Raw genomic sequence first — 55,823 nt, 5'->3', positions numbered from 1 at the left:
ATTTCAAAGACGGCACCGCCGTCCTCGCCGTTGCGCGCGGTCAGCCGCCCGCCCAGTTCCGATACGATACCCGATGAAATGGCAAGCCCAAGGCCGACGCCATCACCGGGCAGTTTGGTTGTATAAAAGGGCTCGAAGAGCGCATCCAGATCTTCGATCCCGGTTCCATTGTCGCGCACGGTCAGCGTGGCGGTTTCTCCCGAGGCGAGAATGATCTCGACCTGCGGGTCGTCCACGGACTTGGTGGCGTCAAGCGCGTTGCGCAAGAGGTTAACCAGAACCTGTTCGATCCGCATGCGGTCGCCCATGACGCGCACCGGCCCGTTGGGCAGGATCTTGGTGATCTTGACGCGGCGCGATTTCAGTTGCGGCTCCATCATCGCAAGCGACGAGGCCAGCGCCTCTGACATGTCGACGGGGCTGAGTTGTTCCTGCCCCTTGCGGGCAAAGCTTTTGAGCTGACGGGTGATCGCGCCCATGCGCTCGATCAGGTCGTCGATGCGGTGAAAGGCCGACAGCGCCTCATCGGGGCGGTTGCGGCGCAGCAGCAGGCGTGCGCCCGCCAGATAGGTTTTCATCGCCGCCAGCGGCTGGTTCAATTCGTGACTGACGGCGGCGGACATCTCGCCAAGGGCGGCCAGTTTCGACGATTGCGCCAGCGACTGTTCGGCGACGGCAAGGTTTTTCTGCACCCGCTCACGCTCGGCGATTTCGCGGCTCAGACGGGTGTTGAGGGCGCGCAGTTCGGTGGCGTCGCGCTGGAACAGCGCCATGCGGATCGCCGATTGCCGCGACAGCGCGTAGAACACCAGCGCCGCAAGGATGGCGAATCCCATGATCTCCAGCGCCAGCACCGCGTTCACCCGTTCGCGCACCGAGGTGTAGGTGGTGAAGGTGGTCAGGGTCCAGTTCTGGAACAGGATGGTGCCGTCGATACGCATCACCGCCTCGCCGCGCAGGTAGGCGTCGGCCTGTTGCGCGGTCCAGTCGGCGGTGGCCCGGATGGCGCGTTCGATGGCCCCCTCCGCCGGTTGGCGCAGCAGCGCCTCTTGCAGGGTCAGACCGCGCCAGCGCGGTTCGGTCGACAGGATGATCTTGCCTTCGGAATTGGTGACGATGACCGCGTCGGTGATCTTGGCCCAGTCGCTTTCGAACTTGGACAGATCGACCTCGACCATGATGACGCCGACGGTGTCGCCGCCGCTTTCCATGCGGCGGGCGTAGGTAAAGCTGTAGTTGCCGGCCTCTTGCGCCAGCGCGGTGAACACGGTGGTGTTCGAGCGCAGCGCGTCAAAGAAATAGGCCGCCTCGCGGTGCGATTCCCCCAGCCGGTTGCGGTCGGTGGCGGCGACGGCGCGGCCGTCGCGGTCCAGCAGCATCAGCGAGGCGGCCCCGATCTCATCGGCGAAAGAGATCAGCCGCTGCGAGCTTTGCGAAAAGTCCTGCGAGTTGAGCGCGGAGATCAGCGCCGGGTCGCGCGCCAGCAGTTGCGGCACAATGGCGTTGCGGCGAATTTCGGACAGCAGGTTACCCGAGTACAGCGCAAGCCGCAGTTCGGCGCGGTTGCGCGTCGTCTCGGTAAAGCGTTCGGTCAGCAGCCAGTTGGTGATCCAGACGGTGCCCACCGCCGTCAGCAGCAACAGCACAAGCGCAATGCGCGCGCGGCCCGAGAACGGTCCGGCGCGACGCAGACCAGACCTGGAGCCACTCGTTGCCATGGCGGTCAGGATAGGCCGCGCGGGGCCGACCCTCAAGTCGGCTCAGGTCAGGCGGTGGTCAGGGCCGCTGTCAGATGGGCGAAAAGGCGCGCACCATCCTCGTTGCCGTGCGCCGCTTCGCTTGCGCGTTCGGGGTGCGGCATCATGCCCAGCACCCGGCGGTTGGCGGACAGCACCCCGGCGATGTCGCGGGCCGAGCCGTTGGGGTTGTCGGTGTAGCGAAAGGCGACGCGGTCGTCGCCTTCGAGTCGATCCAGCGTCGCCTCGTCGGCAAAGTAGTTGCCGTCATGATGCGCGATCGGCAGGGCGATTTCGGTGCCCGCCCCGTAGCCTTCGGTATAGACCGAAGGCGCCTCGGCGCGCAGGCCGACGGTGCGGCAGATGTATTTCAGGCGGGCGTTGCGCAGCAGGGCACCGGGCAGCAGGCCGGTTTCGGTCAGCACCTGAAAGCCGTTGCAAATGCCCAGCACATAGCCGCCACGGTCGGCGTGGGCCTTGACCGCGCCGACAATCGGCGCGTTGGCCGCGATGGCCCCGCAGCGCAGGTAGTCGCCAAAGGAAAAGCCGCCGGGAATGCCGACGATGTCGATACCGGCGGGCAGCGCGGTGTCCTTGTGCCAGACCATATCGACCTGCAACCCGGCCTGTTCAAAGGCGCGGGCCAGATCGCGGTCGCAGTTGGAACCGGGAAACACGATGACGGCGGCTTTCATGGGTATACTCCCCTCGGTCTGGCGGATGCGCCCTGCCCTAGCGGCCTTTGGCCGCCTCGGCAAGACATGGGCGGTCTGCGCCCCCCGGAACGGGCCCCGGCCCCAAGCGTCCCGCAGGACGCCGGATCAGAGCGTTTCGATGCGGTAGCTTTCGATCACCGTATTGGCGAGCAGCTTGTCACACATATCGGTCACGGTTGCCTCGGAGGTGCCGTCGGCCAGTTCCATCTCGATGACCTTGCCCTGACGGACAGAGCCGACGCCCGCAAAGCCAAGCGCCCCAAGCGCGTGGCGCACGGCCTCGCCCTGCGGATCCAGCACCCCGTCCTTGAGCATCACATGCACGCGCACTTTCATGATCGTCCCCTCGATTGCTTGCCGCGCAGGAACCGCATCACGCGCGGGAATGCAAGGGCAAAGAAAAACGCCGCCCCCGAAGGGACGGCGCGTCGCAGTCCGTGAGGGCCGCTTATTCCTTGTTGCCGCGCCGGATCACGCTGCCGGCGTCGGCCTCGATCCGGAAGGTGCCAGCGGTGTTGCCCGTGAGATCGTTGTTCTCATAGGTGCCGCCGCCGCCTTCGCGCACGCGGATCGCCTCGTACACGTTCTTGGAGATCGTGTTGGCGCGGACAATCGGCGTGGACGCGCCCTTGACCGAGATGCCGTAGAACGCGTTGCGGAAGATCTCGTTGTTCTCGATCACACCGTTGCCGCCGTCGTGGACGTAGATGCCCGACTGTTGGCCGTCCCGCAGGGTGTTTTCATAGACCGAGGGGTTGGCGTTGGTCTTGATCTCGATCCCGGCGTAGGCATTGCCGTAGATCTCGTTTCCGGTGATGCGCGAGATGGCACCATCAGAGGTCATGATCCCGCCTTGCTGGCCATCGCGGATGGTGTTGCCGATGATCAGCGGATCGTCGGCGGCCTTCACCTCGATGCCCGAGAGACCGTTGTTGTAGACGGTGTTGCCTTCGTAGTGGCCCTTGCCGCCTTCGTTGATGAAGATGCCAGAGCCGCCGCCATCGCGCATGGTGTTGCCGGTGACATAGGGATCGGCGCCTTCCTTGACCTCAAGACCGGCAAGGCTGTTGCCGTAGATCTCGTTGCCTTCGATGGTGGCCTTGCCGCCTTCGAACATGAAGATACCGCCCTGAGCGCCGTCGCGGATGGTGTTGCGGCGGATGGTGGCATCCTTGTTGTCGCGGATGGCCAGCACGGCCAGACCCTTGGAGCTGAGGACGCTGTCCTCAAGGGTCACGGACCCGGCGGCGATGTGGACGTTGAAGTATTTGCCACCGTCCTGGAGGATCGTCATGCGGGCAATCCGGCCCGAGTCCGCCGTCCAGCGCACCGCGTTGTCATCGGCCACTTTCAGCACGATGTCAGACACCGGCCCGACCCCGACGATTTCCAGCGGCTTCGACACGTCGATGCCACGGGTATAGGTGCCGGGATAGACCTCGATCCGGGTGTCCGGGTCGGCGGCTGCCACGGCCGCGGCCAGATCAGAATAGTCACCGCCACCCGAGGCCTTGACCGTCAGGACGTTGACGCTGAGATCCGGCTTGGGCGTGGTTGTGACCTGCCCCGGCACTTCGATGTTGCCGATGCGGATCACGTTGCCGGCGTCGGATTCGATGCGGAAGGTGCCTGCGGTGTTTTTCGACAGGTCATTGCGCTCATAGGTGCCGCCGCCACCTTCGCGGATGCGGATCGCCTCGTAGACGTTGCTGGCGATGGTGTTGGAGCGCACGATGGGTTTGGAGTCGCCCTTCACCGAGATTCCGTAGAACGCGTTGCGGATGATCTGGTTGTTCTCGATCACACCGTTGCCGCCGTCGTGGATGTAGATACCGGACTGCTGACCGTCGCGCAGGATGTTGTCATAGACCTGCGGGTTGGCCCCGGTCTTGATCTCGATCGAGGCATAGGCGTTGCCGTAGATCTCGTTCTTGGTGATGCGCGACACCGCATCGTCCGAGGTCATGATCCCGCCCTGCTGGCCGTCGCGGATGGTGTTGCCAGAGATCAGCGGGTTGTCGGCAGCCTTTACCTCGATACCCGACAGCGCGTTGTTGAAGACGGTGTTGCCCTCATACCGGCCCTTGCCGCCTTCGTTGATGAAGATGCCAGAGCCGCCGCCGTCGCGCATGATGTTGCCCTTGACGATGGGATCGGCGCCTTCCTTGACCTCAAGACCGGCAAGGCTGTTGCCGTAGATCTCGTTGTCTTCGATCAGCGCCTTGCCGCTTTCGAACATGAAGATACCGCCCTGCGCACCGTCGTGGATGGTGTTGCGGCGGATGGTGGCCCCGCTGTTGTTGCGGATGGCCAGCACGGCCAGACCCTTGGAGGTCAGGTCGCTGTCCTCAAGGATCACCGAGCCTGCGGCGAGGTGAAAGTTGAAGAACTTGCCGCCGTCCTGGGCGATGGTCATGTTGGCGATGCGGCCCGACTCTGCGGTCCAGCGGACAGAGTTGTCCTCGGAGACCTTCAGAACGATGTCGCGCTTGTTGCCGATGCCGATGATTTCCAGCGGCTTGGCCACGTCGATGCCACGGGTGTAGGTGCCGGGATAGACCTCGATCCGGGTGCCAGGATCGGCGGCCGCGATGGCATCGGCCAGTTCGGAATAGTCACCGCCCGAGGCCTTGACCGTCAGCAGCGGCCCGTCAATTTCCTTGGGCTTGACGATGTCGGTGTTGTCCGGCTTGACCGGGACGCCGCACTCGCGCTCGATGATGCGTGCCGCCATCGAGGCAAAGGTGTGGTCGCCGCAATCGGCGGCATAGGCCTCATATCCGGCACAGCCAAGGATCTTGGCCTCGGCCCACATCGCCGAGCAGGCGTTGACCTGCGGGGTCGGGGTGGGCGTCGGGGTGGGTGTCCGGGTCGGCCCGGTTGCCGGTCCGGTCGAGGCCTTGAGCACCCGGCTTTGCGGCAGAATCCGCGTCATCGGGATCGCCATGTTAAAGCCGGAGCGGCTGTCGCCTGCGTGGTGCAGGCCGATAACGCGCTTGTCGGACAGGCGAATGACCGGCGAGCCGGAGTTGCCGCCCAGCGTGTCGCAGCTGTGCATCAGCTTGCCCTCGGCCGAGATCGCCGGGTTGGCGGCGGCACAGCCTTCGCGGCTGATGTGCATGGCCTGCCCCTGCGGGTGGCCGATGATCCAGAGGAATTCGCTGTCTTCCGGATCTTCCTCTGCCAGTTCCAGCATGCCGTATTTGGTCGAGGGATTGCCGAAGACGCGCAGCACCGTGTAGTCCAGCTCGCGGCTGGTTTCGATGATCTGCGGGCTGACGGTGTAGCGGTCGACCCCTTCGGAGCTGCCGGGCTTGATGAAACCGGCCACAAATTGCGCCGCCTGCACGCCGCTGTCACGCCCCGTGGGATCGCCGTCCATGCCGGGAATGCAGTGGTGGTTGGTCAGGATGTGCTGGTCATCGACGATAAAGGCCGTGCAAAATGCGGTCTTTCCGTTGGTGAACAGCATGTCGAGACGACCGATCGGGCGGCCCAGTTTGATGATCGGGCTGTTTTCACCGTATTTGATGATCGGCTCGTTCTGGTAATCGCCGAAGGCCTGTTCAAAGACCAGACCATCCCCGCCAGCGGACTGGCGCGGCTGAATGATGATCTTTCCGAAATCCGTTGGATCGAACTCGGCGGGTGCTGTTTGCGCGGCGGCTTGGCCGCCGGCAACCGCCCCTGCACAAAGTGCGAGTGCTGAGATGAGTAGACGCATGACAATGTCCCCGTTGGCAAGAATACAGTCTGAACGTACCGTGACCGTGCCCCTGCCGCCAAGTAAAGAATTCCTTGCCTTTCCCGGCGCGACAGCAGCGAAAGCGGGTGTTTCCGGCCACGATTTCAGTTTTTTCAATGCGGAAACAATCGCCGAAACAGCGGCGCGCCGCGCCGCTGTATCCGTCATGGTCACCGTTACGTGATCAGCGCGCCGCGGCGGCGGCCAGTTGTTCCAGCGCGCGCCGCGTGGTTGGCCCAAAGGCCCCGTCGACATCCCGGCTGGACAGATATCCGCGCGTGACCAGTTCAAGCTGGATCGCCCGCGTCGTCGCGCCCGGCAGTTTGTGCAATTGCGTGATCGGATGGGCATAGCCGTCGGCGATGGACTCCACCAGCAAGGCCCCGGCCCGCGCGTGATCCACCCGGACCGCCCGCCCGAGGCTGTAATACACACCCAGCGAGAACTTGCCCTGCGGATAGCCCGCATTGGTCGCCTCGTGGTAGAGCGCGAGAGCTTTGCCATAGTCCTGACGGACACCCAGCGCGCTGTTGTAGGCCACGCCCAGCGAGTAGCGCGCCGGGATAAACCCGTCCATGCGCGGATTTTGCAGGATCCGCAGCGCCTCATCGTACCGCTTGCGGTCGATCAGCGCCCGCGCCAGCCCGTAGTGCACCGCCGGGTCGTCACTGACCTTGCGCGCGGCGCTACAGGCCAGTTCTGCCGATCCGGCGTCAAAATCCTCACGCGAGACACCGGCGATGCCCTCGACCGCGAACATCGGCATGGCCACCTCAAGGCAGCGGGTGACGATGGCCGGGCGGGCGGTGGTGGATTCCGCCGTCGCCCGCAGCGCCGCCACCTTGACCTCTGTCTCGGCGAATTGTTCGCGCGCGCTGGCGGTGCGGGTTGCGACCTGCCCCAGCCAATCCGCCGACAGGTCGGCGTTGCCTTCGATCCGCAACAGAGTGGTTGTCACATCCGCCTCTGTCGTGGCGTCCGGCAGCGTGGCCAGCGTGGTCGAGATGGTATCGGTAAACCGCTGCATGCCGTCGACACGGCTTTTCATCCGCCGCGCTTCTCCGGACAGCCCGCGCGCCAGAGCCTCCCACAGGGCGGCACTCTCGGCGCTGGCCGGGCCGGTCTCTTTTCTCGCTGCCGCAGCCTGCGCATAGGCATCGCGGATCAGAAGCTCATGGACAGCATAATGTTCCAGCGCCTCGATCCCGGCCTTGCGGGCCGCAGAGAGATGGGCGCGAGACGCGGTCTGCGCCTGCTGGATCTTGCTGCGCAGGGCGATGGCCGCCGAGGTGTCGGTCTGATCCCTGACCGAGTCCTGCAACAACACCACCACGGTCGCCTCTCCTTCGGCAAAAAGCTTATCAACGACGGTCTTGCGCGCCACCACAAAGGCCAGCCGCTCACGGCTGGATTCGGACAGGGTGGAAGTGCGTTTGGTGACCGAATCCACCTCTGCCTCTGTCGTCGCGCCGCGCAGGGTGTCGATCAGGCGGTCCATGTCGTCCAGCATACGTGGCATGACCTGCGCCCGCGCGCTGGCCTCTGACAGGGCGCTGTCGATCTGGTCGGCGACGCCGCGCCACAGGCCCGCCACCTCGGCGCTGCCCGGCTTGAACGAGGATTCCGCATCGCCTGCCCGCGCCCGCGCGCGGTTCAGGGTGCCTTGCAGACTGCGCACCGCCCGTTCGGCGGCGGCGCTTTCCTTGGAAATCTCGGCGCGCTGCCGCTCTGCGGTTTCCAGCGCCTTGGCAATTTCGGTCTTCAGACGGTCATCGGCCGGGTCCGGTCCGCCGGTGGGCGGTGTGGTGGCGACATCCGCCTTGCAGGACCGATCCGCCAGACCGCGCGCCAGCGGGGCCAGAACGTGATCGCCGCATTGCGACAGAAAGGTCTGATAGCCAAGGCAGCCATGTTGTTCCGCAGCCCCCCACAGCACCTCACAGGCGCTTTTGGCGTCCGGCGGCGGCGCAATCGGACCGGCGGGGGCGGCCGCCTTGAGGATCTTGCTGTTGGCCAGAATGCGCGTCATCGGAATGGCAAAGTTGAACCCGGTGCGGCTGTCGCCGGCGTGGTGCAGCGCCACCACCTGCCGGTCGGAAATGCGAAACACCGGAGACCCGGAGTTGCCGCCCAGCGTATCGCAACTGTGCACCACCTTGCCCTCGGTCGAGACCGGCGGATCGGCGGCGGCACAGCCTTCGCGGCTGATATGTTGGGCCTGCCCCTGCGGATGGCCGATGATCCAGAGAAACTCTGAGCTTTCGGGGTCGGCGTCGGCCAGTTCCACCGTGCCGTACCGGGCCGACGGGTCGCCAAAGACGCGCAGCACCGAATAATCCAGCGGCGCGCTGGTTTCCAGCGCCTGAAGCTGCACCTGAAATTTCTCGGCGGTGTCTGGATGGGCGGCATCGACATAGCCCGCCACAAATTGCGCCGCCTGAACCCCCGGATCGCCGACGCCGGGGATACAGTGGTTGTTGGTCACAAGGTGTTCACTATCCACGATAAAGGCGGTGCAATAGCCGGTCTTGCCATTGCCATAAAGCACGTCCAGCCGCCCGACCGGACGGCCAAGGCGGCGCGCGATGCTCTTTTCGCCGTAGGAGATGACGGGTTCGTTCTGGTAGTCGCCAAAGGCCTGTTCCAGAACAAAGCCGGTGCCTGCGGATTGCCGTTTGGCGACGACGATCTTGCCGAAATCCGACGGGTCAAATTCGACCGGTTGCGCGCAAAGCGGCGCGGCGGCCAGCAGGGCAATGGCAGAAATTGCAAACACTCGGCGCATGTCGGGCCTCGTCGGGAAAAGGAATGTCGTCACCCTACGCCTGTGGACGTGGTTCCGCCAAGTCCGGAATCCCGGCACGGTGGTCCGATCCGGGCGCGCGCCACGGATCTGCCGCAGCCTGCTGCTCCGGGGGGACCGGTCCCGGTCGCGGACCCGTCATGCGCGGCCCGCGCCACCGTCAGGCCCGCCGGGACCGGCGCGCCACGTGGTTTCAGCCCCTCCTGATCACACCAGCCGGATCACACCGTTCAGTTTATCAGCTTCGGCTTTGCGATGTGGGTGGCCTGTTTCGGCATCACACCCAGACGGCGCGCGACCTCTGTATAGGCATCCGCAAGGCTGCCAAGGTCATGGCGGAACACGTCCTTGTCCAGCTTCTGGCCGGTCTCGATGTCCCACAACCTGCAGCTGTCGGGTGAAATCTCATCCGCCACGATCAGGCGCTGATAGTCGCCGTCATAGACACGCCCGACCTCGATCTTGAAATCGACCAGTCGAATGCCGACACCGTACATCAGCCCGGACATATAGTCGTTCACCCGCAGCGCCAGCGCCACGATATCATCCATGTCCTGCTGGCTGGCCCAGCCGAAGGCACCGATGTGTTCCTCTGTCACCAGCGGATCGCCCAGCTTGTCGTCCTTGTAGCAGTATTCGACGACCGGGCGCGGCAGGGCGGTGCCCTCTTCGATGCCCAGACGCTTGGACAGCGACCCGGCGGCATAGTTGCGCACGATGATTTCCAGCGGAATGATCTCGCAGGCGCGGACCAGCTGCTCACGCATGTTGAGACGCTTGATGAAATGCGTCGGCACGCCGATGCCGTTCAGGCCGACCATGAAATATTCGCTCAGGCGGTTGTTCAGAACGCCCTTGCCCTCGATCACGTCCTTCTTTTCGGCGTTGAAGGCGGTCGCGTCATCCTTGAAGTATTGCACGATGGTGCCCGGCTCGGGGCCTTCGTAAAGGATCTTCGCCTTGCCTTCGTAGATTTTCTTGCGCCGTGCCATGAGGGCCCTTTCCGGGAAACAACGAAACCGCGCCGAAGCGCGGTGTGCCGATGCCATAAGCCATGGGAGCCGCCGCTGCAAGAGACTGCCCGTCGCGTATGGGCCGCTCCACCGGGCCCCATGGCGAGCCGGCCACGCCGCGCGCCGACCGTCGATCCCGGCAAACCGCCGCCGCGGGGGGGCGCGAAGTGGTTTCTATGCCGCAGGTCGCCTGCGCAGCCTTGCGAAGCGGCCTCGGGGGCGGCATACCTTGCACAAACCATTTTTCCCGAGGGAGCGAGAGCAATGACCACCTTCGATGACCGCGAAAACGCGTTCGAGAACAAATACGCCCATGACGAGGAAATGAAGTTCCGGGCCGAGGCGCGCGCCAACAAGCTGCTGGGCCTCTGGGCGGCGGAACTGCTGGGCAAGACCGGCGACGACGCCAGCGCCTACGCCATCGCGGTCGTCAAGGCGGACTTCGAAGAAGCCGGCCATGAGGACGTGGTGCGCAAGGTCGCGGGCGATCTGGGCGACAAGGCCACCGCGGATGAGATCCGCGCCAAACGCGGCAGCCTGCTGGTCATCGCCAAGGACCAGATCATGAAAGAGGTCTGACCAAAGGTCGGACCGGAGACCAAGGGTCGGGCGCTTTGCGACCGGCCCTTTTGCTTGCGCGGCACAAATCCGGGCTGGCGCAATCCCCTCAGACGTGACGCCCGTTCAGCGCCGCCGCAGCGCGGACCACGCCAGCAGTACCACGCCACCGATACCCCCCCGCCGCTATCCGGCAATCCTGCCGCGCCGGGCTTCTTCTCTGTAAAAATCCCCCGGGGGGGACGCCCGCAGGGCGGCGGGGGCAGCGCCCCCTTTTCCGCCACTGGACATTTACGGGGCGCTCTGCACAGATGCGCGGCGGAACGAACAGGACCATTTCCCATGCACGATACCCTGCGCGGCTGCCTCTGGATGACGGGCGCCATCGCCTCTTTTACGGTGATGGCCATTGCCGGGCGGGCGGTCAGCCTTGACCTCGACACCTTTGAGATCATGCTGTTCCGCTCGTTGATCGGCATCGTCATCGTGGTGGGGGTCGCGGGCCTCGCGGGCCGGTTGGGCGATATCACCCGCCGCCGCATGGGCACCCATCTGCTGCGCAACATCTTTCACTTCTCGGGCCAGAACCTGTGGTTCTACTCGATCGCGGCGATCCCGCTGGCGCAGGTCTTTGCGCTGGAGTTCACCTCGCCGTTCTGGGTCATGGTGCTGAGCGCGCTGATCCTGTCAGAGCGGCTGACCCCCAATCGTGTCGCCGCCGCCGTGGTCGGCTTTATCGGCATTCTGATCGTCACCCGCCCGTCACCGGAAACCGCCCATATCGGCCAGTTGACCGCCGCCCTTGCGGCCATCGGCTTTGCCGGGTCCGCAGTCTATACCCGGCTGCTGACACGCACCGAAAAGATCACCTGCATCCTGTTCTGGCTGACGGTCATGCAGGCGGCCTTTGGCCTGATCTGCGCCGGGATCGACGGCGACATCACCCTGCCTTCCCTGGCTAGCCTGCCCTGGGTGGTGCTGATCGCCTTTGCCGGGCTGGTGGCGCATTTCTGTCTGACCACCGCTTTGTCGCTGGCCCCGGCCACGGTGGTCATGCCCATCGACTTTGCCCGTCTGCCGGTGATCGCGATTGTCGGCGTGCTGCTCTACACCGAACCGCTGGACCCGCTGGTTCTGGTCGGGGCACTGGTGATCTTTGGCGCCAATTACGCCAATATCTGGTTCGAAACCCGCAAACGCGCGTGATGCCAAAAGGTTAACGCCCGCGGCCCCTCTCCGTTCAAGCTGTTACAAAAACGTGACGCTGCGTTGCGCGCGCAAAGGGTGACGTCCGGTCAAAGATTGACCGAACAGCCATCTCCCCCGTAGCTTTTGTCGCAGGAGACACCCCACGCTCAGGGGACGAGGGATATAAGAATGAAGAACATGCTTGTGGGGGCCAGCGTCCTGGCCTTGACCACCGGATCGGCTTTTGCCGCCGGACTCGATCGCTCGGGACAGAGCGCGTCCGCCATCTTTGCCGAGGACGGCAGCACCGCGCTGACCTTTGGCTTGGTGACGCCTTCGGTGACCGGCACCGATGCGGGCGGGTCCAGCTACGATGTCGCCAAGCGCTATTCGCAGACCGGACTGTCGTTCACCAAATCGGTCAACGCGCGGTTCAACTGGGCGTTCATCGCCGACAAGCCTTATGGCGTCGATGTCGATTACAACGCCGATCCGCTGACCTCCGCCCTGGGCGGGACCAAGGCGGATCTCAACAGCAACGCGATGACCATCGTCGGCCGCTACAAGATCACCGACCGCATCAGCGTCTTTGCGGGCATCGGCGCGCAAAGCATCGACGCGGATGTGTCGCTGAACGGTCAGGCCTATGCGGGGGCCATCGCGACCGCCGGTGTGGCGCGCACCGTGCCCGGCCTTGATCCGGCGACGCTGGGGGCTGCTTTGCGCGGCGATGCCGCCGCCGCCACGCTGATCGACACCACCTATGGCGCGGGCACCACCGCCGCACTGGGCGGCGCGGTTGCAGGCGCGGTCGGCGGGTTCAACGCCACCGGCGGCTATACCTTCCGGATGAAGGAATCCACCAGCCCGAACTACCTGATCGGCGCGGCCTATGAGATCCCCGATATCGCCCTGCGCATCGCGGGCACCTATCGGTTTGAAACCAAGCACACCGCCACCATCAGCGAAGGCCTGCTTGGCACCACTTTCGACGGCACCACACCGGGCTACGACGATGAGATCGACTATGTCTCACCGCAAAGCTTCAACCTTGAGTTCCAGACCGGGATCGCGGCGGGCACCCTGCTCACCGCCTCCTATCGCTGGACAGAGTTTTCGGCGGTGGACATCATTCCAACGCGGCTGGGCAGCGACCTTGTGAACCTCGACGATGCGCACCGCTTTACGCTGGGTGTCGCCAAGCGGTTCAATGATCGTTTCGCGGGTTCGGTCACGCTCAGCTATGAGCCGCCCACCGGCAACCGGACCGTGTCGCCGCTGGGTCCGACTGACGGGCTGAAGGGTATTTCCTTTGGTGGCCAGTTCACTGAGGGCCCGGTCAAGATCTCTGGCGGGATCAACTATTCCTGGCTGGGCGATGCAGACGCAGGGGTCGCCGGGATCAAGGCCGCCGAGTTCCGTGACAACCACGCGGTCGGCATCGGGTTCAAGGCCGAAGTGACCTTCTGATTCCTCTGCCTTTCCGGCATTGCGACAAGGACGCGCCCGGACCCGCATGGGTCCGGGCGTTTCCTGTTCCGGCGGGTGATGAAACCGCATTTTCCGGATCGCCCGCGCGCTGGCCCAAGGGTATCCAGATGCCATGACACAGACCTCTCTTTCCCCGCGCGCCTGGGCCGAACTGGTCCTGCTGAGCCTGATCTGGGGCGGATCGTTTCTGGCGATCCGCACGGCACTGGATGAAATCGGGCCGCTGACCTCGGTGCTGTTCCGCACCGGCATCGCCGCCGCCGTGCTCTGGCCGGTGATCCTGTTGCGCGGCATCCCCCTGCCCATGGGGCGGCGGGTCTGGGTCGCGCTGTTCGGGATGGGGTTGCTGAACAACGCCATTCCGTTTTCGCTGATGGCCTGGGGACAGTTGCATATCCCCACTGGCCTGACCTCGATCCTGAACGCCACGACGGCGATCTTTGGCGTGGTTGTGGCGGCGATGGTCTTTGCCGATGAGCGCCTGACGCCGCGCAAGGCGCTGGGGGTCGGTCTGGGGTTTGCCGGTGTGGTGACCGCCATCGGGCCGATGGCCCTGCTTAACCTTGACCTCACCTCGACCGCGCAACTTGCTGTGATAGCGGGGACATTTTCATATGCCTGTGCGGGGGCATGGGCGCGCATTCGGCTGAGCGGGCTGGCCCCGCTGGCCGCCGCCGCCGGGATGCTGACCTGCTCGACCGCGATCATGCTGCCGCTGGCGCTGGTGGCCGAGGGCGCGCCCTCCGTGGCCCTTGCCCCGGCCACATGGGCCGCGATCCTGTACTATGCGCTAATTGCCACCGCGCTGGCCTATCTGTTGTACTACCGGGTGCTGGCGATGGCCGGGTCGGGCAACCTGATGCTGGTTACGCTGCTGATCCCGCCCACGGCGATCTTTCTGGGCGCGCTGGTGCGCGGCGAGGATCTGCACACCGGGGCCTATGCCGGGCTGGCGCTGCTGGCGCTTGGGCTCAGCGTATTGGACGGGCGGCTGTATGCCCGTGCGGTCAGGGTTTGACGCCGCGCCGCGCCGCGCGTAGGTCATCCTGAAACCGGTTTTCAGGGAAAGACTTGCGATGCTCTACCCCAATGCCCGCGCGTGGCGCGATGCGCCGAAGAAACGCGTGGTCCTCTTTGCCATGTCGGGATTGGGAAAGACCCATGTGTCGAACCTGTTGCGCGGCACCGGCAGCTGGTTCCACTACTCGATCGATTACCGCATCGGCACCCGCTACATGGGCGAATACATCGTCGACAACGCCAAGCGGCACGCGATGCAGGTGCCGTTCCTGCGCGATCTGCTGATGACGGATTCGATCTACATCGGGTCGAACATCTCTTTCCATAACCTGACGCCGGTCTCGACCTATCTGGGCAAGCCCGGAAACCCGGCCAAGGGCGGCCTGCCGATGGTCGAGTACCGCCGCCGGCAGGCCCAGTTCGAACGTGCCGAACGGCAGGCGTTGCTGGACACGGAATACTTTATCTCTCGCGCCGAAGACCTCTATGGCTATCCGCATTTCATCTGCGACACCGGCGGCAGCATCTGCGAATGGGTCGATCCGGAAAATCCCGACGACGAGATCCTGACCGCGCTCAGCCAGCAGGCACTGATGGTCTGGGTGCGCGGCTCTGACGCCCATACGGACGAGTTGATCCGCCGCTTTGACAAGGCCCCGAAACCAATGGCCTATCGCCCGGATTTCCTTGCCGCCGGGTGGGCCGCCTATCTGGCGGAGACCGGCCTGACCGAGGACAAGGTCGACCCGGACGCCTTTATCCGCTGGACCTATGCCCGCGCGCTGGCGCACCGCCAGCCGCTGTACGAAGGCATGGCGCAGAAATGGGGCGTGACGGTCGAGGCCGAGGATATGGCCCGCGTGCAAAACGAGGAAGACTTCACCGACCTTATCGCCAGCGCCCTGCCCGGCTAGGTCTGCGGTCGCACGCGCCTTGTCCCGGCCCCGCCGATCCCCTATCTAACCGCTTCGCCGCAACAGGACCCCTGACATGCCCATCAAGCTGCCCTCCGACCTGCCCGCCTTTGACGTGCTCACGCGCGAGGGCGTCATGGTCATGGCAGAAGAGCACGCCGCGCGTCAGGACATCCGGCCGCTGCGCATCGGGTTGTTGAACCTGATGCCGAAGAAGATCCAGACCGAAAACCAGTTTTGTCGGCTGATCGGCGCCACGCCGCTACAGATCGAACTGTCGCTGATCCGGATGAGCGAGCATCAGGCCAAGAACACCGCCGCCGAACATATGGAGAACTTTTACCGGCCCTTCTCGGACGTGGCCGAGAGCGGAGAAAAGTTCGACGGGTTGATCATCACCGGCGCGCCGATCGAACATCTGCCCTTTGACGAGGTCACCTATTGGGACGAGCTGCGTCAGGTCTTTGACTGGACCCAAACCCATGTCCATTCCACCTTTGGCGTCTGCTGGGGCGGGATGGCGATGATCAACCATTTCCACGGGGTGAAGAAACACCTGCTGGAGGCCAAGGCCTTTGGCGCGGTGCGGCACCAGAACCTTGCGCCCGCCTCACCCTATCTGCGCGGTTTCTCCGATGACATGGTGATCCCGGTTTCCCGCTGGACCGAAATTCGCCGCGAAGAGGTGGCCGCCGCCGGACTGCCGGTGCTGATCGATTCGACCGAGACCGGCCCCTGCCTGATCGAAGATCCCTGCCACCGCGCGCTGTATATCTTCAACCATCTGGAATACGACAGCGGCACGCTCAAGGAAGAGTATGACCGCGACATAGAGAGCGGCACACCGATCAACGTGCCCGCCAACTACTATCCCGACGACAACCCCGCCCTGCCGCCGCAGAACCGTTGGCGCAGCCACGCGCATCTGCTTTACGGCAACTGGATCAATGAGATCTACCAGTCGACCCCGTTTGAGATATCTTCCATCGGGACGGCCCGCTGAGGGGCAGACGGACAGGACAGGAACAGTGCTGCGCATGATCGGAACGTTTCTTATTGCATCGCTGCTGGGGGGCGGCGTCTTTGTGCAGTGGCGTGCCGGGATTCGCGAGGCGGCGGCGCTGGACCGCTGGCCCGCCGTGGGCGCCTTTGTCGAGGTGGACGGCGTGCCGATCCACTATGTGCAACGCGGCAGCGGCCCGGATGTGGTGTTGCTGCACGGGGCCAGCGGCAACCTGCGCGACTTTACCTTCGATCTGGTGGACAAGCTGGCGCAGGATTACCGCGTGACGGTCTTTGACCGGCCCGGACTGGGCTACAGCGGGCGGCGCGAGATGTATCGCGGCGCGTTCAACACCAAGGCCGAGACGCCGCAGGATCAGGCGGCGCTTCTGGCCGCCGCCGCCGCGCAACTGGGGGTTCACAGGCCTGTTGTCGTCGGTCACTCCTTTGGCGGGGCGGTGGCGATGGCATGGGGTCTGGACCATGACGCGGCGGCGCTGGTCACGCTGGGCGGGGCGATCATGCCCTGGCCCGGTGATCTGGATTTTCAGTATCGGCTGTTGGGCCACGCCTTTGGCGGCGCGCTGGTCGCGCCCTTGGTCACCGCGTTCCTTGATCCGATGGGCACCCGCGATGCGGTTGCGGGAATTTTTGCCCCGCAAGACATGCCCGATGGCTATCTTGCCCACGTTGGCCCCGGTCTCAGCCTGCAACGCCCTGTCATCCGCGCCAACGGACGGCAGGTCTATCACCTGCGCCCCGCGCTGACCGATATGTCGGCCCGCTATCCCACCCTCGACCTGCCGGTCGAATTGCTGCACGGCACGGCGGACAAGACCGTGGGGTTCGACATTCACGCCGTGGCTGCGGCAAAGCTGTTGCCCGACGTGCAGCTGACCGCGCTGCCCGACGTCGGGCACATGCCGCAACACGCCCGTCCCGGCGCGGTGATAGAGGCCATCCACCGCGCCGCCACCCGCGCCGGTCTGCGCTGAACCCGCCACCCGAAGCGTTTGCGTTAATCCGATTAACATTCCATAGTACCGGTCACTTAGACCGACGGAGGCCCCCATGACGCTCCCTTTCGACGGCGCGATTTCCAGCTTTTACCAGAACGACGCGCCGAAACCGGTGCGTGAGGCGATCACCCGCGCCGACAAGGACGATATCCTTGATACCGGTTATCCCTATTCCGAGGGCATGAAGTCCAAGACCTACGACAAGGAAATGGAACGCCTTCAGATCGAACTGGTCAAGATGCAGGCCTGGTCCAAGGACACCGGCGCGCGCATCGCCATGGTCTTTGAGGGCCGCGATGCCGCGGGCAAGGGCGGCACGATCAAACGGTTTCGCATGAACCTGAACCCGCGCGGGGCGCGCGTTGTGGCTCTGGGCAAACCCTCGGACCGCGAAGCGACGCAGTGGTATTTCCAGCGCTACATCGACCACCTGCCCGCCGCCGGAGAAATCGTCTTTTTCGACCGGTCCTGGTACAACCGGGGTGTGGTCGAACATGTCTTCGGCTTTTGCGACAACGATCAGCGCGAGCATTTCTTCACCCAGGTGCCGGATTTTGAAAAGATGCTGGTGGATGAGGGCATTCACCTGTTCAAGTTCTGGCTGAACGTCGGGCGCGGCGAACAGCTGCGCCGCTTTCTCAAACGCGAGAGCGATCCGTTGAAACAATGGAAGCTGAGCACCATCGACGTCGAGGGGCTGGCCAAATGGGATGCCTATTCCACCGCCATTCGGGAAACGCTGGCCCGCAGCCACACGTCTGTTGCCCCCTGGACGGTGATCCGGTCGGACGACAAGAAACGCGCCCGTCTGGCCGCCATCCGCCACCTGCTCAGCCATCTGGACTATACCCAAAAGGACCCCAAGGCCCTCGGTTCGGTCGATACAAAGATTTTGGGCGGGCCGGAGATCTGGGAGGCCTGAGGGCCGCCCGCGCAGGATGATGATCAAGAAACGCGGATATCACCACGGCAACCTGCGTCAGGCGCTGGTCGATGCCGCGCTGAAACTGATCGAGGAAAAAGGCCCCACCGGCTTTACCCTGTCGGAGGCGGCCAAACAGGCGGGCGTCACACCCGCCGCCGTCTACCGGCACTTTTCGGGGCGGGAGGATCTGATCGCCGAGGCGGCGCTACAGGGCTATGAGATCTTTGCCGACGTGATGGACTATGCCTACAAGAAGGGCCAGCCGTCCGATCTGGCGGCCTTCGAGGCCACGGGCCGCGCCTATCTGGCCTTTGCGCGCAAATACCCCGGCCACTATATCGCGATGTTCGAATCGGGTGTCTCGGTGAACCATTCGCCCGAACTGGCGGCAGTCTCGGCCCGCGCGCGCGGCGTGCTGGAAAAGGCCGCAGAGCGGCTGTCGCAGCATATCCCGCCGGAAAAACGCCCACCTCCGGCGATGTTTTCGGCCCATATCTGGGCGCTGTCGCATGGGGTTGTCGAATTGTTCGCCCGCAACTCCCCCGGCAGTCAGGCGCCCTTCCCGCCCGAGGATTTGCTGGAGACCGGCATCGGCGTCTACCTGCGTGGGCTGGGTCTGTTGCCCGCCGACAAATGAGCCGCGACCACACCGCCGCTTTGGGTTAGAACCCCACAGGCAGAGTCGATGGAGCGACAATGACGAAAACCTTCTTTCTTGGCCTTGGCGGTCAGAAATGCGGATCGTCCTGGATACAGGCCTATCTGGCGCGGCAGCCTGGGTCCGATTTCGGGCGCTTGGGCGAATATCAGGCTTGGGAACACCGGCTGGGCGGAGTCTTTGCCCGCTACCGCGCGCCGGAACCGTCGTTGCTGGGCAAACTGCGCGCGCGGACCAAGGTGGCGCTTGGCGCGCCGGAACCGGCCGCCCACCTGCGCTGGCGTCTGCAAAGCGATGAGGCGGCCTATTTCGACTATTTCGCCGGGCTTCTGACCCAACCCGGCGTGACCCGCACCGGCGATATAACCCCGTCGTATTCGGCGCTCCCGGCCGAGGTGCTGTCACATCTGCGCGACGGGTTTTCAACACGAGGTATCACCGTCAAGGTTCTGTTTTCCATGCGGGATCCTGTGGATCGCTTGCGTTCGCACCTGCGGATGGAGATGGAAAAAGGCCGCCGTGCCGAAAGCGCCGAGAACGATGCACCGCTGGCCGCGTTCTACGCCACGCCAGAGGCCGAAGCCCGCACGCGCTATGATCTGACGCTGGACGCGATCGAGGCCGTCTTTGCCCCCGAGGACCGCTTTGTGACGCCGTTCGAGACGCTCTTTACCGCCAACGGGATTGTGGACCTGTCGCGCTTTGCCGGTGTTCCGGTCGACCCGCAGGCTGGCATGCGCGCGGTCAACAGCCGCGCCAAAGGGTCTGGCGTCTCTGAAGGCCTTGAGGCCGAAATCGCCCGCCACTATGCGCCGGTTTACAGGGCCGTGGCCCGCCGCCTGCCGCAAGTCGCCGAGGTCTGGCCCTCTGCACGGTTCGCGCTCAATAGCGCGACATGAAACCCGCGCTCACCAGCGCATGAGGCCGCAGTCGATCAACTGCTGCGGCCCTTGATAAGCCACCGAGTTCTCATCCAGAAATCCGTTCTCCGCGCCGCGCATCTTGTCCAGCAGTTCGGCGTAGTAGCGATATTTCGCAGCGGCATTGGCATGCGCGCCCCATTCCGTCGCGCGCGCGATCTTGTCCGCGAACTGCGCGGTAAAGACAAAATGCGCCACGGTCAGCAAGACGTCGGGCGATGGCGGCAGATTGCCATAATGCGACCCGGTCAGACGGCTATCGGCATCGCGACGCACCAGCGGCGTCTTGTGCCGGGGGGATTTCTGAAACTCCTGCGCCTTCTTTTCGCGCGAGGGCATCCACAGCCAATGCCACCCCCGGCGGACCACTTTAGGTTCGACGGAAAACATCTTGAAAAGACGTGCTGTTTTTGATTTCCCCATCAGGTCTGGCTGGCTGCCCCGGCGCAACTCTACCAGTTGCTCGGCCTGAAAATACGGATAGGCCGCGAGCAAATCCGCAAAGCTTTGCGGCAGCGCCCCCTCCAGCCCCGAGGCCGAGGCCGGAAAGAACTCCACCACCGAGGCCACCGCCGAAGGCGCGCCCTCTGACGCCAAGCAGGCGACCACCTCACCAATCGACGCCACCCCCGGCGGCAGGATCAGGAACTCATCCGCATCCACATAGCCAACAAAAGCGCCGTCAAAGAACAGGTGCGGCAACGCGATCTTGAAATAGGTTCCGACCCGTTCCTCACGCTCCGCGCCTTCGGGATCGCGATAGCGCAGCAACGCGCCGAATCCGAGGTCGGACTGCATGACGGCCACATCCGGCTGCGCCGACAGATACTCAAACGATCCGTCGTCCGAGGCATCGTCCCAGATCAGGAACTGCTCAAACCCGATGGCGCGGTGATGCGCCAACCACGCCGGCAGGAACCCCATCTCGTTTTTCATCGTGGAAAACAGCGTCAGCCGTGCCGGGTCTACGTCTCCCGACACCAGCCGCGCCAACCGGCCCGCATCCTCGATCCCGACGATGTCCATCCGCGCCCCCAGTTTCTTCTGTCTTCAAATATCCCGGGGGGCTTGCCGCAGGCAAGCGGGGCAGCGCCCCTTCCCACAAAACAAAAAAGAAGGGGCCCCAAAGGGCCCCTGCAATTGGATTGTCCGAAACGAATTAGCGCTTCGAGAACTGGAACGAACGACGCGCTTTGCGCTTACCGAACTTCTTACGTTCAACGACACGGCTGTCGCGGGTCAGGAAGCCTGCCGCCTTCAGCGCGCCGCGCAGGCTGGGGTTGTACAGTTGCAGCGCCTTCGAGATGCCGTGCTTGACCGCACCGGCCTGACCGGTCAGGCCACCGCCCTTGACGGTTGCCATGACGTCGAATTCGCCTTCGACACCGGCAACCTGCATCGGCTGGCGCAGGATCAGTTGCAGAACCGGACGCGCAAAGTACTTGTCCATGTCCTTGCCGTTCACCACAACCTTGCCGGAGCCCGGCTTGATCCAGACGCGGGCAACCGCGTCCTTCCGCTTGCCGGTGGCATAGGAGCGACCCAATTCGTCACGAACCGGCTCACGCGGAGCCTCTTCCATGACCACAACATCTTCGACGCCCGCAGCGGCGCCCAGCTCTTCGAGAGAGTTGATCTGATCAGCCATTATTTCGACACCCGGGTGTTCTTGGAGTTCATCGTTTTCACGTCCAGAACCTCGGGGTTCTGGGCCTCGTGCGGGTGCTCGGCACCGGCGTAGATACGCAGGTTGGTCAGCACCTGACGCGACAGGCGGTTGCCCGGCAGCATGCGCTTGACGGCCTGAAAGACCACACGCTCTGGGTGGGCGCCCTCAAGGATCTGCGCCTTGGTGCGCGATTTGATCCCGCCGGGGTGGCCGGTGTGCCAGTAAAAGTGCTCTTCGCGCTTTTTGCCGGTCAATTGGATCTTGTCCGCATTGACGATGATGACGTTGTCACCCATGTCCATGTGCGGTGTGAAGGACGGCTTGTGCTTGCCGCGCAGGCGCGTGGCGACGATCGAGGCGAGACGGCCCAGAACGATGCCTTCGGCGTCGATCACGATCCATTTCTTGTCGATGTCTGCCGGAGTCGCAGAGTAGGTTTTCATGACGTTACGTGTCCGTTCGATTGAGAAGGGCCAAGGCATGCGCCCCGGCCCGAAATCCGATTGCGCTGTTATACGCAGGCCAAATTTCCAGTCAAGCGCGTCACGTCTTATTTTATTGCTTAAAAACAGCATCTTACAATAATGGTAAAATAATACCCCAAAAACCCCTGATCTGACAAGGCCCCTGGCAATGGGCACAAGCCCTACTTGCGCCCTCTGCCCGGCACGGGCATCACATGGTGGCACCAGAACCAAGGTCCCTGCCATGCCCGCCCTCGGCCCCCTCTTGTCCGGACTTCTATTGTTTGCGATCGCCACCGCCTCTGGCGCGGGGGTCATACGCAAGATGGTCGAGGTCCACGAGGCGCGGCACGAGTTGAAACGCGGATCGGCCGGATTCCTGCGCACCATGGCGGGCTGGTCGATGATCGGTTTCTGGGGGATGGCCGTCTGGTTTGCCGCCACCATCATCGGTGACTGGGGCGCGTCCGGCGATCCGGGCGGCGCCGTGGCACGGTCCTGGCTGCGACTGGAGATCCTTCTGCACATCGCCAGCGCCCTGTCGGAGGCGGACTCGTGACCGCCCCCCGGACAGATCAGTCAGAGCTGCGGTGCCCGTCCTGCGGCGGTCAATGTGTTTACGACCCCAATGTGCAGATGTTGCAGTGCACCAGTTGCGGCACCACGCAGGGGCTGGAAAGCCCTTGGGACAGCGCCGCCAACGCCGAGACCGACTATCGCGCCGATACGCCCGAAACGCTGCCCCCCGACCTGCCCGACATGCGCGCCCACCGCTGCGAAACCTGTGGCGGCGAGGTGGTCTTTACCGGCGCGGCGCTGTCGGACCGGTGCCCCTATTGCGACGGCGCCGTGGTGTTGTCGACCGCCGATCACGGCTATCGCACCACCGCGCTGATCCCGTTCCGGGTGCCGGACAAGGCTGCGCAGACCCAAGCGCAGGACTGGGTCCGGGGCCGGATCGCGGCACCGCGCGGCCTGTCCGAAACCGTGGAAAAAGCCCGTGTCGCAGGGCTTTACGCGCCGTTCTGGACCTTTGACAGCCAAGAGGCGGTGGAGTATTGGGCCAGTTACACCACCGGCAGCGGCAAGAACCGAAGCAAGCACCGCACCAGCGGCCAGATGAAGATCGCCTTTGACGACCTGCTGATGCCCGCCAGCCCGCATGTCACCCCGCTGATCCGCGACGGCATCCTGCATCACTTCGACCCGCGCCGCCTGCGCCCCTATCGCGCCGGGTATCTGGCGGGGTTCGCCGCCGAACGGCATCATCAGAGCGTGGCACAGGGGCTTGAAGCCAATGAATCCGACAAACGGCTGCTGATCCGCAACCGCATCAAGGCGCATATCGACAAACGCGGTGTGTCGGACATCACCTTCAACACCGACACCTCGGGCATCCGCTATCGTCGCATCCTGCTGCCGGTCTGGATTCTGCACTATCGCTGGAAGGACAAGCCGATGAAGGTAGTGGTCTCCGGTCTGGACGGGCGCAGCTTTGGCGAACGGCCCTTTTGTCCGCGCAAGCTGACCTACTACGCCGCTGCTGTCAGCCTTGCGATCATCGCTTTCGGACTGCTCTGGGGCGCAGGCGCAGCACCGTAGCCGCGGGAACCGTCACAAAACTTTCTTCGCAGATGCAGCAAAAAGGGGTTGATCGACTCACAGGTCGGTCTTAGGTGAGCCTCACTTTCGGACCCGATCCCAACCCGGACGCCCAGCCACATGCTGGGCTCATGTGTCTTCGGGGGGCGCTAAGGGACCGACTGGAACGCACTACTGGATTGAAGGAGGAATGTCATGAAAGACATCAACCTCTTCCAACTGGGGTACGGTCTGGAGACAGGCGCCCAAGAGGAAGACACCACCCGGGGTCTCGCCCCCGCGAACGATTCCACATCCCCGCGCGACGTGTTCGACGCCGACCGCGATGATCATTTCATCCGTCGAGACGGCAGCGTCTTTGCTGGAACCCATCTCATCATCGAGGTGGTCGACGGGCATGGCCTGGACGACGAGGCGCGCATTCAGCAGGCCTTTCGTGACTGCGTGGACACCTGCGGCGCAACCCTGCTGCACATCCACACGCACAAGTTCAGCCCCCAAGGCGTGAGCGGCGTGGCGGTGCTGGCGGAAAGCCACATCTCGGTCCACACATGGCCGGAAATCGGCTACGGCGCGTTTGACGTCTTCATGTGCGGCGACGCGCAACCGTGGAAAGCGGTCGATGTTCTGGCCCGCGCCTTTGGCACCGCCGACGTGCGCGTCAAGGAACTCAAGCGCGGCGAAGGCGTGGTATCAGAGGCTGGCGTCGCGGCCTGATCGCTGTGCCCGACCCTGACCCGGACCAAGGGCGGCCCGTGCCGCCCTTTTTTCTTGACCCATCCCAATTGAGATGCCCGGCCTGCCTGCTGGTTTCGCGGCCGGGACCCGCAGGAGATCACAGATGACCGACTCGCCCGACTGGATGCGCGAACAGCTGCACGGCCACTACGCACAAAGCCTGACCGTCGACAAACTGTTGTACGACAGTGAGACCGACCACCAGCGCCTGCGCGTGTTCGAGAACGGCAGCTTTGGCCGTGTCCTGACGCTGGACGACGTGATCCAGACCACCGAGGGCGACAATTTCATCTACCACGAGATGCTGACCCACGTGCCGATCCTCGCCCATGGCGCGGCCAAACGCGTCTGTATCGTCGGCGGCGGCGACGGTGGTATGGCGCGCGAGGTGCTGAAACACGCCTCTGTCGATCATGTCACCATGGTCGAAATCGACGCCGGTGTGGTGGACTTCTCCAAACAATACCTGCCGATGCTGTCGCAGGGCGCCTTTGACGATCCGCGGCTGGATCTGGTGATCGCCGACGGAGCCGAATTCATGAAGGTCACTCAAGGCGGCTTTGACGTCATCATCGTTGACAGCACCGATCCGATTGGTCCGGGTGAGGTTCTGTTCACCGACACCTTCTACGGGCACGCGAAACGCGCGCTGACGCCGGGCGGTATCCTCGTCACACAAAACGGGGTGCCCTTCATGCAGGGCGATGAGCTGACCAACACCATGCGCGCCTTTCAGGCGCTGTTTGCAGACGCGACCTGCTACATGGCCACCGTCCCCACCTACGCGGGCGGCCCGATGGCCTTTGGCTGGGGCACGGACGGCGACGCGCGGGCGGTGCCGCTTGAGATTCTGCAACAACGTTTTTCGGACGCGGGCCTGACCACCGATTACTACACGCCCGAAGTTCACAAGGCGGCCTTTGCCCTGCCACGCTACGTGCTGACCCTGCTGCCGTGACAGTGGGGGCACTGCCCCCGCCGCTATGCGGCCCCCCCGGGAGGTATTTTACCAGAGAAGAAACCACGACCCTGCGCTTCTTCTTTGTCCAAATACCCCAAAGCACCGGCGCATACCACGCAACGTCACGGCTATGCGCACGGGCGATGCCGCCCCTATGCTGGCACCAACAGCCGCAAGGGAGCACAATTCATGTCCGAGACCGTCCGCGTCACCCGCGATGGCGCCATTGCCGAAGTCATCCTCAACCGCCCGGACAAGCATAACGCCGTCGATCTGTCGGTCTTTGAAGGGCTGGCACAGGCGGGAGAGGATCTCAAACGCGCCGAAGGGTTGCGCGCCGTGGTTCTGCGCGGTGAGGGGCCAAATTTCTGTTCCGGCATCGACACGTCGCTGTTCACCGCCAACCCCGACCCAAAGGCACTGATCGGAAAGATCCTTGAGGTGCCGGAGGGCGAGAGCGCCAATATGTTCCAAAAGCCCGGCACCGTCTGGCAGGAGCTGGAGGTGCCGGTCATCGCCGCGCTCACCGGCGTTACCTATGGCGCGGGGTTCCAGATTGCCCTTGGCGCAGACATCCGGCTGGCCGCACCAGACACCCGCATGTCGGTGATGGAAATCACTTGGGGCCTGATCCCCGACATGGGGATCACCACCACCCTGCCCCGGCTGATGCGCGCCGATCAGGCCAAGGAGCTGATCTTTACCGGGCGCGTGGTCGAGGCCGCAGAGGCGGCGGCGCTGGGTCTTGTGACGCGCGTCTGTGAGGACCCGCTGGCAGAGGCGCGCGCCCTGGCGCAGACCATCGCGGGCAAGAATCCCGACGCCATCCGCCGCGACAAACGGCTGGTCAACGACAGCTGGCAGATGGACCGGGCAGCGGCCTTGCGGCTGGAGGCCGAGTTGCAGGCAGAGGTCATCGGCCAGCCCAACCAGCTGGAGGCGGTCTTTGCCCGCATGCAAAAGCGCGCGCCGAATTTCAGGTGACGCGCTTATCCGCGCGCGGGCGGGATCGAATAGGTCAGTGAGGCATGGGCCACCGGCTGGGTCGTGCCCTCGCTGAACAGCAGCACATCGGTCACCGACAGGGCGCGGCCCAGTTTCAGCACCCGCGCCTCAGCCAGCAGGTCGACCCCCGCCACCGGTTTGCGCATGAAGTCGATGGAGCAATGGGTTGTCACCGCCAGCGCCTGTTTGCCGACAAACCCCATCGTCGCCACATAGGCCGCCACATCGGCCAGCGCAAACATCGCCGGGCCGGAGACCGTACCGCCGGGCCGCAGATGTTTTTCGTCGTTGAACAGGCGCATCACCAGCAGGGTCTCCTCCATCCGGTCGATCCCGAACATGCCCTCGACCTGAGGGAAGACCTCATCCAGAAACACGGTCATTTCTTCGGCGGTGATCTTGAGTTCCACGCGCTTTCCTCCTCTTTTGGGGGCAGCTAATCTGGCCCCAACAAGGAGGACAAGATGGAAATCCTGGAACGTCGCGACGCGGGTGGCATTGCCCATCTGCACATGAACGCGCCGGAGCGGCTGAACGCACTCTCGGATGAGATGCTGGCCGCCCTTCAGGCGCAGATCGATGCGCTGGCGGAGGACCGCGAGACCCGCGTTGTGGTGATCTCTGGCGCGGGCAAGGCATTCTGCGCCGGACACGATCTGAAACAGATGCAGGCGGGCCGACAGGCCGAGGATCGGGGCCGCGCCTATTTCGCCGATCTGTTCGCGCGCTGCGCCAGCGTCATGACCGGGCTGACCCGCCTGCCCCAGCCGGTTATCGCGCAGGTCCACGGCATTGCCACCGCCGCGGGCTGTCAGATGGTGGCATCGTGCGATCTGGCCATCGCGGCCGAGGGCACGCGGTTTGGCGTCAATGGCGTCAACATCGGGCTGTTCTGTTCGACGCCCATGGTGGCCCTATCGCGCAATATCCCGCGCAAGAAAGCGTTCGAGATGCTGACCACGGGGCGTTTTTTATCGTCGGAGGAGGCAGAGCGCGCCGGGTTGATCAACAAAGCCGTTCCGCACGACCAGTTGGAGGCCGCGACGCAGGAACTGGCGCAGACGTTGGCGGGCAAGCTGACGGCGGCGGTCAAGGTCGGCAAGAGCGCGTTTTACGATCAGATCACCATGGGGCTGGACGACGCCTATGCCTTTGCCAGCGACGTGATGGTCGAAAACATGCTGTGGCGCGACACCGATGAGGGCATCGCCGCCTTTCTGGAAAAGCGCGCCCCGGACTGGCAGGACCGCACAGGCGACTGACATCAACGGGATAAACCGCGCCCCTCTCCGGGCGTCCCGCAGGCGGCATGCGCGCTCCGCACGCCGCCCCTTGGGTCTTGGCGGGCCTCCGCCATGGGTCGGGCGGACCGGCCTCAGGCCCCGGCGGGCCAGACGAACCCCGGTTGCAGCGAATCGTAGACCGGGCGGCCGTCCGACGGCTTGGGATAGCCTTTGCTCTCATCCCAGAACGCGTGGTAGGTCGCGTCCGGGAACGCCGCATCGTCGTAGCCCATGACATTCGGAACGGCGACACGGATCCGCTTCATCTTGTCGTCCAGCATCAGCGCTGCACCGCACTCCGAACAGGTGCACAGCTCCAGCGGTCCGTTCGGGTTGTCCTTGTTGAACGGCTGCCGGGCGATCTTGTCGGGATGATCCACCTTGAGATCGCCATAGTTGAAGAACGCGACATGCGTGTGCTGCTGCCCGGTGACGGCCTTGCAGACGTTGCAATGGCATTCGTGGTTGTCGATGGGGTCTGCATCCGACGTCACGTGAACGTGGTCGCACCCACCCTGGTACTTGTTGGCCATTCTGTCCTCCCTGTTTCTGACAACGCCAAGCTTGGCGTCGGCGGTGAACACCCGGACTCATGCCGGGTGGCCGCAGTCCCAGTCTCGCGCAGAGGCCGCAATGGCGCAACATCGACTCAAGTCTGTCTCTGCCCCGGCCGTCCCGAGGGGGGCACCCGGTTTTGTACAAACCGACATTTTTCGCGTACAAGACCGACAATATGCACAATCTCCGCCGCCGTCTTGGCAGGCGGGTCCGGATGCTCTAGATGCGCGACATGACACAGGAACTGCATATCGTCGGCGGCGGCATGGCCGGCTCCGAAGCCGCCTGGCAGGCGGCCAATCTGGGCGTTCGCGTGGTGATTCACGAGATGCGCCCCAAGGTAAAGACCTTTGCCCATCAGACGGGCAACCTCGGGGAAATGGTCTGTTCGAACTCGTTCCGCTCGGACGATCACGAACAGAATGCCGTGGGCCTGCTGCATTGGGAGATGTTGCAGGCGGGCGGCTTGATCATGCGCACCGCCTATGCCCGGCGCCTGCCCGCCGGTGGCGCGCTGGCGGTGGATCGCGAAGGCTTTGCCGAGAGTGTGACAGAAGCGCTGACAGCGCACCCCAACATCCTGATTTCGCATGAGGAAATCACCGAATTGCCCGCCGACGGCCAGTGGATCTTTGCCACCGGACCGCTGACCTCTGCCGGTCTGGGCGCGGCGATCCAGCAGGAAACCGGGGCCGACCGGCTGGCGTTTTTCGACGCCATCGCACCCATCGTCTATGCGGAAAGCATCGACATGTCCGTGGCGTGGCGGCAATCGCGCTATGACAAGGGCGAGACCGAGGAAGAGCAAAAAGCCTATCTCAACTGCCCGATGACCAAAGACCAGTACGAGGCGTTTATCGACGCCCTTCTGGCCGCCGACAAAACCGAATTTCACGAGGGCGAGACAGCGGGATATTTCGATGGCTGCCTGCCGATCGAGGTCATGGCAGAGCGCGGACGCGAGACGCTGCGCTTTGGTCCGATGAAGCCTATCGGCCTGACCAATCCACACCAGCCGGACAACAAACCCTATGCCGTGGTGCAGTTGCGCCGGGACAATGCGCTGGGGACCTTGTACAACATCGTCGGCTTTCAAACCAAGATGAAGTACGGCGCGCAAGCCGATGTTTTCAGGATGATTCCCGGCCTTCACGATGCCAGCTTCGCACGTCTGGGCGGCATTCACCGCAACACCTTTCTGAACAGCCCGACGCTGCTGGACAACCAGATGCGCCTGCGGTCCAAGCCGAATATCCGCTTTGCCGGACAGGTGACGGGGGTAGAGGGCTACGTTGAATCCTCGGCCATGGGGTTGCTTGCCGGGCGCATGGCGGCGGCGGATATCCTTGGCGTTTCAATGCCTTCCGTCCCTCAGGACAGCGCCCATGGCGCGCTGATCCACCACATCACCGGCGGTGCCGAGGCCAAGACATTCCAGCCGATGAACGTGAACTTTGGCCTGTTCCGCCCGCTTGAAGGGTTGCGTGGGGGCCGCAAAGGCCGCCGCGAGCGCTATAAGGGCTATACCGACCGCGCCAAGGAGGTCTGGACCGACTGGCTGGCGCAGCAGGGGGTTGACGGACAGGCGGCAGAGTAGAACGCTGGGGACATGAGCAACCCGTATTTCGACAAGGTCTACAAGGCCCGCACCGAGGATGAGACCCGCGATCTGTATGACGGCTGGGCCGCGACCTATGAACAGGCCGTGCAGGACGAGGGCTATGCCACCCCGCGCCGCTGCGCAGAGGCATTGCATGCCACCTTGGGCGACGCCCAAGCGCCCGTTCTCGATTTTGGTTGCGGCACCGGTCTGTCGGGACTCGCGCTGCGCCTTGCCGGGTTTTCGACCATCGACGGCATCGACCTGTCTCCGGGCATGTTGGCGCACGCCCGCGAGAAAGACATCTACCGCACCCTGACGCCAATTGGCCCTGACGATCCGGTGCCCACCGGCTACGCGGCGGTCGCCGCCATCGGGGTCATCGGTGCCGGGGCCGCGCCTCTGGCCGCGTTGGACCGCATCTTCGAGGCGCTGGACGCGGGCGCGCAATGTGTCTTTTCCTTCAACGATCACACGCTCGAAGACCCGACATTCGAGGCGCTGGTGAACCGCTGGATCGCCGACGGACGGCTGCGCCAACTGTTTCGCGAACACGGGCCGCACCTGCCGGGGAAGAACATCAACTCCACCGTATATGTGCTTGAAAAAGTGTGAACTTCACCACGCGCTTTGCGCCATCCCCGACCGGGCCGCTGCATCTGGGCCACGCCTATTCCGCGATCCTCGCGCATGATTTGGCGCGCGCGGCCAGAGGGCGTTTCCTGTTGCGGATCGAGGATATCGACCGCACCCGCGCCCGCCCCGAATGGGAACAGCAGATTTACGACGACCTTTCATGGCTGGGCTTGGCGTGGGACGAAGACCCCTTGCGCCAGTCGGACCGGCAGGACGTCTATCGCGCCGGTTTGCAAGACCTCTGGTCGCGTGGGCTGCTTTATGGGTGTCGCTGCACACGGCGCGACATTGCCGACGCGGTGACAGCCCCGCAGGAAGGCGCGGAGCCGCCGCATGGGCCGGACGGGCTGATCTATCCGGGAACCTGCCGCCACCGCACTCCGAGAGAAGGCGCCAACCCGCCTGAGGGCATGGCGCTGCGTCTGGATATGGCGGCGGCGTTGAAATCCCTGCCAACCCCATTGGCAGGGTTCACCGAAACCGGTCCTTTGGGCGAATTGCCGGGGCGGCACGTGCCTGTCCCGGCAGACGAATTGATCTCAGGTGTCGGTGATATCGTCTTGTCCAGAAAAGATTTTCTTGGCTCTTACCATCTGTCGGTTGTGCTGGACGACGCCGCCCAAAAGATCACCCATGTCGTTCGCGGCGCCGATCTTTATGACGCGACCCAGATACATATCCTGTTGCAGGCGCTGCTGGGCATTTCAACACCCACGTACCTGCATCATCGCCTCATCCGGGACGAAAACGGTCGCCGGTTGGCCAAGCGGGACGACGCCCGCGCGATTGCCACCTATCGGGCCGAGGGGCTTACACCCACTGACATTCGCCTGAAGGTCGGTTTGTAACCCTCTGGAAAATCACCCTTCCATCGGCTTGGACAGCTCAACCTCGTCACCGTCCCGCACCGCCGTATAGAAACAGGACCGCCGGTTCGTATGGCAGGCCGGGCCGGTCTGCCGCACCAGAGCCAGCAGGCAATCGCGGTCACAATCCACCCGGAAATCAACCAGTTCCTGCACATGCCCCGAGGTTTCGCCCTTGATCCAAAAGGCCTGACGCGACCGCGACCAATAGGTCACGCGCCCGGTGTCCAGCGTCTTGGCCACAGCCTCGGCGTTCATCCAGGCCATCATCAAGACCTCGCCCCCCTCGGCATCCTGCGCGATACAGGGGATCAGGCCGCGATCATCATACTTTAGTGTCGAGGGGTCGAACGCCATGGGAAAAACCTTTTGCATCAGCGGCAGCGCTGCCTATGTATGGGGAACCCGCAGCAGGAGAAAGCCATGAGTGGCGAAACAGACCTGATCAAGCTGTATTCCGGTCGCATTCTGGAACTGGCCGCAGACATCCCGCACAACACGCGGCTGACTGCGCCTCAGGTCAGCGTCAAGAAACGCTCGCCGCTGTGTGGGTCTACCGTAACGGTCGATATCTCGATGCGGGATGGCAAGGTGTCGGACTATGGTCAGGACGTAAAGGCCTGTGCGCTGGGACAGGCGGCGGCATCCGTTGTGGGCGGTGCCATCATCGGACAGACGCCCGAGACGATCATGGCCGCCCGCGATGCCCTGCGCACCATGCTCAAGGAAGACGGCCCCACGCCGCCCGCGCCCTTCGACGGGCTTGAGGTGCTGCGCCCGGCGGCTTCGTTCAAGAACCGCCATGCCTCGATCATGCTGGCACTGGATGCCGCCTGCGAGGCGGTTCAGGAAGCCCGGCAAATTCATTCGGCTTAATCATCTGTTTGTCTTGCTGCCTTAAGCAGGGCGAAAACAGAGGCCGGCCATGCAGCATTCCACCGATTTGTCCGCTCCTGATCTGGACCGGGAACTGGCGCAACTCACAGAGGCCGCAACCGGCCTTGGCCGGGAAACCGTCGATATTGGCGGCTTTCTTCAGGATCTGGATAACCGTTGCAGTCAGCAACTGACCGAACTGACACAGGTCGGCAGTCAGACCGCCGACCTGTCAGAGGTCAGCGCCCGCATGCATGACGCTGTCCAGAAAATGTCGGAAACCGCAGAGATGACCCTGCAACGGGTGCAAACCTCTGTCCGCACCATCGGAGAAACCGGGCAGAACTCGCAGGTCCTGGCGGAATGGGTGCGCGCGGTCCATGCGGGCAGCGCCGAGGTTGAGGACATGCTGAACGCGGTCCAGACCTCGAACACACAGATTTCGGACATAGCGTGGCAGGTCCACATCCTTGCCGTGAACGCCAAGATCGAGGCCGCCCGCGCGGGACAGGCAGGCAAAGGATTCGCCATCGTCGCCGAGTCGGTTCAGGATCTCAGCCAAAAAACCGCCGAAGCCGCCAAGAAGATCGACACCACCGTCGCGCGGCTGGCCGAATGGATGTCTCGCCTCCACAGTGAGGCGCAAACCACCGCGTTGCAGGCGGACTCGGTCCTTGCAAAGGCAGATGACACCGATCGTGCGCTGTCGGAAATCGAACAGGGGATCGGGGCGATGCGCGGCGGCGCACAGGCGCTGTCGGACGAGGCGGCGCAGGCCAAGACCGCCGTGGACCGCACCCGTGGTGCCGTGGACCGGATTTCGGTCTCGGTGTCCAAGGTGGCCGCCGACGTGGATGAGGCGACGCGCCGCTGCTTTACGCTGATCGACACGTCCGAGGGTATTTTGCAGCACGCCGTTGCCCTTGGCGGCGATGGTGCGGACGGGCCGATGATCACGCTGGTGCAGGATCTTGCCGGACAGGTGGCGCAGGCCATGACGCAAGCTCTGGATCACGGACGCCTGACCGAGGCCGACCTGTTCACGCGCACCTACCGCCCGATTGATGGCACCGATCCTCAGCAGGTGCTGGCCCCCTATACCGGCGTTCTGGACAAGATCCTGCCGCCGATTCAGGAACCGGTTCTGGACCGGGACAAACGGATCGTCTTTTGCGCTGCGGTGGACACCAATGGCTATCTGCCGACCCACAACCGCAAGTTCTCACAACCGCAACGCGCCGACCCGGTCTGGAATGCCGCGCACTGCCGCAACCGGCGCATTTTCAACGATCGCGTGGGGCTGAAGGCCGGGCGCAATACAAAACCCTTTCTGCTACAGGTCTATCGCCGCGACATGGGCGGTGGCGAGTTTGTGATGATGAAAGACCTGTCGGCCCCGATCACCCTGCGCGGTCGGCATTGGGGCGGATTGAGACTTGCCTACAGGTTCTAGGCCAAGGTGCCCAAGGCCAAAAAAACCGCCGCACTCCGGGACAAGGAGGCGGCGGCAAGGGGCGTGTCGATCTGTAGGGCCCCGGATCGTGATCGGTTACAGGCAGGAAAACCGAGTTGGGGACAGGTTGTGGCACATCGGGACAGGTGACATGCGACAGATCCGGGTTACAGACACGCAGGCAGAAACTCAGAGAACGGAAGGCAGGTGCAGCGCGCCGAAAAAGATCACCGCAAGAGAGATGACGCCAAGGGCATCCTGCCAGAGCGTCGCGTGCTGGCGGTGCAGGGCGGTCTTGACAGTCTCGATCATGGCGCGTCTCCAATGTTCCGTTTGTTGACCCTTTGTTCTCATATCGTTAACGCGTTGTAAAGAACTTAATGAGAACATTTGAGAACAAAATGCGTTCTCCGGGGTGAGCCGCCCCTGTCGCACCCCGCGCGGGCCCGTTCAGATCGATGTCACCCAACGCCAATCAGCCGGATCGCTTCATCCTGACGCATCAGCCAGAGCAACTGGCGCGCCGCCTGTCCTCGGGGGGTTTTCAACTCGGGATCATCGGCCAGCAGGCGGCGGGCATCCGACTGCGCCACCGCCATCAACCCGGCCTGCCGTTCAAGGTCAGCCACACGAAACCGGGGCAGCCCCGATTGCGCCACCCCGATCACATCCCCTGCCCCGCGCATTTCAAGATCCACCTCAGAAATGCGGAACCCGTCTTCGGTCTCGCGCAGGGTGGTCAGGCGGCGCTGTCCGCCCTCGGACAGCGGCGGCTGATACATCAGCAAACAGGTTGAGGCGGCGTCGCCCCGCCCGACTCGCCCGCGCAACTGGTGCAACTGCGCCAGCCCAAAGGACTCGGCCCGTTCGATCACCATGATCGAGGCATTGGGCACGTTCACGCCCACCTCGATCACCGTGGTCGCCACCAGAACAGAGGTGTCGCCAGCAACAAACCGCGCCATGGCGGCGTCCTTGTCCACTGGTGGCATCTGGCCGTGCACCAGCCCTACAACCCCCTCCCCCAGTGCCGCGCGCAGGTGTTGAAACCGCGCCTCGGCGGCGATCAGGTCAGAGCTTTCGCTTTCTTCAACCAACGGGCAAACCCAATAGGCCTGCCGCCCCTCGGTCACGGCCTGACGCAGATGATCGACGACCTCTTCCATCCGTTCATTCGACAGCAGCGCGGTTTTCACCGGTTTGCGCCCCGGCGGCTTTTCGTCCAGCACAGACACATCCATGTCGCCGTATTGCGCCAGCGCCAGACTGCGCGGGATCGGCGTGGCGGTCATGACCAGCACATCCGCCGCCGCCCCCTTGCGGCCCAGTTCCATCCGCTGGCGCACCCCGAACCGGTGCTGTTCATCGACCACCGCCAGCCGCAGATCGGCAAACTGGACGTCTGCCTGAAACACCGCATGGGTGCCCACGAGGATCTGGATATCGCCCTGCGCCAAGGCCCGCAGCTTGGCCGCGCGCTCTGCCCCCTTGTCGCGCCCGGTGAGCAGTTCCAGCACAACACCGGCGCTTTCGGCCAGCGGGCGCAACCCTTCAAGGTGTTGACGGGCAAGGATTTCTGTCGGGGCCATCATGACGCCCTGCCCGCCTGCCTCAACCGCCGTCAGCAGTGCCATCAGCGCCACCAGCGTTTTGCCGGACCCCACGTCGCCCTGCAACAACCGGTTCATCCGCTGCGGCACCCCCATGTCCCCGGTGATCTCGGCGATGGCGCGGGTCTGCGCGCCGGTCGGCGCATAGGGCAGCGCCGCCAGCACCCGCTTGCACAGGCGACCATCGCCCCTGCTGACAATCCCGCTCGCCCGGCGGCGGTGCGCACGGGCCAATGCCAACGTCAATTGATGCGCCATCAATTCGTCATAGGCCAGCCGGGTCCGCGCCGGGGCGGTCGCGGCCAGATCGCGCAAACCTTCGGGCGCATGGGCACGGCGCAGGGCCTCGGCCCAATCCGGCCAATCCTCGGCCTCTTTTTGCGCGGGGTCAATCCACTCCGGCAGGTCCGGCGCGCGGGTCAGCGCATCCGCCATCGCGCGCGCCATGGTCTTTTGCGTGACATTGCCGGTCAGCGGATAGACCGGCTCAAACCCCGGCAGGTCATCCGCCTCATCGGGATGCAGCATATGGTCAGGGTGGACCATCTGCGGCACCCCATCGAACAGTTCGACCCGGCCCGACAGGATACGCCGCTGGCCGGTTGGCAACATGCGCTGAATGTACTCGCCATTGCCCCGGAAAAAGACCACCTGAAACCGGGTGCGGGCATCATCGGCCTCAACCCGGTAGGCCCCGCCCTTGCGCGATGCCGCCCGGTGGCGGCCAATCGTGGCCTCGACGGTGGCGACCCCCGGCAGATCGACGTCCAGCACGCTGTCGCGCAGCGCCCGGTCGATGCCCGAATACGGCAACGTCATCAGCAGGTCGCGGGGCGTCTCGATACCCGCACCGTCCAGCGCCTGCGCCGTCTTGGGGCCGATGCCGTCCAGCCCGGTCAGGTCGGCAAACAGCGGCCAAAGCGTCTCGGGCCGTCCGCTCATGCGCCGATCAGCTCCAGCCAGCCATCCTCGTCAAGGACCGTCAGGCCAAGGTCGCGCGCCTTTTGTTCCTTGCTGCCCGCGCCCGGACCCGCCACGACAATGTCGGTTTTCTTCGAAACCGACCCCGATACCTTGGCCCCCAGCGATTCCGCCCGCGCCTTGGCCTCGGCCCGGGTCATCCGCTCCAGCGAGCCGGTGAACACCACTGTCTTGCCCGCCACCGGGGAGCCCTCTGTGGCGGGGCGTTCCGGCGGCTGGATGTCCAGATGCGCCACCAGACGGTCGATCGAGGCGCGCTCTTGTGTGTTGGCCAGCGCGTCCGACAAGGACAGCACCAAGACGGACCCGATGCCGTCGATCCCGGTCAGCTCCGCCCAGCTGTCCATTGCGGCCTCCGGCAGGTTCCGGTCAGCGATGGCGGCGTCGCGGGTTTCCTTGATCCGGGCGCGGCGGTTTTCTTCCGCAGCCTGCACGCGTTCACCCCGCTCTGCCTCATCCGCGGCGCGCTGCGCCAAGGCCGCAGGCCGCGCAGTGTCGACGGCGTGGGCCAGCGCCTCCCAACTGCCGAAATGCAGCGCAAGATCACGCGCCGCCGCCTCGCCGACGTGTCTTATGCCCAAGGCAAAGATCATCCGGGCCAACGCGATATGTCGCCGGGTCTGAATGGCCGCGAACAGGTTGGCCGCCGATTTTTCTCCCCATCCGTCACGATTTTTCAACCGGGCCAGCGTTTCCCCGTCGCGCGCCTCAAGGGTGAAAATATCGGCAGGTTCGCGGATCGAAAGCACCTCATCGCCGTGGAACATCTCGATCTGCTTGGCCCCCAGCCCCTCGATATCAAAGGCCCCGCGCGAGACGAAGTGTTTCAATTTTTCCACGGCCTGCGCCGGGCAGATCAGTCCGCCGGTGCAGCGGCGAATCGCATCGCCCTCTTCGCGGATCGCCTCCGATCCGCACTCCGGGCAGGTGGTCGGAAACAGGTAGGGCTGCGCGTCTTCGGGGCGTTGCGACAGGTCGACATCCGCCACCTTGGGGATCACATCCCCGGCGCGGTAGACCTGCACCCAGTCACCGAGGCGGATGTCCTTGCCGTCACGGATCGTGTTGCCCTGGCTGTCGCGCCCAAGGATATAGTCCTCATTGTGCAATGTCGCGTTGGACACAACGACGCCGCCGACCGTCACCGGCGTCAGCCGCGCCACCGGGCTGAGCGCGCCGGTGCGCCCCACCTGAATGTCGATCGCCTCCAGCCGGGTCCAGGCCAGTTCGGCGGGGAATTTATGCGCGATGGCCCAGCGGGGTGTGGTGGAGCGGAACCCAAGCCGCCCTTGCAGGCCCAGATCGTTGACCTTGTAGACCACCCCGTCGATGTCATAACCCAGCGTCGCGCGCTGCGCCTCGATCCGGGCGTAATGCGCCAGCATGTCATCGGGTCCATCGCAAAGCTGCGTCAGCGGGTTGGTCTGAAACCCAAGACCTGCAAGCCGTTCGATGGCGCCGATCTGGGTTTCGGCCAGAGGTTCGGACAGTTCCCCCCAGGAATAGGCGAAGAATCGCAGCGGCCTGCTCCGCGTGATTTCGGCATCAAGCTGGCGCAGTGACCCGGCGGCGGCGTTGCGTGGATTGGCAAAGGCCTTGCCGCCCCGGTCCGCCTGTCGCAGGTTCAGCGCCTCGAAATCCGCATGGCTCATGTAGACTTCGCCGCGCACCTCCAGAACGTCCGGCGCACCGGTCAGGGTTTGGGGAATATCGCCGATGGTACGGGCATTGGCGGTGACATTCTCGCCCTCGGCCCCGTCGCCACGCGTGGCCGCCTGCACCAGCATGCCGTTCTCATAGCGCAGCGCAAGCGACAACCCGTCGATCTTGGGTTCCGAGGTATAGGCCAGCGGAGCTTCCCCCGCCAGCCCGAGGTATCGGCGAATCGACGCGTCGAAATCGGCGATATCCGCATCCTCAAAGGCGTTGGACAGCGACAACATTCTGACACTGTGCCGAACCTTGGAGAACCCTTCGGCCGGGGCCGCGCCCACCTGTTCGGTCGGGCTGTCCGCGCGTTTCAGCGCCGGAAAGCGCGACTCGATCTCGGCATTGCGCCGTTTCAGGGCGTCATAATCCGCATCCGAAATCGCTGGCGCATCTTTGCCATGATAGGCTTGGTTCGCCTCGGCCAGAACATGCGAAAGAGACGCAAGCTCCTCTTGCGCCTCATCCTCGGTCAGGTCCGTGACCGCTTTTTCATTGAACGGTGTTTCACCCATCCCCGCCCCCGCATTTGCACCTGACAGAGTGATAGGCGCGCGCCGGGAGGAGGTCCAGCGCTCAGCCGTTGGCGGCGATGGCCTTGGTTTCGTCCTGGCTGGGTTCAGGATCGCGCAGGACATAGCCACGGCCCCAGACGGTCTCGATATAGTTGTCGTCGCCGGTCGCCTCGGACAGCTTTTTGCGCAGCTTGCAGATAAAGACGTCGATGATCTTCAGCTCCGGTTCATCCATACCGCCGTAAAGATGGTTGAGGAACATTTCCTTGGTCAGCGTTGTCCCCTTGCGCAGGCTCAGCAGTTCCAGCATCTGGTATTCCTTGCCGGTCAGATGCACCGGCTTGCCCGCGACCTCGACCGTTTTCGCGTCAAGGTTGACCGATATCTTGCCCGTGCGGATGATCGACTGCGAGTGCCCCTTCGACCTGCGGATGATGGCGTGGATGCGCGCCACCAGTTCGTCACGGTGGAACGGCTTGGTCATGTAGTCGTCCGCGCCGAACCCGAACCCCTTGATCTTTGACTGCGTGTCATCCTCGCCGGTCAGGATCAGGATAGGCGTGTCGATGCGTGCCACGCGCAACTGGCGCAGAACCTCATGCCCGTTCATATCCGGCAGGTTCAGGTCCAGCAGGATCAGATCGTAGTCGTAGAGCTTGGCCAGATCGATCCCCTCTTCGCCCATATCGGTCGAATAGACGTTCAGGTTGGCGTGGCTCAGCATCAGTTCGATGCTCTTCGACGTGGTCGGATCATCTTCAACCAGCAGGATACGCATGTACTGTCTCCGGGCAATGTCATCGGTTGAGATACAACCTGAGCGAAAAAGGTTAACGCCCCCTTACCATAGCCGTCCGGACAAACAATTCAACTCAAGGTTGACGATATTTTTGAACACGCGTGACCTTCAGCGCATCTTCTCCGTGCCGGGTGGCGGCCTTGACCCATTCCAGCAGTTCCTCGTCGCTGAGGCTGTAGTGGTCCTTGGCCTGATCATGGGTCAAAAGCCCGAAAGTGACAGCCTTGACCACCGCCGCCTTGCGCGAAGCGACCCATCGCCGGGTTTCTTTCGGTGGCAGGTCGGCGCGGGTCATGGTGCTGCCGTCGGGCAGCCTTACAGCACGCGGACCTTCGATCTTTTTCAGGTACATCTTCCGAACTCCAACACTTCGGTGGCGGCCATAAAGGCATGCGGCACTTAACGACCCCTGAAACGCCCCCTTGTGAGTAGTTCGGATTTTCCTATATTCCGCGCATTCCAAGGAGACACGTCATGCCCCTCGACACGCGCCCGCTGAATTCGCTGGGCCTGCCCAAGCCGCCGTCGCAAACCCGTGTGGTCGTCGCCATGTCCGGTGGCGTCGACAGTTCCGTGGTCGCCGCGATGCTGAAAGACGAAGGCTATGACGTGGTCGGCGTGACCTTGCAGCTCTACGATCATGGGGCTGCACTGGCCAAAAAGGGCGCTTGCTGCGCCGGGATCGACATCCACGACGCGCGCCGCGTGGCCGAGGAAATGGGCTTTCCGCATTACGTCCTCGACTATGAAAACATCTTCCGCGAGGCGGTAATCGACGAATTCGCCGACAGCTATCTGGGCGGCGCCACGCCGGTGCCCTGCATCCGCTGCAATGAACGTGTAAAATTCAAGGATCTTTTGGAGACCGCAAAAGACCTCGAGGCCGACTGCATGGCCACCGGCCACTACATTCAGCGCATGTCGGGCGAAAACGGCCCGGAACTGCACTCCGCCGCCGATTCGTCCCGCGACCAAAGCTATTTCCTGTTCTCGACCACGCCGCAGCAACTGGATTTCCTGCGCTTCCCGCTGGGCCACCTGCCGTCAAAGGATGAGACCCGCGCGCTGGCCGCGAAATACGGGCTGAGCGTGGCCATGAAACCCGACAGTCAGGACATCTGCTTTGTGCCCGACGGCAACTATGCCGCCGTGATCGAAAAACTGCGCCCCGGATCGGCGGAACCCGGTGAGATCGTGCATGTGGACGGGCGCGTGCTGGGTGCGCACAACGGCGTGATCCACTACACCATCGGCCAGCGTCGCGGCCTTGGCATCGGCGGGCTGGCCGATCCGCTCTATGTGGTGAAACTGGACGTGGACACGCGCCGGGTCATCGTCGGCCCCAAGGACCTGCTGGCCACCCGTACGGTGCCGGTGCGCGAAATCAACTGGCTGGGCGACACCCCCTTCACCGGGCAAAAGGAATGGCACCTGAACGTCAAGGTCCGCTCCACCCGCCCCCCGCGTGAGGCTATCGTGCGCCCGATCTCCGAGACCGAGGCCGAAGTCGAACTTCTGGTGGCCGAAGAAGGCGTCAGCCCCGGTCAGGCCTGCGTCTTCTACGCGCCCGAAGGCTCGCGCATCTTCGGCGGCGGCTGGATCTGGCGCGGGCACTGAACGTCAGCCCCCCGCGGACCGCCTCAGGCTTCTTCTTTGCATAAATACACCCGGGGGAGCGCAGCGACGGGGCAGCGCCCTGCCCCGAGACGGTGGCCAAAGGCCACCGTCGAGACATCCGGCGCGCCGCAAGGCGCACATTTGGATTACCGAAAGTTCAGGCGCGCGCCAGCACCAGCACCGCGTTCAACCCGCCAAAGGCAAAGGCGTTGGACAGCACCACATCCACCTCCGCCTCGCGCGCCACATTCGGCACCACGTCCAGTGCGCATTCCGGGTCGGGTTCCTCATAACCGATGGTGGGCGCAATCACCCCGTCCTTCAGCGCCATCAGGCAGGCCAGCAGCTCCACCGCCCCGGTGCCGCCGATCAGGTGGCCGTGCATCGACTTGGTCGAAGAAATCATCAGATCATCCGCATGGGTGCCGAACACATCCGCAACGGCGGCGCATTCGGTCTTGTCGTTGGCCGCCGTCCCGGTGCCGTGGGCGTTGATATAGCCGACCCGATCCTTGGCCACACGCGCGTCCTTCAATGCGCCGGATATGGCCCGCGCGGCGCCATGTTTCGACGGCATCACGATGTCGGCGGCGTCCGAGGTCATGGCAAAGCCCAGCACCTCGCCCAGAACTTCCGCTCCACGGGCGCGCGCGTGCTCATATTCCTCAAAGACAAAAACCCCGGCGCCCTCGCCCTGCACCATACCGTTGCGGGTGGCCGAAAACGGACGGCAGGCGTCCTTGGACATGACGCGCAGCCCTTCCCAGGCCTTCACCCCGCCAAAGCACAGCATCGATTCCGACCCGCCGGTGATCATCGCCGTACACATGCCCGACCGGATCATGTTGAACGCCTGCCCCATCGCGTGATTGGAACTGGCACAGGCGGTCGCCACGGTAAAGCTGGGGCCTTTGACGTTGAACTCCATGCTGACATGGCTGGTGGCGGCATTGTTCATCAGCTTGGGCACGATAAAGGGATGGACCCGGTTCTTGCCCTCTTCGTAGACGGCGCGATAATTGTCATCCAGCGTCGTCATTCCGCCGCCGGAGGTGCCCAGCACCACGCCGGAACTGTCCGCCAGGTCGCCTTTGAATTCCAACCCCGACTGCGCCACAGCCTCGCGCGCCGCCAGCAGGGTGAACTGGGTAAACCGGTCATACAGCGCCATCTGCTGTCGGTTGAAAACCGTCTCCGGCTCAAACCCCTTGACCTGACCGCCGATGCGGATGGCCAGACGCTCGACGTCACGAAACTCCAGCTCGCCGATGCCGCACCGCCCCTCGCGCATCGCCTCCAGCGTGGCGGGCACGTCCTGACCCAGCGCGTTGATTGTCCCCGCGCCGGTAATGACGACACGTTTCACGATGTCTGCTCGGCAATCAGCTTTTCGATGCCCTCGACGATCTTCGCCACCGACGAGATATCGAAGTCCGATTCCGAAGGATCGTTGGCGTTGAACGGCACCGAAATGTCGAATTTCTCTTCGATGGAAAAGATCGCCTCGACCAATCCCAGAGAGTCGATGCCCAGATCTTCGGGTGTGCTTTCCATCGTCACATCCGAAACGTCCAGCATCGCCTGATCCGCAATGATCTGAAGAACCTCTTTCTTGACGTCCATGACCTCGGCCCCACGCTTGTCCAGATTTGCCGGAGACTTAGTCATTTCCCATTAGCTTTGAAACCGATTTCTTGATTTCTGCGACGTCACGGAACAGCCGCGGAAGCCGGCGCAATCCCTTGTAGGACTCGACATGGGCGTCCATCTTCATCGCCGGATATCCCAGCATCACCCGGCCCGCAGGCACGTTGGACAAAACCACCGACGCCCCGCCAAGGATCGCGCCATCGCCGATCCGCAGGTTGTCCGACACCCCCGCCTTGCCGCCCAGCACCACGTTGTTGCCGATCACCGTGGACCCGGCCACCGCCGCGTTGGCGCACAGCAGGCAGTTGCGCCCGATCACGACATTGTGGCCAATCTGCACAAGGTTATCCAGCTTGGTGCCGTCGCCGATCCGCGTGTCGCGGATCGTCCCCTTGTCGACCGTTGACCCGGCGCCGATCTCGACATCGTCGCCGATGCTCACCGCGCCAAGACTGGCAATCCGCGCCCAGACCTGCGCGCTGTCGGTGCCCTCTTCGCCCAGAGAGGCGCGAGCCTTTTCCACGCCCGACACCTCTGGCGTGACAAAGGAAAACCCGTCACCGCCAATCACGACATTGGGCTGCGCCACAAACCGGTCGCCAATCGTGACCCGCGCCATGATCCGCACGCCGCTGTGCAAAAACGCGCCCGCGCCAATCACCGCGTCGCGCCCGATATAGACCTGCGGTCCGATGACGGACCCGGCACCAATCTGCGCCCCGGCCTCGATCACCGTAAACGGCCCCACCGACACGCCCGCGCCCAGATCCGCCGCGGGGTCGATCACCGTTTGCGGGTGGATGCCGGGGCCATAGCCCGCGCCGGGGTCCATCATCGCCGTCAGGCCAGACATGGCAAAACGCGGCCGGTCGGCCAGAATCGCGGCCTCCAGTCCCAGCGCCCGCCAGTCGGTGCCCGCCGCCAGCAGCGCAGCGCGCGCGCGGCCCCGGCTCAGCGTCTCGGTGTATTCCGGGCGCGACGCCAGCGCCAGATGGTCCGGCCCCGCGTCAGCCGGTTCAGCCAATCCGCTGACGGTCAGAGAAAGATCGCCCTCGGCAGTCATGCCGAGGGCGCTTGCGATGTCTTTGATGGTGAACGGCATGTGATCTCCCGGACGAAGCGCGGCTCTGTCCGGATGAGGTTTAGCTGCGACCCGACCGCAGGACCACCCCTTCGTCGTTCAGCGCGCGCCACAGGATTTCGTCCCGGCCGTAGACGTCGTTGCGATAGTTCATGTGGCCTTTCGCCTTGGTAAAGGCGGTCCGATAGATCAGGTGCACGGGAATCGGCGTCTCCAGCGGCACCTTGGTGTTCTGGCCGGACCGCAGCGTGGTCTGAAAATAGGTTTCGGGATCGTCCATCTGCCGCGCCAAAAGCGCATAGGCAAAATCATGCGGATCGTCGAGCCGGATACAGCCGTGGCTGAAGGTCCGCACCTCGCGCGAGAACAGATGCTGCGACGGGGTGTCGTGCAGATAGATGGCATAGGCGTTCGGGAACATGAACTTCACCGTCCCCAGCGCATTCCCCGGCCCCGGCCGCTGACGCATGGTATAGGGGAACGCCCCGCCTGAGGCCGCATAGGCCGCCGCAGATTCGCGGCTGACCACGCGGCCACGGTAATCCACGAACTCCAGATGCCCCGCCGCGTAGGGGTTGTTGCGCAGCGCCGGCAGGTATTCCCCCCGGATGATCGACTGCGGCACATACCAGTAGGGGTTGATGACCATATGTTCCATCACGTCCGAAAACTCGGGCGTGCGGCGGTCACGGGCCTGATGGCCGATGACCGACTTTGTTTCAAAGGTCAGCTTGTCGTCGTCGATGATCTGCGCGTGAAAGTCCACGAGGTTGACCAGAACGTGCCGCTTGCCGCGCCCCTCGGGCAGGTTCAGCCAGCGTTCCCGCTCCATCGCGACCATGATCGACTTCAGCCGTTCCTCGGGGCCGACGTTGATCGCCCGCATGGTATCGCCACCGGCAACTCCGTCCTCGGGCAAGGCGTGGTCTTCCTGAAACTCGCGGACCGCCGCCTCCATCTCGCTGTCATAGGACATGCTGAGCGACGGTTTCATGTACCCCATCAGGGTCAGCCGGTTGCGCAGGGCCACAACCGCGTTGCCGGTATTGCCCGGACGCAGACTGCCCGCAGAAACGGTCGGCCCCCAGCCCCCTTGCCGCACCTTGTGTTCCAGCCGCAGCTTGGCCCGCATCAGGCGGGTGTATTCCGGGCTGTTGGGCACCAGGCTGAGAAAAACCGCTGTCGGGTCTTCGTCGATCAGCCGGGTCAGCAGCATCTGCGGATCACGGCGCGGCAACTCACGCTTGATATCGTCGATGATCTTGCCGGGTTCCAGAACGCCGGATTGCAGGTCATTTGCAAACTGGATGAAGGTGCGGGTCAGTTCGACCTCAAGCAACCCGCGCGAACGGCCGTCGGACGCCTGCGCCATTCGGTTCAGCAGGCTTTGGGCATTATAACGGCGCACGGGCAGCCCGTGCACATCGGCCAGCGAGAACGCCTCGATCAGCGCAAGGCGGCGGGCGCGGTCCGCGTCCCCGGCCCCGGTCCAGATCGGTGCAAAGTCGCGGGCGCGGTAAAAGGCGGCAACGCTGTCGTCTTCGGCAATGCTTTCGGCCACGGCCTGCTTGAACGCAGTAACCTTCAGCGTCAGCCCGTCCTCCGCCGCCAGTGGCAGCGCAGCCCCAAGCCAAACGGCACCTGCTGCAACAACGGCCTGCAAAACCGCCCGTTTGTTCCTTATATGCATTCCCAAATCCTTCATCGACCAACCATTTCCCGAACATTCCCCGAAAACCACAGTGCATACAGCGCGCTACGTCTGTCTATTCACATTTGTGCCAACATGTCGACCGTGTCGAAACCGTGTCAACTCTGCGCAAACGTGCCACAGTTGCGTGACGGTGGGCAGAATCCCGCCAATTCCCCCTTGATCATTACAAATAACAACAAATCACTCTTTTTGAGGGACTCGATTCGTGTCATATACACCTTGGCATCTGGGGATAGATGGCAGATGGCGCACAACGTTGCGCCGACAGGTATACACGGCGACTACGGGACAGGCGCTCACATGACAGAGATGACTTCTGGCGGTTTCACGCGCCGCGCATTGCTTGGCGCATTTGCGGCCTCCGCTGTTGCGGCAGCACCCACCTACTCCAACGCGGCAGGCTTTCTGCGCGGTGCAGGCGACATCCGCCGCATCCGTATGTACTCCGGTCGCACCGGAGAACGGGTTGATATGATCTACTGGATCGAGGGCGACTACCTCGCCGACGCGATCAAGGAGATCAATTATTTCATGCGCGACTGGCGCAACGACGAAATCAAGTCAATCGACGCAAGAACGATCGACATCATGGCGGCGGCGCACAACCTGCTGGATGTGTCCGAGCCCTATATGCTCATCTCGGGCTATCGCAGCCCGTCGACAAACGCGATGCTGCGCGCCCGGTCATCGGGCGTCGCCAAGAATTCGCGCCACCTCTACGGGCAGGCGGCGGATCTTCGGCTGGCCTCCCGCTCGGTCGGCCAGATGTACAGTGCCGCCAAGGCCTGTGGCGGCGGCGGTGTCGGTCGTTACACCCGGTCCGACTTTGTCCATATGGACTGCGGCCCGGTGCGCAGCTGGGGAAGCTGACCCTACACCGTCTTATCCGTTTGTGCGGGCGTCCCATTGGGGGCGCCTTTTTTACGTTTGCCCGACCCTCTGCGACGCGCCCCTCTACGACGAGTCTATCAGCGGCCTCTGTCTCTTTGCGGACATCTTACATTCGCCGATCGGCCGGGGACGGGACAGTCAGGTATTCCATACACTGGCCATCCCGCACGCCCCGGTGTTCACACAGATAACGCGCGCACCCGCGTCGGGTTCCGCACCGTTGGGAATTTTTGTTCGGATGTTTGAAAGCCCCCTCAGAGGGGGAAATGGCGCGGTTGACGGGGCTCGAACCCGCGACCCCCGGCGTGACAGGCCGGTACTCTAACCAACTGAGCTACAACCGCGCATTTCCGCCGGGCGCATCGGGTTTCGGGGCAGTGTTGGCGCGGTTGACGGGGCTCGAACCCGCGACCCCCGGCGTGACAGGCCGGTACTCTAACCAACTGAGCTACAACCGCTTGACTGCCGCCGTGACCTCTTGGCCTTGGCGTGAGAGGGCTTCTAAGCGCAGGCCCCTGCCCCGTCAAGCGGTTTCAGCCCGGTTTCTGGCGCAATTTTTCCGAGGTTTGCGCGCCACACTCCGTTGCCGATTAGCCACGCCCATGCGACGGCGATTTCCCGCCTTCGGGAAATACCTTGCCATTTTTGAACGTCCCGGCTTGTGTCGGAGGGTCTGCTCGCCCGCCATTGCCAAGGTCGTATCATGTCAAATTTCTCGCGCCGGACATTCGTGTCCGCCGGCTCAGCCGCTCTTGCCTTTTTCCGCCCGGACACGCTTTGGGCCGCGCCTGAAATTTCCCTGCCTCAGGACATGGTGTCAAAAGACTGGGTAACAGTGACAGCGGTCAATACCGCGTCTCCGGTGGTGGCAATGACATTTGATGACGGGCCGCATCCGACCCTGACCCCAAGACTCCTCGATATGCTCAAAGCACGTGATCTGCGCGCCACGTTTTATCTTATTGGTCGCAGGGTCGTCACATGGCCGGATATTGTCAAGCGGATTGCGGACGAAGGTCACGAGATCGGCAACCACAGCTGGTCGCACCCCAACCTTGCCGGCTATTCGGACAGCTATGTCCTGAACCAGATCGACCGGACCTCGGATGCCATCTTCAAGGTAACAGGCCGTCCGCCGGTGACATTCCGCCCGCCTTATGGCGCGTTCACCCATCGCCAGCGCCAGATGCTGTACCGCTCACGCAGCCTGCCGACGATCCTGTGGTCGGTCGACCCGCAGGACTGGCGGCGTCCGGGCGCAAGCGTTGTGGCCAGCCGGATCCTGTCGCATTCGCGCCCCGGTTCGGTGATTCTGACCCACGACATCCAGAGCGGCACCGTCCGCGCCATGCCGCAGACCTTTGACGGGTTGACCGCGCGCGGCATGAAGTTCGGCACCATGAGTCAGATGATGGGCTGGCCGCTTTGGCAAAAGCGCAACTTCGTCCGCACCGTCGCCTCTGCCGGGTGATCCGGGCCGCGCTCTGATCCGCACGCTTTGCGTTCCCCAAACCACCGGCTTCGGCAGCGTCCCGGTCTGACGGTGCGGCCTATCTGTCGGGCAGCGGGATGAACTCGCTGTTGTCCCCCGGTGGCAGCTGAAAGCGGCCGGTCTCCCAATCGCCGCGCCGCCATGCCTCTTTGGCCTCGTCGATCCGCTCACGCGAGGAGGCGACAAAGTTCCACCAGATGAACCTGTCCCCTTCCAGAGTGGCCCCGCCCAGCATCATCAGCCGCGCCCCCTGCGCCCCGGCGCGCAGCGACACCCGGTCACCGGGCCGAAAGACCATCATCTGACCGGACTCATAAATTGTCCCGGCCACCTCGACCGCCCCCTCGACGACATAGACGCCACGATCCTCATGCTCTTCGGGCAGCGGAATTGCAGCCCCCGGCTGCAACACCGCATCGGCATAGAACATCTCCGAGGCCGTTGGCACCGGCGACCGCGCGCCCCAGGCGTTGCCAAGGATCAGCCGCACCTGTTTGCCTTCGCCGTCCATCTCGGGCAGCGCGTCCTTGGGGGCGTGGATGAACTCCGGAGCCGAATCCTCGTGATCCTTCGGCAGCGCGACCCACGTCTGAATACCGAAGAACGGCATCGGATCGGTCTGCGTGTCGTCGTCCGTCCGCTCTGAATGGGTGATCCCGTGTCCGGCCACCATCCAGTTGACCGCGCCCGGCTCTATCCACTTGTCGGTGCCAAGGCTGTCACGGTGATGCATCCGCCCACGATAGAGATAGCTGATTGTCGCCAGACCGATGTGCGGATGCGGGCGCACGTCCAGACCCCGCGTCGGCAGAAACTCCGCCGGTCCCATCTGGTCGAAAAAGATGAAGGGGCCAACCATTTGCCGCTTGGGTGCGGGCAAGGCGCGGCGCACCTCAAAGCCGCCCAGATCACGGGCGCGCGGAATAATCAGGGTGTCGATACTGTCCACCGCGTCTCCGGTGGGGCACTGCGGGTCCAGCGCGGGGTTCCAGCTCATGTTGCGTCCTCCTGTTCGCTGCTCGTCAAGATACACCCACACCAGCCGCACAAAACCCCGATAGACGCGAGAGAAGCGTTCGAATACGCACAGGTAAAGACGAGCCCGTTTCGTCACCCTGCCCCCTGACCCTGCCCCAAACCTCCGGTTTTGGACAGGCAATCGCGCCCGGCGACAATGCCGACATGGCAATACCTCCGTCCAAGACGCGCGCCCCGTGTCGTGTAGGTGTCCGCACACCGCGCCGGAATGCCCGGCCCTGCGTCGGCGGGGTCCGCGATTGACCACAGCGTCGCCGCCGGGCCGCGCCGGGTCTTGTTGCCAAGCGGACGGCTTGTTAGGGCTGTAGTGGCTCTGAGAGGAGGGCCATATGGACGACCAACAGGAACCGAATCCCGAAATGATCCGCTTTGGATGGGAAGAATGGGTTTCGCTCCCTGACCTCGGCCTGCCCGCGATGCGGGCCAAGGTCGATACCGGCGCACGGACATCGGCGCTGCACGCCTTCGACATCGAAACCTTTGGCCCGGCCTCGACCCCCAAGGTCCGCTTTACCGTCCACCCGGTGCCGGGGCGCGAGGATCTTGTGATTCCCTGCTCCGCGCGGATCGTGGACCGCCGCAACGTGACTTCCTCCAACGGAGAGACGGAATCGCGGTACGTCATCGCCTCGACCCTCCGCGTGGGCGAGGAAAGCTGGCGCATCGAAATCACGCTGACCGACCGCTCCACCATGGCCTCGCGCATGTTGCTGGGGCGCGAGGCGCTCAAGGATCACATCACCATCGTGGCCACCGACCGTTTTCAGCAACCGCGGCTGTCCTACGATGTCTACACCACCGCCCGCGTGCGTCAGGCCGCCCCGAACCGCAGCCTGCGGGTGGCCGTCCTCAGCCGGGAGGACAATTATTCCACCCGCCGCATGGTCGAAGAGGGCGAGGCGCGCGGCCACACGGTTGAGGTCATCGACACCACCCGCTGCTACATGGCGATCAACGCCCTGTCGCCAGAGGTGCATTACGACGGCAAACGCCTGCCGCGCTACGACGCGGTGATCCCGCGCATCGGCGCATCCGTCACCTCCTACGGCACCGCCGTCATTCGCCAGTTCGAGACCATCGGCACCTTCTGCGTGAACGGTTCCGAAGGGATCTCTGCCTCACGCGACAAACTTTATGCCCATCAACTGATGGCGCGGCACAAGATCGGTATGCCCAACACCGCCTTTGCCGCCTCGCCCAAGGACACCCAGTCGCTGATGCGGCTGGTGGGCACCGCGCCGATGATCGTCAAACTGCTGGAATCGACCCAAGGCAAAGGCGTGGTGCTGGCCGAAACCAAAAAGGCTGCCGAATCCGTGATCGACGCCTTTCGCGGGCTCAAGGCGAATTTCCTCGTGCAGGACTTCGTCAAAGAGGCGGCGGGAGAGGACATCCGCTGTCTGGTTGTCGGCGGCAAGGTCGTCGCGGCCATGAAACGCACCGGGGCAGAGGGCGATTTCCGCTCCAACCTGCATCGCGGCGGCTCGGCCAAAGTGGTGCGCATCACCAAGGAGGAACGCGACTCGGCGCTGCGTGCGGCGCGGGCGTTCAAGCTCAATCTGGCGGGGGTGGACCTGCTGCGCTCTGAATCCGGGCCCAAGGTGCTGGAAGTCAACTCCAGCCCCGGTTTCGAAGGCATTGAAACCGCGACAAAGAAGAACATAGCCGGGTTGCTCTATGAGCACATAGAGGCAAAAGTCCGCCCGACCCCGGTCAAACGGATCGTGTCAGACGACGATTCCTGACCCCCGGCGAACCGCGCAGGCCCCCGCGCAGCCTTCTGCGCGGCCTCCTGCGTATGCAGTCAAATTTCCCGCTACGCCTTTACCTGACTATCCCACTCGCCTATATCCCAAAGAACCGAGACCAACGAAAGACCATCATGACCGAGCCGAACCCGCAGATGGAAGGCGCTCCCCTGATCGCCCCGTCAAGCACCGACCACCCGCTTTACGACACAGTCGTCGAGGCGTGCCGGTCGGTCTATGACCCGGAAATTCCGGTCAATATCTATGACCTCGGATTGGTGTATACCGTCGACATCAACGACCAGAACGAGGTCAGCATCATCATGACGCTCACCGCTCCGGGCTGTCCGGTGGCCGGTGAGATGCCGGGCTGGGTCGCCGAAGCGGTCGAACCCTTGCCGGGCGTCAAACAAGTCGATGTGGATCTGACCTGGGAACCGCCCTGGGGCATGGACATGATGTCTGACGAGGCGCGGCTGGAACTCGGCTTCATGTAATGCTCCGCCGGGCCTGTTGCCTGGCGTCGAAAACATGTATCGCAGGGGCATTCATCAGATTGCCCCCATGCGCCCCATTCCCCTGACCCCTCCCAGCCTGATCACCCTCGTTCTGATGACGGTGCTGGGCATCGTCTCGATCAATATGTTCCTGCCCTCACTGGCGAACATGGCGACGGGCTTTGACATCTCCTATGCCCGCGCCAGCCTTGCGATTTCGCTGTTCATGCTGATCACGGCGGGGCTGCAACTGCTGATCGGGCCGCTGTCGGACCTCTACGGGCGCAGGCCGATCCTGCTCTGGTCGCTGGCGCTGTTCACCGCCGCCTCGCTGGGCACCGCGCTGGCCCCGGATTTCACCAGCTTCATGGTATTCCGCATCCTTCAGACCTCTGTCATCGCGGGCAACGTGCTGTCGCGCGCCATCGTGCGCGACACCTCGCCGCCAAATGAGGCCACCAGCCGTCTGGCCACCATCGGCATGGCCATCGCGCTGGGGCCGATGGTGGCCCCGGTGGTCGGCGGCTTTCTGGATCAGGCCTTTGGCTGGCGCGCGTCGCTCTGGGTCTTCACGGTGCTGGGCGGCGGTCTGTTCTGGCTGTGCTGGCGCGACGTGGGAGAGACCAACACCCGCCGCGGTCAGGGGGTCGCCGCGCAGTTCCGCAATTATCCCACCCTGCTGCGCGATGTCCGGTTCTGGTCCTACACCCTGTCGATGGGCCTTGGCATCGGCATCTTCTCCGCCTTTCTCGCCGGGACGCCGATCCTTGGTCAGGCTGTTTTCGGCCTTTCCGAAAGCAGCATCGGCGCGCTGGTCGGCCTGCCGCCATTGGGCTTTGTCGCCGGGTCGTTTGTCTCGCGCCGACTTGGCGGGCGGGTGGCCCCGGCCCAAATGGTGCTGGCCGGGCGGCTGGTCTCGGCTCTGGGCCTTGGGGCGGCGCTGCTGCTCTGGTCGCTGGACCCTGGCGCAACATGGCGCTTTTTCCTGCTGATGCCGGTCATCGGCGTGGCCAACGGGCTGAGCACACCGGCGGGCATGGCGGGCGCCATGTCGGTGCGCCCGGATCTGGCGGGCAGCGCCGCCGGGCTGTCCGGGGCGGTCATGCTGGGGTTCGGCGCGGCCATGACCTCGGTCGCCGGGCACCTGTTGGGCGACACGCCCGACCCGGTCCACCTGCTCTGGCTGCTCTGGGGCGTGGCGCTGAGCTCGGTGCTGGTCGCCCTGCCCGCCCTGCGGCCAGAGCCGCTCGTCTCGGCCTGATCGGGAACCACACCGGGCGCAGGTGCGTTGACGCCCTGATGCAACGCGCCGAGAACTCTGTCCCCCTGCTGCTGGCAACCCTCTGGCTGCTGCTGCTGGTCCCGCTTGCACAGGCGCAGTCCGTCACCCCGTGGTTTGAGGTCGAAACCCTCAACCCCGGCCTTGGCCCCACCCCCAACTGGCTGGACCGCAGCACGCCGCGCGCCACGATGGAATCGCTCCTGCGCAGCGCCCCCACTGACCCCGAGGGCCTGTCCCGCGCGCATCTTCTGGACCTGTCCGACCTCGCGCCAGAGGATCAGGCCGCCAACGGGGCCCGCCTCGCGCGTGAACTGCTGACCGTGATCGAACGGCGCGCCGTGCTGGACTGGGGGCAGATCCTTGACCGGCCCGACGCGCTGGACGCCCGTCAGACCTCCAGTTCCGCCACCGCAGGCATGAAACGCCGCTCCCTGCTGGTCTGGGAGATCGAGCTGGACGGCATTCCCGCCGCCATCCGACTGGACCGGATCAAACCGGCGGAGGGTAATCCGGTCTGGGTCGTCTCGCGCCAGACCGTGCAAAAGATCCCCGCGCTTTACGCCGCCTACGGCCCCTCGCAATATGAGGAACTGCTGCCCGAGGGCCTGCGCCGCCACGCCTTCTGGCGGCTGATGTGGTGGGAGGTTCTCGGCCTGCCGCTGCTGGTGCTGCTGGCCGGGCTTGCCGGTCAGGGCACCGCCGTCGCCCTGCGCGGGATCGGCCGTCACGCCACCCGCCGCATCACCCGCGCCGCCTTTCGCGCCGCGCGGCTGCCGATGGTGCTGGCCGCCGTTGCTCTGGTCCTTGCCTTCGGCACACAGACCGTCTTTGTCTTTTCCGGTCGTCTGAACAGCGTCTTGACCCCGCTCATCGCCGCCGGGTTTGTCACCGCCGCCCTGATGCTGATCGTCAATGTGATCGAGGTCATCCTCGACCAGATCACCGGCTTTGACGAACTCGACCTCACCCGCCAGCAATTCGACGAGGCCCGCACCCGCGCCACCCGCATCGCCGCCGTGCGCCGCATTCTTGTCATCATCGTCTTTCTGTTCGGCTTTGGCATCGTGCTGGCCTCGGCCAACCTGTTCCGCACCTACGGGTTTTCGCTGCTGGCCTCGGCGGGCGCACTGACCCTGATCCTCGGCTTTGCCGCGCGCACCATCCTGACCAATATCCTGGCCTCGCTCCAGATCGCGCTGAACCAATCCGCCCGCATCGGCGACCGCGTGGTCTACAAAGGCGCGCTCTGCCATGTGGAGCGGATCAACTTCACCTATGTGCAACTGGCCGACTGGGACGGCACCCGCCTGGTGGTCCCGGTCAGCGAATTCGCTGCCACCACGTTTGAAAACTGGGCCTTGAAAGAGCCGGAAATGCTCCGCGTGCTCAAGTTCAAGCTGGCACCAGAGGTGGACATTGACCGCCTGCGCCGCTGCTTTGAGGCGGTGCTGGACGATCTCGACCAAAGCGATCTGGACGACCGCGACAAATCCTCCGTGCGGGTGACCGGACAGGACGCCTTTGGCATTGATGTCTGGTTCATGGTCCCCTGCCGCGATCCCAACAGCTCATGGGACACCGCCTGCCTCGCGCGGGAGGCGCTGATCGCCCGCCTCACCAGAATGCAGGCGGACGAGGGCGTCACCATCTTTCCCGACATCGTGCCGCCCGTCGACAGCGTCGCGTCCAGCCGCGCCGCCGCCTGACAAGCCGCGCCGCCGCCCGGCCCCCCCTTGTTCTGGCTCACCGCATACCCTAGGTTTGCAGTCAGAAAAGGAGCATCCGATGTTCGGCATTCCCGGCCAATCCCCTGTCACGATCACCCCCGCCGCCGTGCGCCAGATCCGCAAGCTGATGGAGCGTGACAATCGCTTCGGGCTCAAGATCGGCGTCAAGAAAGGCGGCTGTGCGGGCATGGAATACACCATGGACTACGTCGATGCGGCGGATACCAACGATGAGGTGGTCGAACAGGACGGCGCGCGGGTGCTGATCGCGCCGATGGCGCAGATGTTCCTCTTCGGCACGGAAATCGACTATGAAACCGCGCTGCTGGAATCCGCGTTCAAGTTCCGCAACCCCAACGTGGCGGATGCCTGCGGCTGCGGCGAGTCGATCAAGTTCAAGGACGTCGAAGAACTCGCCGCCGAACAGGACGCCCAGGGGTGAGCGTCTCGCCCGAAGAGATTGCCTTTGCCAAGGATCTCTTTTCGGGCCTCGGAGCGATCACCACCCGCAGGATGATGGGCGGCCTCTGCCTCTATCACGACGGCACCATCTTCGCGATCCTGCACCCCGAAGGCGGTATATTCCTCAAAGGGGCCGGCCCCTTCATCGCCCGGCTCGAGGACATGGGCTGCACCCGCTGGACCTATACCCGCAAGACCGGGCAAAGCGCTGCCATGCCCTACTGGACCCTGCCCGGCGCGGCGCTTGACGACCCCGAAGAGGCGGTCTCCCTCGCCCGCGAGGCGCTGCGCCACCTCTGATACCCCGGCCACCTCTGATACCCCGGCCAAAGCCTGTTCCCCGGAGCCCTCCCTCGCTTGATGCCGATCAGAGCCGCCGCCCGTGCGGTGGCAAGGGGGCGCAGCCCCGCGCTTGCGCGGCTTGCCCTTGCCTCCGTGCGGGGGGTGGCTCAGGCAACAAGAAAGCGAGGGAGGGGTTTGGGGAACAGGCGGGTTTGTTCCCTGGTGACTCCTGAAGCGCCCAACGCGCCGCAAGGCGCGTATGACGGGACAGAGGCACGCGCCGCAAGGCGCACACCGCAGGACGGCCCCCACGCCGCAAGGCACGCCTCACGGGACGGCGTGCGGGGCGATCTGCGCGCCCGCAGGGCCGTCAGGAGCGCCGGACGGCGGCCCTCCCCCATGGGCCTGCGACGCCCCCACCTGTCACGTCGTCGCGCGCCGCGCACGCGGGCTTGACGCCGCGCGCTGCCCGGTGACACTGATCCGGAAAAACAGGGAGAGGCACATGCGACGCAAACTGGCTGCGGGCAACTGGAAAATGAACGGGACCAAGGCGTCTCTGGCCGAGTTGACGGCGCTGGCCGTCTCCGAAGGGGCCGCCGAGGTGCTGATCTGCCCCCCTGCCACGCTGATCGCGCTGGCGGCCGACACCGCCCCCGCCATCGCCTTCGGCGGACAGGATTGCCACGCCGCCGCCTCGGGCGCGCACACCGGCGATCTCTCCGCGCCACAACTGGCCGACGCCGGGGCCGCCTACGTGATCCTCGGTCATTCCGAACGCCGTACAGACCACGGCGAGACCGACGCCCAGATCCGCGACAAGACCCACGCCGCATGGGAAGCCGGGCTGACCGCGATTGTCTGCGTCGGGGAAACGCTGGACGAGCGCGAGCACGCCAACACGCTGGACATCATCGGCGGGCAGCTTGCCGGGTCGATCCCCGACGGCGCCACCGCCCACCGGCTTGTGGTGGCCTATGAGCCGGTCTGGGCCATCGGCACCGGCAAGGTGCCGACGCTTGACCAGATCGCCGAGGTTCACGGCTTTATCCGCGCCCGTCTGGAACGCCGCTTCGGCGCAGGCGTGGGCCGCTCGACCCGCATCCTCTACGGCGGCTCTGTCAAACCCGCCAATGCGGTCGACATCTTCGCCGTGCCCAACGTCGACGGCGCTCTGGTCGGCGGGGCCTCCCTCAAAGCCGCCGACTTCGGCCCCATCATCGAGGCCCTGAACAACGCCCCGATGGAGGCATAACGCCCTTCGAACACCCACCCCGGACCCCACACCCCCCGCCCCGGGCCTGACCCGGG

At 64.2% G+C, this 55,823-nt stretch carries 54 protein-coding genes and 2 tRNA genes (1 of these 56 running past the window's edge); 32 read left to right on the top strand and 24 right to left on the bottom strand.

The features are described from left to right. The 4 genes from ACN0S5_RS12720 to ACN0S5_RS12705 all read right to left on the bottom strand — a co-directional run. On the bottom strand, window positions 1-1,718 hold the 5' portion of the coding sequence (locus tag ACN0S5_RS12720; RefSeq protein WP_417208925.1) for a sensor histidine kinase. 43 nt of this gene lie to the left of the window's left edge; the window shows 1,718 of its 1,761 coding nt (coding positions 1-1,718); the start codon lies at window positions 1,716-1,718; its stop codon lies off the left edge, out of view. 47 nt (window positions 1,719-1,765) lie between these two features. Next, window positions 1,766-2,431: a phosphoribosylformylglycinamidine synthase subunit PurQ gene (gene purQ, locus ACN0S5_RS12715; RefSeq protein ID WP_417208697.1), complete on the bottom strand. Its 666-nt coding sequence runs from the start codon at window positions 2,429-2,431 to the stop codon at window positions 1,766-1,768. A 126-nt stretch (window positions 2,432-2,557) separates the two neighbouring features. Further along, window positions 2,558-2,788 (bottom strand): phosphoribosylformylglycinamidine synthase subunit PurS, encoded by a 231-nt coding sequence (gene purS, locus ACN0S5_RS12710; RefSeq protein ID WP_417208696.1) that lies wholly within the window; start codon window positions 2,786-2,788, stop codon window positions 2,558-2,560. A 112-nt stretch (window positions 2,789-2,900) separates the two neighbouring features. Then, entirely contained in the window at window positions 2,901-6,176 is a 3,276-nt protein-coding gene (locus ACN0S5_RS12705) for a right-handed parallel beta-helix repeat-containing protein (protein ID WP_417208695.1), read from the bottom strand. Between the two features lie 40 nt (window positions 6,177-6,216). Between ACN0S5_RS12705 and ACN0S5_RS12700 the strand changes: the two genes are divergently transcribed. Then, window positions 6,217-6,381, top strand: coding sequence for a hypothetical protein (locus tag ACN0S5_RS12700; protein WP_417208694.1), 165 nt, complete (start codon window positions 6,217-6,219; stop codon window positions 6,379-6,381). On the opposite strand, the gene ACN0S5_RS12695 is transcribed toward ACN0S5_RS12700, so the two are convergent. Then, window positions 6,382-8,982 (bottom strand): trypsin-like peptidase domain-containing protein, encoded by a 2,601-nt coding sequence (locus tag ACN0S5_RS12695; RefSeq protein WP_417208692.1) that lies wholly within the window; start codon window positions 8,980-8,982, stop codon window positions 6,382-6,384. A 248-nt stretch (window positions 8,983-9,230) separates the two neighbouring features. Continuing rightward, the gene (purC, locus tag ACN0S5_RS12690; RefSeq protein ID WP_417208690.1) at window positions 9,231-9,992 is read right to left on the bottom strand and encodes a phosphoribosylaminoimidazolesuccinocarboxamide synthase; all 762 of its coding nucleotides are present in this window, start codon (window positions 9,990-9,992) and stop codon (window positions 9,231-9,233) included. Between the two features lie 285 nt (window positions 9,993-10,277). Between purC and ACN0S5_RS12685 the strand changes: the two genes are divergently transcribed. The 10 genes from ACN0S5_RS12685 (at window position 10,278) to ACN0S5_RS12640 (ending at window position 19,687) form a co-directional block, all read left to right on the top strand. After that, on the top strand, window positions 10,278-10,592 hold the full coding sequence (locus ACN0S5_RS12685) for a DUF1476 domain-containing protein (RefSeq protein WP_417208689.1): 315 nt from the start codon (window positions 10,278-10,280) through the stop codon (window positions 10,590-10,592). 321 nt (window positions 10,593-10,913) lie between these two features. Beyond that, a complete protein-coding gene (locus tag ACN0S5_RS12680; RefSeq protein ID WP_417208688.1) occupies window positions 10,914-11,777 on the top strand; it encodes a DMT family transporter in 864 nt (287 codons plus the stop codon). A gap of 171 nt (window positions 11,778-11,948) precedes the next feature. After that, window positions 11,949-13,229 (top strand): outer membrane protein transport protein, encoded by a 1,281-nt coding sequence (locus ACN0S5_RS12675; RefSeq protein ID WP_417208687.1) that lies wholly within the window; start codon window positions 11,949-11,951, stop codon window positions 13,227-13,229. A 133-nt stretch (window positions 13,230-13,362) separates the two neighbouring features. Continuing rightward, the gene (locus ACN0S5_RS12670) at window positions 13,363-14,268 is read left to right on the top strand and encodes a DMT family transporter (protein ID WP_417208685.1); all 906 of its coding nucleotides are present in this window, start codon (window positions 13,363-13,365) and stop codon (window positions 14,266-14,268) included. A gap of 58 nt (window positions 14,269-14,326) precedes the next feature. Next, window positions 14,327-15,184 carry an ATPase gene (locus ACN0S5_RS12665; RefSeq protein ID WP_417208684.1) on the top strand — a complete coding sequence of 286 codons (858 nt, stop codon included), beginning with the start codon at window positions 14,327-14,329 and terminating at the stop codon, window positions 15,182-15,184. Window positions 15,185-15,260: 76 nt separating this feature from the next. Further along, window positions 15,261-16,187, top strand: a complete 927-nt coding sequence (locus tag ACN0S5_RS12660; RefSeq protein WP_417208682.1) for a homoserine O-succinyltransferase — start codon at window positions 15,261-15,263, stop codon at window positions 16,185-16,187. 34 nt (window positions 16,188-16,221) lie between these two features. After that, window positions 16,222-17,181, top strand: a complete 960-nt coding sequence (locus tag ACN0S5_RS12655) for an alpha/beta fold hydrolase (RefSeq protein WP_417208923.1) — start codon at window positions 16,222-16,224, stop codon at window positions 17,179-17,181. Window positions 17,182-17,257: 76 nt separating this feature from the next. Then, window positions 17,258-18,127, top strand: a complete 870-nt coding sequence (gene ppk2 / locus ACN0S5_RS12650) for a polyphosphate kinase 2 (RefSeq protein WP_417208680.1) — start codon at window positions 17,258-17,260, stop codon at window positions 18,125-18,127. A gap of 19 nt (window positions 18,128-18,146) precedes the next feature. Continuing rightward, window positions 18,147-18,767 carry a TetR/AcrR family transcriptional regulator gene (locus tag ACN0S5_RS12645; RefSeq protein ID WP_323769263.1) on the top strand — a complete coding sequence of 207 codons (621 nt, stop codon included), beginning with the start codon at window positions 18,147-18,149 and terminating at the stop codon, window positions 18,765-18,767. 59 nt (window positions 18,768-18,826) lie between these two features. Next, entirely contained in the window at window positions 18,827-19,687 is an 861-nt protein-coding gene (locus ACN0S5_RS12640) for a sulfotransferase family protein (protein WP_417208679.1), read from the top strand. A 9-nt stretch (window positions 19,688-19,696) separates the two neighbouring features. Here the strand turns inward: ACN0S5_RS12640 and ACN0S5_RS12635 are convergent, their stop codons facing one another. The 3 genes from ACN0S5_RS12635 to rplM all read right to left on the bottom strand — a co-directional run bounded on the left by ACN0S5_RS12635 (window position 19,697) and on the right by rplM (window position 21,820). Next, on the bottom strand, window positions 19,697-20,734 hold the full coding sequence (locus tag ACN0S5_RS12635; protein ID WP_417208677.1) for a glycosyltransferase family 2 protein: 1,038 nt from the start codon (window positions 20,732-20,734) through the stop codon (window positions 19,697-19,699). A gap of 133 nt (window positions 20,735-20,867) precedes the next feature. After that, a complete protein-coding gene (gene rpsI, locus ACN0S5_RS12630; protein WP_417208675.1) occupies window positions 20,868-21,356 on the bottom strand; it encodes a 30S ribosomal protein S9 in 489 nt (162 codons plus the stop codon). Further along, a complete protein-coding gene (gene rplM, locus ACN0S5_RS12625; RefSeq protein WP_417208673.1) occupies window positions 21,356-21,820 on the bottom strand; it encodes a 50S ribosomal protein L13 in 465 nt (154 codons plus the stop codon). Before rplM ends, rpsI begins: the two co-directional genes overlap by 1 nt. Before the next feature lie 301 nt (window positions 21,821-22,121). On the opposite strand from rplM, the gene ACN0S5_RS12620 reads away from it, so the two are divergent. From ACN0S5_RS12620 to ACN0S5_RS12600, 5 genes are all read left to right on the top strand, one after another. Continuing rightward, complete coding sequence (locus tag ACN0S5_RS12620; protein ID WP_417208671.1) at window positions 22,122-22,400, top strand: hypothetical protein; 279 nt, start codon at window positions 22,122-22,124, stop codon at window positions 22,398-22,400. Then, the gene (locus ACN0S5_RS12615) at window positions 22,397-23,443 is read left to right on the top strand and encodes a hypothetical protein (RefSeq protein ID WP_417208669.1); all 1,047 of its coding nucleotides are present in this window, start codon (window positions 22,397-22,399) and stop codon (window positions 23,441-23,443) included. Before ACN0S5_RS12620 ends, ACN0S5_RS12615 begins: the two co-directional genes overlap by 4 nt. Window positions 23,444-23,638: 195 nt before the next feature. Next, window positions 23,639-24,160: an adenosylmethionine decarboxylase gene (gene speD / locus ACN0S5_RS12610; RefSeq protein WP_417208667.1), complete on the top strand. Its 522-nt coding sequence runs from the start codon at window positions 23,639-23,641 to the stop codon at window positions 24,158-24,160. 124 nt (window positions 24,161-24,284) lie between these two features. Beyond that, window positions 24,285-25,139 carry a polyamine aminopropyltransferase gene (gene speE / locus ACN0S5_RS12605; RefSeq protein ID WP_417208666.1) on the top strand — a complete coding sequence of 285 codons (855 nt, stop codon included), beginning with the start codon at window positions 24,285-24,287 and terminating at the stop codon, window positions 25,137-25,139. A gap of 192 nt (window positions 25,140-25,331) precedes the next feature. After that, window positions 25,332-26,126 carry a crotonase/enoyl-CoA hydratase family protein gene (locus ACN0S5_RS12600; protein ID WP_417208664.1) on the top strand — a complete coding sequence of 265 codons (795 nt, stop codon included), beginning with the start codon at window positions 25,332-25,334 and terminating at the stop codon, window positions 26,124-26,126. Between the two features lie 5 nt (window positions 26,127-26,131). Here ACN0S5_RS12600 and ACN0S5_RS12595 read toward each other — a convergent pair whose 3' ends face one another. Continuing rightward, entirely contained in the window at window positions 26,132-26,530 is a 399-nt protein-coding gene (locus tag ACN0S5_RS12595) for a PaaI family thioesterase (RefSeq protein WP_417208921.1), read from the bottom strand. Between the two features lie 81 nt (window positions 26,531-26,611). On the opposite strand from ACN0S5_RS12595, the gene ACN0S5_RS12590 reads away from it, so the two are divergent. Beyond that, window positions 26,612-27,409 (top strand): enoyl-CoA hydratase, encoded by a 798-nt coding sequence (locus ACN0S5_RS12590; protein ID WP_417208663.1) that lies wholly within the window; start codon window positions 26,612-26,614, stop codon window positions 27,407-27,409. Window positions 27,410-27,522: 113 nt separating this feature from the next. Here ACN0S5_RS12590 and ACN0S5_RS12585 read toward each other — a convergent pair whose 3' ends face one another. Continuing rightward, window positions 27,523-27,963 (bottom strand): GFA family protein, encoded by a 441-nt coding sequence (locus ACN0S5_RS12585; protein WP_417208661.1) that lies wholly within the window; start codon window positions 27,961-27,963, stop codon window positions 27,523-27,525. A 257-nt stretch (window positions 27,964-28,220) separates the two neighbouring features. Here ACN0S5_RS12585 and trmFO point away from each other — a divergent pair, with 257 nt between their 5' ends. Genes trmFO through gluQRS form a run of 3 tightly spaced genes read left to right on the top strand, consistent with a single transcriptional unit; the run spans window position 28,221 to window position 31,072 of the window. Continuing rightward, on the top strand, window positions 28,221-29,585 hold the full coding sequence (gene trmFO, locus ACN0S5_RS12580; RefSeq protein WP_417208918.1) for a methylenetetrahydrofolate--tRNA-(uracil(54)-C(5))-methyltransferase (FADH(2)-oxidizing) TrmFO: 1,365 nt from the start codon (window positions 28,221-28,223) through the stop codon (window positions 29,583-29,585). A gap of 12 nt (window positions 29,586-29,597) precedes the next feature. Continuing rightward, a complete protein-coding gene (locus tag ACN0S5_RS12575; protein ID WP_417208659.1) occupies window positions 29,598-30,203 on the top strand; it encodes a class I SAM-dependent DNA methyltransferase in 606 nt (201 codons plus the stop codon). After that, window positions 30,200-31,072, top strand: coding sequence for a tRNA glutamyl-Q(34) synthetase GluQRS (gene gluQRS, locus ACN0S5_RS12570; RefSeq protein WP_417208658.1), 873 nt, complete (start codon window positions 30,200-30,202; stop codon window positions 31,070-31,072). Before ACN0S5_RS12575 ends, gluQRS begins: the two co-directional genes overlap by 4 nt. Before the next feature lie 12 nt (window positions 31,073-31,084). On the opposite strand, the gene hisI is transcribed toward gluQRS, so the two are convergent. Then, window positions 31,085-31,465, bottom strand: coding sequence for a phosphoribosyl-AMP cyclohydrolase (gene hisI / locus ACN0S5_RS12565; RefSeq protein WP_417208657.1), 381 nt, complete (start codon window positions 31,463-31,465; stop codon window positions 31,085-31,087). A gap of 48 nt (window positions 31,466-31,513) precedes the next feature. Between hisI and ACN0S5_RS12560 the strand changes: the two genes are divergently transcribed. Beyond that, window positions 31,514-31,966 carry an iron-sulfur cluster assembly scaffold protein gene (locus ACN0S5_RS12560; protein ID WP_417208656.1) on the top strand — a complete coding sequence of 151 codons (453 nt, stop codon included), beginning with the start codon at window positions 31,514-31,516 and terminating at the stop codon, window positions 31,964-31,966. 49 nt (window positions 31,967-32,015) lie between these two features. Next, the gene (locus ACN0S5_RS12555) at window positions 32,016-33,419 is read left to right on the top strand and encodes a methyl-accepting chemotaxis protein (RefSeq protein ID WP_417208655.1); all 1,404 of its coding nucleotides are present in this window, start codon (window positions 32,016-32,018) and stop codon (window positions 33,417-33,419) included. Between the two features lie 189 nt (window positions 33,420-33,608). On the opposite strand, the gene ACN0S5_RS12550 is transcribed toward ACN0S5_RS12555, so the two are convergent. From ACN0S5_RS12550 to ACN0S5_RS12530, 5 genes are all read right to left on the bottom strand, one after another. After that, on the bottom strand, window positions 33,609-33,731 hold the full coding sequence (locus ACN0S5_RS12550; RefSeq protein WP_417208654.1) for a hypothetical protein: 123 nt from the start codon (window positions 33,729-33,731) through the stop codon (window positions 33,609-33,611). Between the two features lie 149 nt (window positions 33,732-33,880). After that, window positions 33,881-35,971, bottom strand: a complete 2,091-nt coding sequence (recG, locus tag ACN0S5_RS12545) for an ATP-dependent DNA helicase RecG (RefSeq protein WP_417208653.1) — start codon at window positions 35,969-35,971, stop codon at window positions 33,881-33,883. After that, on the bottom strand, window positions 35,968-38,232 hold the full coding sequence (ligA, locus tag ACN0S5_RS12540) for an NAD-dependent DNA ligase LigA (protein WP_417208652.1): 2,265 nt from the start codon (window positions 38,230-38,232) through the stop codon (window positions 35,968-35,970). The genes recG and ligA overlap by 4 nt, the downstream gene beginning before the upstream one ends. A gap of 61 nt (window positions 38,233-38,293) precedes the next feature. Continuing rightward, window positions 38,294-39,010, bottom strand: a complete 717-nt coding sequence (gene ctrA, locus ACN0S5_RS12535) for a response regulator transcription factor CtrA (RefSeq protein WP_323768763.1) — start codon at window positions 39,008-39,010, stop codon at window positions 38,294-38,296. A 94-nt stretch (window positions 39,011-39,104) separates the two neighbouring features. Continuing rightward, a complete protein-coding gene (locus ACN0S5_RS12530; protein WP_417208650.1) occupies window positions 39,105-39,383 on the bottom strand; it encodes a DUF1153 domain-containing protein in 279 nt (92 codons plus the stop codon). Between the two features lie 122 nt (window positions 39,384-39,505). On the opposite strand from ACN0S5_RS12530, the gene mnmA reads away from it, so the two are divergent. Further along, window positions 39,506-40,648: a tRNA 2-thiouridine(34) synthase MnmA gene (gene mnmA / locus ACN0S5_RS12525; protein ID WP_417208649.1), complete on the top strand. Its 1,143-nt coding sequence runs from the start codon at window positions 39,506-39,508 to the stop codon at window positions 40,646-40,648. 157 nt (window positions 40,649-40,805) lie between these two features. Here the strand turns inward: mnmA and ACN0S5_RS12520 are convergent, their stop codons facing one another. From ACN0S5_RS12520 to ACN0S5_RS12505, 4 genes are read right to left on the bottom strand one after another with little or no spacing between them, the layout of a single operon-like run. After that, window positions 40,806-42,014, bottom strand: a complete 1,209-nt coding sequence (locus ACN0S5_RS12520) for a beta-ketoacyl-[acyl-carrier-protein] synthase family protein (protein WP_417208648.1) — start codon at window positions 42,012-42,014, stop codon at window positions 40,806-40,808. Next, window positions 42,011-42,271, bottom strand: a complete 261-nt coding sequence (locus ACN0S5_RS12515; protein ID WP_417208916.1) for an acyl carrier protein — start codon at window positions 42,269-42,271, stop codon at window positions 42,011-42,013. The genes ACN0S5_RS12520 and ACN0S5_RS12515 overlap by 4 nt, the downstream gene beginning before the upstream one ends. 37 nt (window positions 42,272-42,308) lie before the next feature. Continuing rightward, window positions 42,309-43,400: a UDP-3-O-(3-hydroxymyristoyl)glucosamine N-acyltransferase gene (lpxD, locus tag ACN0S5_RS12510; protein ID WP_417208646.1), complete on the bottom strand. Its 1,092-nt coding sequence runs from the start codon at window positions 43,398-43,400 to the stop codon at window positions 42,309-42,311. Window positions 43,401-43,440: 40 nt separating this feature from the next. Next, window positions 43,441-45,069, bottom strand: a complete 1,629-nt coding sequence (locus ACN0S5_RS12505) for a L,D-transpeptidase family protein (RefSeq protein ID WP_417208645.1) — start codon at window positions 45,067-45,069, stop codon at window positions 43,441-43,443. Between the two features lie 324 nt (window positions 45,070-45,393). On the opposite strand from ACN0S5_RS12505, the gene ACN0S5_RS12500 reads away from it, so the two are divergent. Then, window positions 45,394-45,963 (top strand): YcbK family protein, encoded by a 570-nt coding sequence (locus ACN0S5_RS12500; protein WP_417208643.1) that lies wholly within the window; start codon window positions 45,394-45,396, stop codon window positions 45,961-45,963. Window positions 45,964-46,251: 288 nt separating this feature from the next. Here ACN0S5_RS12500 and ACN0S5_RS12495 read toward each other — a convergent pair. Both ACN0S5_RS12495 and ACN0S5_RS12490 read right to left on the bottom strand, forming a co-directional pair. Next, a tRNA-Asp gene (locus tag ACN0S5_RS12495) sits at window positions 46,252-46,328 on the bottom strand. A gap of 37 nt (window positions 46,329-46,365) precedes the next feature. Further along, window positions 46,366-46,442: transfer RNA gene (locus tag ACN0S5_RS12490), tRNA-Asp, on the bottom strand. A 245-nt stretch (window positions 46,443-46,687) separates the two neighbouring features. Between ACN0S5_RS12490 and ACN0S5_RS12485 the strand changes: the two genes are divergently transcribed. Next, window positions 46,688-47,455, top strand: a complete 768-nt coding sequence (locus ACN0S5_RS12485; RefSeq protein WP_417208642.1) for a polysaccharide deacetylase family protein — start codon at window positions 46,688-46,690, stop codon at window positions 47,453-47,455. 79 nt (window positions 47,456-47,534) lie between these two features. Here ACN0S5_RS12485 and ACN0S5_RS12480 read toward each other — a convergent pair whose 3' ends face one another. Beyond that, window positions 47,535-48,473, bottom strand: a complete 939-nt coding sequence (locus tag ACN0S5_RS12480; RefSeq protein ID WP_417208641.1) for a pirin family protein — start codon at window positions 48,471-48,473, stop codon at window positions 47,535-47,537. Between the two features lie 370 nt (window positions 48,474-48,843). Here ACN0S5_RS12480 and rimK point away from each other — a divergent pair, with 370 nt between their 5' ends. The 7 genes from rimK to tpiA all read left to right on the top strand — a co-directional run bounded on the left by rimK (window position 48,844) and on the right by tpiA (window position 55,767). After that, on the top strand, window positions 48,844-50,259 hold the full coding sequence (rimK, locus tag ACN0S5_RS12475; protein ID WP_417208639.1) for a 30S ribosomal protein S6--L-glutamate ligase: 1,416 nt from the start codon (window positions 48,844-48,846) through the stop codon (window positions 50,257-50,259). Between the two features lie 137 nt (window positions 50,260-50,396). Beyond that, a complete protein-coding gene (locus tag ACN0S5_RS12470) occupies window positions 50,397-50,759 on the top strand; it encodes an SUF system Fe-S cluster assembly protein (RefSeq protein ID WP_417208637.1) in 363 nt (120 codons plus the stop codon). Between the two features lie 67 nt (window positions 50,760-50,826). Further along, window positions 50,827-52,020, top strand: coding sequence for a multidrug effflux MFS transporter (locus tag ACN0S5_RS12465; RefSeq protein ID WP_417208636.1), 1,194 nt, complete (start codon window positions 50,827-50,829; stop codon window positions 52,018-52,020). A 38-nt stretch (window positions 52,021-52,058) separates the two neighbouring features. Then, a complete protein-coding gene (locus ACN0S5_RS12460) occupies window positions 52,059-53,747 on the top strand; it encodes a mechanosensitive ion channel family protein (protein WP_417208635.1) in 1,689 nt (562 codons plus the stop codon). A 79-nt stretch (window positions 53,748-53,826) separates the two neighbouring features. Then, window positions 53,827-54,210: a HesB/IscA family protein gene (locus tag ACN0S5_RS12455; protein ID WP_417208634.1), complete on the top strand. Its 384-nt coding sequence runs from the start codon at window positions 53,827-53,829 to the stop codon at window positions 54,208-54,210. Beyond that, window positions 54,207-54,530, top strand: a complete 324-nt coding sequence (locus ACN0S5_RS12450; RefSeq protein ID WP_417208633.1) for a TfoX/Sxy family protein — start codon at window positions 54,207-54,209, stop codon at window positions 54,528-54,530. The genes ACN0S5_RS12455 and ACN0S5_RS12450 overlap by 4 nt, the downstream gene beginning before the upstream one ends. A gap of 487 nt (window positions 54,531-55,017) precedes the next feature. Continuing rightward, window positions 55,018-55,767 carry a triose-phosphate isomerase gene (tpiA, locus tag ACN0S5_RS12445; protein WP_417208632.1) on the top strand — a complete coding sequence of 250 codons (750 nt, stop codon included), beginning with the start codon at window positions 55,018-55,020 and terminating at the stop codon, window positions 55,765-55,767. The last annotated feature ends 56 nt before the right edge of the window (window positions 55,768-55,823 follow it).

It is taken from the genome of Antarctobacter sp. (genome assembly GCF_048262615.1).
GTDB lineage: Bacteria > Pseudomonadota > Alphaproteobacteria > Rhodobacterales > Rhodobacteraceae > Antarctobacter.
The sequence above is the reverse complement of the archived record's forward strand: the minus strand, read 5'-3'. Positions and strand labels throughout refer to the sequence as shown.

Bases quoted from the DNA above. Each gene is read 5' to 3' on its own strand.
- ACN0S5_RS12685 (WP_417208689.1), top strand. From the start codon at position 10,278: ATGACCACCTTCGATGACCGCGAAAACGCGTTCGAGAACAAATACGCC.
- trmFO (WP_417208918.1), top strand. From the start codon at position 28,221: ATGACACAGGAACTGCATATCGTCGGCGGCGGCATGGCCGGCTCCGAA.
- ACN0S5_RS12660 (WP_417208682.1), top strand. From the start codon at position 15,261: ATGCCCATCAAGCTGCCCTCCGACCTGCCCGCCTTTGACGTGCTCACG.
- ACN0S5_RS12465 (WP_417208636.1), top strand. From the start codon at position 50,827: ATGCGCCCCATTCCCCTGACCCCTCCCAGCCTGATCACCCTCGTTCTG.
- ACN0S5_RS12585 (WP_417208661.1), bottom strand. From the start codon at position 27,963: ATGGCCAACAAGTACCAGGGTGGGTGCGACCACGTTCACGTGACGTCG.
- rimK (WP_417208639.1), top strand. From the start codon at position 48,844: ATGGACGACCAACAGGAACCGAATCCCGAAATGATCCGCTTTGGATGG.
- ACN0S5_RS12470 (WP_417208637.1), top strand. From the start codon at position 50,397: ATGACCGAGCCGAACCCGCAGATGGAAGGCGCTCCCCTGATCGCCCCG.
- ACN0S5_RS12515 (WP_417208916.1), bottom strand. From the start codon at position 42,271: ATGGACGTCAAGAAAGAGGTTCTTCAGATCATTGCGGATCAGGCGATG.
- purQ (WP_417208697.1), bottom strand. From the start codon at position 2,431: ATGAAAGCCGCCGTCATCGTGTTTCCCGGTTCCAACTGCGACCGCGAT.
- ACN0S5_RS12705 (WP_417208695.1), bottom strand. From the start codon at position 6,176: ATGCGTCTACTCATCTCAGCACTCGCACTTTGTGCAGGGGCGGTTGCC.
- ACN0S5_RS12600 (WP_417208664.1), top strand. From the start codon at position 25,332: ATGTCCGAGACCGTCCGCGTCACCCGCGATGGCGCCATTGCCGAAGTC.
- speE (WP_417208666.1), top strand. From the start codon at position 24,285: ATGACCGACTCGCCCGACTGGATGCGCGAACAGCTGCACGGCCACTAC.
- ACN0S5_RS12590 (WP_417208663.1), top strand. From the start codon at position 26,612: ATGGAAATCCTGGAACGTCGCGACGCGGGTGGCATTGCCCATCTGCAC.
- ACN0S5_RS12595 (WP_417208921.1), bottom strand. From the start codon at position 26,530: ATGACCGTGTTTCTGGATGAGGTCTTCCCTCAGGTCGAGGGCATGTTC.
- ACN0S5_RS12675 (WP_417208687.1), top strand. From the start codon at position 11,949: ATGAAGAACATGCTTGTGGGGGCCAGCGTCCTGGCCTTGACCACCGGA.
- hisI (WP_417208657.1), bottom strand. From the start codon at position 31,465: ATGCAAAAGGTTTTTCCCATGGCGTTCGACCCCTCGACACTAAAGTAT.
- ACN0S5_RS12500 (WP_417208643.1), top strand. From the start codon at position 45,394: ATGACAGAGATGACTTCTGGCGGTTTCACGCGCCGCGCATTGCTTGGC.
- mnmA (WP_417208649.1), top strand. From the start codon at position 39,506: ATGCCCCTCGACACGCGCCCGCTGAATTCGCTGGGCCTGCCCAAGCCG.
- ACN0S5_RS12665 (WP_417208684.1), top strand. From the start codon at position 14,327: ATGCTCTACCCCAATGCCCGCGCGTGGCGCGATGCGCCGAAGAAACGC.
- purS (WP_417208696.1), bottom strand. From the start codon at position 2,788: ATGAAAGTGCGCGTGCATGTGATGCTCAAGGACGGGGTGCTGGATCCG.
- ACN0S5_RS12530 (WP_417208650.1), bottom strand. From the start codon at position 39,383: ATGTACCTGAAAAAGATCGAAGGTCCGCGTGCTGTAAGGCTGCCCGAC.
- ACN0S5_RS12640 (WP_417208679.1), top strand. From the start codon at position 18,827: ATGACGAAAACCTTCTTTCTTGGCCTTGGCGGTCAGAAATGCGGATCG.
- ACN0S5_RS12555 (WP_417208655.1), top strand. From the start codon at position 32,016: ATGCAGCATTCCACCGATTTGTCCGCTCCTGATCTGGACCGGGAACTG.
- ACN0S5_RS12635 (WP_417208677.1), bottom strand. From the start codon at position 20,734: ATGGACATCGTCGGGATCGAGGATGCGGGCCGGTTGGCGCGGCTGGTG.
- ACN0S5_RS12680 (WP_417208688.1), top strand. From the start codon at position 10,914: ATGCACGATACCCTGCGCGGCTGCCTCTGGATGACGGGCGCCATCGCC.
- ctrA (WP_323768763.1), bottom strand. From the start codon at position 39,010: ATGCGTATCCTGCTGGTTGAAGATGATCCGACCACGTCGAAGAGCATC.
- ACN0S5_RS12575 (WP_417208659.1), top strand. From the start codon at position 29,598: ATGAGCAACCCGTATTTCGACAAGGTCTACAAGGCCCGCACCGAGGAT.
- ACN0S5_RS12645 (WP_323769263.1), top strand. From the start codon at position 18,147: ATGATCAAGAAACGCGGATATCACCACGGCAACCTGCGTCAGGCGCTG.
- lpxD (WP_417208646.1), bottom strand. From the start codon at position 43,400: ATGCCGTTCACCATCAAAGACATCGCAAGCGCCCTCGGCATGACTGCC.
- ACN0S5_RS12655 (WP_417208923.1), top strand. From the start codon at position 16,222: ATGATCGGAACGTTTCTTATTGCATCGCTGCTGGGGGGCGGCGTCTTT.
- ppk2 (WP_417208680.1), top strand. From the start codon at position 17,258: ATGACGCTCCCTTTCGACGGCGCGATTTCCAGCTTTTACCAGAACGAC.
- recG (WP_417208653.1), bottom strand. From the start codon at position 35,971: ATGAGCGGACGGCCCGAGACGCTTTGGCCGCTGTTTGCCGACCTGACC.
- ACN0S5_RS12460 (WP_417208635.1), top strand. From the start codon at position 52,059: ATGCAACGCGCCGAGAACTCTGTCCCCCTGCTGCTGGCAACCCTCTGG.
- speD (WP_417208667.1), top strand. From the start codon at position 23,639: ATGAAAGACATCAACCTCTTCCAACTGGGGTACGGTCTGGAGACAGGC.
- tpiA (WP_417208632.1), top strand. From the start codon at position 55,018: ATGCGACGCAAACTGGCTGCGGGCAACTGGAAAATGAACGGGACCAAG.
- ACN0S5_RS12485 (WP_417208642.1), top strand. From the start codon at position 46,688: ATGTCAAATTTCTCGCGCCGGACATTCGTGTCCGCCGGCTCAGCCGCT.
- ACN0S5_RS12480 (WP_417208641.1), bottom strand. From the start codon at position 48,473: ATGAGCTGGAACCCCGCGCTGGACCCGCAGTGCCCCACCGGAGACGCG.
- rplM (WP_417208673.1), bottom strand. From the start codon at position 21,820: ATGAAAACCTACTCTGCGACTCCGGCAGACATCGACAAGAAATGGATC.
- ACN0S5_RS12670 (WP_417208685.1), top strand. From the start codon at position 13,363: ATGACACAGACCTCTCTTTCCCCGCGCGCCTGGGCCGAACTGGTCCTG.
- ACN0S5_RS12695 (WP_417208692.1), bottom strand. From the start codon at position 8,982: ATGCGCCGAGTGTTTGCAATTTCTGCCATTGCCCTGCTGGCCGCCGCG.
- ACN0S5_RS12455 (WP_417208634.1), top strand. From the start codon at position 53,827: ATGTTCGGCATTCCCGGCCAATCCCCTGTCACGATCACCCCCGCCGCC.
- ACN0S5_RS12560 (WP_417208656.1), top strand. From the start codon at position 31,514: ATGAGTGGCGAAACAGACCTGATCAAGCTGTATTCCGGTCGCATTCTG.
- ligA (WP_417208652.1), bottom strand. From the start codon at position 38,232: ATGGGTGAAACACCGTTCAATGAAAAAGCGGTCACGGACCTGACCGAG.
- ACN0S5_RS12550 (WP_417208654.1), bottom strand. From the start codon at position 33,731: ATGATCGAGACTGTCAAGACCGCCCTGCACCGCCAGCACGCGACGCTC.
- purC (WP_417208690.1), bottom strand. From the start codon at position 9,992: ATGGCACGGCGCAAGAAAATCTACGAAGGCAAGGCGAAGATCCTTTAC.
- ACN0S5_RS12505 (WP_417208645.1), bottom strand. From the start codon at position 45,069: ATGCATATAAGGAACAAACGGGCGGTTTTGCAGGCCGTTGTTGCAGCA.
- rpsI (WP_417208675.1), bottom strand. From the start codon at position 21,356: ATGGCTGATCAGATCAACTCTCTCGAAGAGCTGGGCGCCGCTGCGGGC.